Genomic DNA, 43,213 nt, shown 5'->3' with positions numbered 1-43,213 from the left:
TTTWSTTSRMSCRKMAKRMKSMAGACGGGHHAGTYGKATTAAAASKGGRTAKGKACACGGTTTGGTACGTGATGGCGAAGGTCAGAAGATGTCTAAATCTAAGGGCAACGTGCTTGACCCACTCGACTTGATTGACGGTGTGGATCTTGAAACCTTGGTACAAAAACGTACCACTGGTTTAATGAACCCGAAACAAGCATCAAAAATTGAGAAATCAACGCGTAAAGAATTCCCAGAAGGTATTCAGTCTTACGGTACAGATGCGGTTCGTTTCACATTCTGTGCGCTTGCGAACACAGGCCGTGACATTAAGTTCGATATGAAACGTGTTGAAGGCTACCGTAACTTTGCCAACAAAATCTGGAACGCAACGCGTTTCGTGATGATGAACTGCGAAGAGCAAGTGATTGGGCAAGAAGCTCGCCAAGACCTTTGGGAATTGCCTGAACAATGGATCGTAAGCCGTCTGCAAAAAGCGGAAGCTGCGGTACACCAAGCATTTGCAACCTACCGTTTAGACTTAGCAGCGCAAGCGATTTACGAGTTCATTTGGAATGAATACTGTGACTGGTATGTAGAGCTGACTAAGCCAGTTCTAAATGACGAAAACGTATCGGTTGAGCGTAAAGCTGAAGTGCGTCGTGTTCTTCTTTCTGTGATGGAAGCGTCTTTACGTTTGGCTCATCCGTTGATGCCGTACCTAACAGAAGAAATCTGGCAAACGCTTGCACCGAAGTTAAACATTTCGGGCGAAACGATTATGCTTGCGGCGTACCCTGTTGCTGACCAAGCAAAAGTAAATGAGCAAGCTGAAGCAGATATGCAATGGCTGCAAGGTTTGATTGGTGCGGTGCGTAATATCCGTGGTGAGATGGGCTTAGGCAATGCGCGTTTGTTGCCTGTTCTTCTGCAAAACACCACTGATGCTGAAAAAGCGCGTATTGACCGTATTGAACCGTTGTTTAAAGCATTGGCAAAAGTTGAAAGCATTACTTTCCTTAGCGATGCTGAACAACCACCATTGTCTTCTTCATCTGTAGTGGGTCATGTGTCTGTATTCGTTCCAATGAAGGGTTTAATTGACCCGAAAGCGGAATTAGGCCGTCTGCAAAAAGACTTAGACAAAGTGCAAAAACAGCATGACCAGATTGCCACTAAACTGGGCAATGAAGGTTTTGTAGCGAAAGCACCTGCTGCTGTGGTTGAAGGCGAGAAAATAAAACTTGCTGAGTTTGCTGATCAGTTAGCGAAGATTAAAGCGAATATGGAGCAAATTGCAGCGCTTTAATTTATTGCTAAATTATTAAAATACAAGCTAAAATCCCCTCATCATTGAGGGGATTTTTAATGCCAATACTATATAGCTTAGAACAAAATAAAAGCTCTCTTAAATTTATTGATGATGATTTCAAACTACACGATAAAAATGTATATACTTTTTTAGTAGGCAAAAACTCTGTTGGAAAAAGTAGGCTTTTAAGAAGTATTATAATTCATGCTCTTGAAGAAAACAGATTTAATCAAATTATAGCTTTATCTAATACCCAATATCATAAATTCCCCTCATATCGTGAATTACCAAGTAAAGATATTTTTATTAATAGTAAATATATCAGACTAGCGTTTGAGGCTCGAACACCAATGTTTACAAGTGGATATGATTATAAAAAAAGAAATAATTATATTAATCCACAATTAGAATATATATTTAATTTCTTCGAAAAATACGAAATTAGATTCCGCAGAAACATAAGCACTAACCTTAACTTTACTCAATCTATTGAGGAATTTATAACCAAATCCTCTTTGAAAGAAAAAAATTATTATAACCTACTTACTATTCTCGATTTTTTGAAACTTGATCACTATGTTAAATGTTCTTTACTACCAATACACGGCTTTTCAATAAATGAAATTATTGAAAAAATTGAGAAGTATTTCCAAGAATCAAAAGATATCACTATTGAAGAGTTTGAGATTTTTCGAAATTTACGTGATAGCTTACATGATGTTAAGAGTTTAAAAACTTTTGATTTACTTCATTTAAGTACGTTCGAATTAAAAAGTATATCATTATTAATAGAATTAGGATTAGTAAGAGTACATAAGGTTTCTTTTTCTAAAGATAAAAATATATTTAATTATAGTGATTTAAGCTCCGGAGAGCTTTCAGTTTTAAGCTTAATTTTGGGACTAACAGCTACTATTACAGATGACTCATTAATCTGTATAGATGAACCTGAAATAAACTTACATCCTCAATGGCAAGAAAAAATAATCGAATTAATCGAACTAGTTTCAGAAAATTATTATGGTTGTCATTTTTTTATTGCTACCCACTCACCTCAATTAATTTCTGGAATTAAAGAAAATAACAGTTTTATTTTAGACTTATCAAATAATCAGTTAAAAAATATAGATTCATTTAAAAATAGATCTTCAGATTTTCAATTATCTGAGATTTTTAATTTCCCCGGAAACAACAATGAATACTTAATCAGAAAGTTAATTATTATTTTAAATAAATTAAATACTGAAATTGATTTCCACCTAGATGAAGAAAGTAAATCTCTGCTCGAAAACTTAAAAAAATTAATTAAATATGAAAAAATAGATAAAGAAGACAAAGTATTTATTCTATTCAATCTCATAGCTAGCTATAGAGGATGAAATGGAAATTTTTTTAATCCCCACAGAACTTAAACCCTTTGTAGATAGCTACGACAATATAAACTATCAGTTATGGAATGATGAAGAAAATAATAATGTTAAGAATTTTCGCTCATTAGTTCGTAATCATTATTTATTGGATCAAAAATTGACTTGCTTTTATTGTAAGCAATATATTTTTTCAACTAATGGATTACATTGGCAAGTAGAGCATATTTTACCAAAATCATTATTTCCCCAATTTTTATTTGATCCTAAAAACTTAATTGTAATCTGTCCAGATTGCAACAGAGAAAAAGGCGATCAAAATCCCCATGTAAACGGAGATAGAGCCTGTTCACAATCTAAGTATCCGCGTACAAGTGGTCGTTTTAAGATCATTCATCCTTTATATGATACATATGGAGATCATATCGAGAGAGTACCCGCAAATCATTGTGATTATCCTGACCATTATTTTTTAAAAGCTCATACCCCTAAAGGTAAAGCTACTGTAAAAATGTGTGACCTAAATCGTTTTTATCAGGAATTTGCAGGTTATCAAGATATGAAAGGAAAGCAAGTTGCATCATTAGATGAATTTATTGAAGAAAATGGGATAAATCTACTAACACGTGAACAAAAAATGGGATTAGTTCAAAAAATTATGGAAAGTATGTAACCCTCACCCCTGCTATCTCCCCTAGGGAGAGGGAGCGTCATTTGATTTAATCCCTGCATAAATTTCACAATGGCACTCCCTCTCCTGAGTAAGTTTTAAAGCACTGCTTTAAAATGAAACGCAAGTGAGGGTTAGGGAGAGGTGCTTTTAAATTTCTTTCATTATAAAGTCTCCCTCACCCTAGCCCTCTCCCCGAGGGAGAGGGAATTTTCCATTATTGGTTTTCTTTCAACTCACTACATATTTTCCATAAGTGTTCTAACACCACATCCGTCCGCCCCAACACCTCATGATTCCAATACCGCACAATCGTTAAACCCAAAGCCTCTAAAAACTTTGTCCGTTCAGCATCGTAGTCTTTTCCATCTTCCGTATTATGTTGGCTTCCGTCCAACTCAATCACCAAACCAATTTCATGACAGTAAAAATCCACAATATACTGTTTGATCACATGCTGACGACGAAATTTAAGATTCATAAAACGCTTGGCACGGAGTATTTGCCACATCAAATGTTCTGCATCGGTGGCGGTGTGGCGCATGGATTTAGCGAATATTAAAAGTTGGGGATCGAGTTTGTTATTCATTTTGGATTTAATTTTTTTTGAAAATTATAGCAGATAACCCTCACCCTAGCCCTCTCCCAAAGGGAGAGGGAATTTCCATTGTGAATTTTAATAACAATTCGATAGGTAACGTTCCCTCTCCTCCTAGGAGATGAGCAGCACTGCTGCGCAAGGGGAGAGGTGCTTTGAGGGAGAAAAGCTTTAAAGCACATTATTTTCTAACAACACCTCTACCCCACTCACTTTCCCCATATATTTCAAACGTTCTTTTTCCCACTTCACTTGTTCTTTGAGTGCCACTACATCAGCATCAATCACCTTATACACATCTTTTACCTGCATATTTTTAGCTTTAGGCCGGTCACTCCAATGCAAACTATCTGTAATATCATCTATTTGGCTTGCTAACTTTTGGCTTTGTGCTTCTAGCGCCATTTTATAAAACTTGAGATGCTCATCCGTTAAAACTTTCGGGCTTAAGCCTTTATTGGTTTCAAGCTGTAATTGCAATTTGAGTAAATAAAATAAATCCTGCTGATCATAAGCTTGGCTGACCACTTGAAACAGTTCCGTTTTTTTTATTTTTTTAGCTTCATCAGGTTCACGGTCAGGATGAATCATCGCAGTAATTTTTAAATACACGGTTTTTAAGGATTGCTCAGCTAACCTCTCTGCTTGCTCACGTTTTTGCTGTAAGCGTTTCCGTTGGTGTTCTTCTCTTTGCTGTTGATATTGCTCATTATCTTGCACATCATTCCATTGTTCAGCATCCCAATCATGATTCTGCCAATCTTCAAGCTCCGCAGTATTTTCTTGTGAAGCTTCATCAAAACTCTGCTGTGTATCTTTGGCTTTTTTCTTCTTTTTATTTTGGCTATGTGCCTTCGCTTGAGCATAAAACTGCGCGACTTCAGTCACTAAGTCCATTTGTGCTGTATTTAAGTTTTTTGATTTTTTCAGCGTTTGCGCAAGTTTCGTCAGTTTTGTATCTATTTGAGCTGTATCCGCTTTAGAAAAGTCTTCTTGCTGTAAATGCTGCCACAGCGCCTGCATTTGCTTGAACCACAGCCCATGCAAATCTGCATAAATCGGCACAAGTTTTAAGTGAATATAACTTTGAATATCAGTTTGAGCATTTTGCCAAAGCGCTAAATCTTGTTTCTGCTGTTCAATTTGATCAATCAGTTTATTCAGCTTTTTATGCTGCGGCGAAAGTGTTTGACTTGTTTCAGGCAATAAACTGATTTTTAAATCCAAAGACATAAGAAAACGCAAAGCAAAAAAATAATTATAGCCTAACTTTAGCCATGAAACCCAAAGCCTTAATCGGCCATAAATGCCATATCCGCCCCATGCGATAGTTGGCACAATCAAGACAACAATAAAATGAGCGTATTTAATGCCAACACAAGCAGATTTAATATTTAATCAAGAACTTGCCGCGTGGGTGCAAGCAGTCGGTTCCGTCATTGCCATTTTTGTGGCCATCAGTGTGCCGCTATATTTAAACCGTTTAGAACTGCAGCGTGACCGCGCATTGCAAAACATACAAAAGCAAAAATATTTCGTGACGCTCCTGCCCACGCTCTACCGCATTAAACGCTACAGTGACGATTTCTTAATGCAAATGCAGCAAAATAAGCAAAGCACCGAAAATATTTTGCATACCCTAGAAACCGAATATTTAGATCTCATTCCAGTCTTTGCCAAAGAACTGCATATTTTTGTGCACAGCCAAATATACGATGCCAATTTAAACCAGCTGGCCTTTGAGCTGTTCCATTCTGAAGAAATTCTGCAGCAGCATTTATTGCTGGCCAATGACCGCAAGCAAATTAAACATCAAGATGCTTTAGTCGCGCATGGTCAGCATATACACCGCCTGAGCATGACGTTAATTGAGCAGATAGAACAATATTATGAAGCATCTCCAAATCAAAAAGCCAAACCATGATTTCAGATCTGCATAACGGTTAATTTCAAGTCAAATGAACCTGAATAGTCTATTGTCATGGCATGCTTTAGGTTCGTTTCATCCGCCATCAATGTTTGCTAACATAGCGCCAAGCCATAATAATAATAATTTCTGATATTCCCTATGACCGATCATTTAAGAGCCAAATTCGAAAATATAGAATTAAACGCCGGACTGGGTAAAATCAGCGCCTTTATTTCTCTGACCCTCAGCCTGCTGTGTTTATTTGGTGCATTGTGCTTTCTATTTCCCAGCGTACTGACCACACCTGAACTGCGCCCGCTCTACAGCAAGCATTATGATTTATTCTATTTCAGCTTAATGGCCGGCATCACAATCAGCGCAGGCTTCGGCGCTTTCAGCGCTATTGTGCGGCAAAACCGCTATGGGTTTTATGGACTATGCTTGGCATTGGCTGCCGCCATTCTGGGCTGCGGCGTCATTCAGGCGCCCGTACTGCCCAGCGTTCCATTTTATGCAGGCTTCGATTATTTTGTGCTAACACTGGTCATTTTGGCACTGGTGTTTATTCCTCTGGAAGGCTTTTTCGCCAAAAATCCGCAGCAGAAGATTCTGCGTTCCGGCTGGATTACTGACATAAAATATTTCATGTTCAGCCACATCGGCATTCAGTTATTCAGCTTTTTAACTGTCATGCCTATTCAGTATTGGATTACCCATCTTCCGAGCAATCCTGTTGTGCCGTGGGTGCAAGCGCAGCCCATTTGGCTGCAGTTCATAGAATTGCTGATTGTAGTGGATTTCACCACTTACTGGCTGCACCGCGCAATGCACGAAGTGAATTTTTTATGGCGGTTTCATGCCATTCACCATTCGACAGAACATATGGACTGGCTGGCATCATCGCGCCTGCATATTGTGGAAGTGCTGATGACCCGCTTTATCGCCACCCTGCCTATTTTTCTTTTGGGTTTTCACACTTCTGCGGTCTTCGCCTATTTAATCTTTATTTCTTTTCATGCCATTTTTATTCATTCCAATGTGCGCTTCCGCTTTCCTTATTTGCGCTGGCTTATTGCCACACCTGAATTTCATCACTGGCATCACTCTTCGGAAAAGCCAGCCATCGATAAAAATTATGCGGCATTCATCCCCTTCTACGATGTCATTTTTAAAACAGTCTATATGCCCAACCATCTTGCCAGCATCTACGGTACGGTGGGTTACAAAATCCCCAACAGCTTTGTAAAGCAGTTTACCTGGCCCTTTAAAAAATACATGAAACGTTTTAAGCAGCGCTTTGGAAAGCCTAAAGAGCCATCCTGAATTTAGCCCTGCCTTGATTCAGGCTGCAATTCTGCTTTGACACAGTGCGCGCGCCTTATACCGGCGCACCGCAAATTCAGTTTCATCTTGCAAATCTGAGCTTTTGCGAAGACCTCAAATATGCAGCAAATTAAAATGCCTAATATTTAGGCATGATTTTTCACTAAAGAACCGCTTATTCCAATTCAGCCAATATATCAGCCCTTTGTACGGCACAATCAAATAATCATTTACCACATTGTTTTATATAATAAATATAATTTATTCAGCACCACGCTGCCGCTTTAAATATTGATCTTTTGTCTAATGCAGTACATCAGGAATCACTTGCTGGCATGTATTGTGCTGTACTTTCCTGATATTTTTTATTCATCAAAAACTTTTTAAATCCTAGACAGTTACCGTTAACAAATCGTAAAAAAATTTGCTTGAGCAATCCTTCAAATCTCGCTTAAGATGAAAACTGGTGTATTTTTTATACATAAAAGAAAACATCTTTTGCACCGAATTGATGGAATGACTCCATCGTAAATTAAAGCAATCGATGAGCATGCAATAAAAAGGAGTTTTGCTTATGACACATAAACGCGCCATGGCCTCGCTGTTCTGCGCAAGCGCCCTCATGATCGGCCTAAGCGCCTGCAGCGACAACAAAGCGCCCGCAACTGAAAAAGCTTCTGGCAGTGAAGCTGCCGCTGCTTCAGATTCCGGCACACTGGATAAAATTAAGAAGTCAGGCACTATTGTTTTGGGGTACCGCGACTCATCCATTCCATTCTCTTATATTTCAGATGATCCAAATCAGCCGGTCGGCTATGCGCATGACCTGCAGCTGAAAGTGGTTGAAGCCGTTAAAAAGCAATTAAACATGCCGGACTTGAAAGTCCGCTATAACTTGGTTACCAGCCAAAACCGCATTCCATTGGTGTCTAATGGCACTGTAGATTTAGAATGCGGCTCTACCACCAACAACAAAGAACGCCAGCAGCAAGTTGCTTTCTCGACGGGTTATTTTGAAGTCGGTTCCCGCCTGCTGACAGCCAAAGATTCGGGTATAAAAGACTTTGCTGACCTAAAAGGCAAAAAACTGGTCACCACTGCAGGCACGACCTCGGAACGCTATATCCGCCAGCATGAAAAAGAGCTGGGCATTGGCGAAGTCATTTCGGCCAAAGACCATGCGGAATCTTTCTTAATGCTTCAAAATGGCCGCGCAGCTGCCTTTATGATGGATGACATTCTGCTTGCCGGTGAAAAATCAAAAGCGAAAGATCCGAATCACTGGGAAATTGTCGGCACTGCGCCAATTCATGAAATTTATGGATGCATGATGCGTAAAGGCGATACAGGCTTTAAGCAAGTCGTTGACAATGCGATTAAAGCGACCTACAGCTCTGGCGAAATCAATCAGATGTACAAGAAATGGTTCCAGTCACCAATTCCGCCTAAAAACATTAACCTGAACTTTGAAATGTCCGATCAGCTTAAAGCGCTTATCAGCAACCCGCATGATCGTGACGAATAATCATCCCTAAACATTGTGTATATGCTTAAGCCAAAAGGAATTTGGCTTAAGCTGAAAAGGGAGTTCCTATGAATTATAGCTGGAATTGGGGTGTGCTTTTTCAGTCCACCGGTGTAGGTGATTCTACTTACCTGAATTGGATTTTAATTGGCTTAGGCTGGCTGTTTGTCATTGCGCTGGTGGCTTGGAGCATTGCTATGGTGCTCGGAAGCATCTTAGGCATCATGCGCACATTGCCCAGCCCTGTTGCGCGCGGCATCGGTACTGCCTACGTGACTATTTTCCGGAATGTACCGTTATTAATTCAATTATTTATCTGGTTTTATGTGGTGCCTAATTTTCTGCCGGCGGGAATTAAAAACTGGTGGATGAATGATTTAGGCGCAAATACTACAGCACTCATTTCTGCCAGTGTCGGGCTTGGCCTATTTACGGCTGCCCGCGTCTGTGAACAGGTGCGTACCGGTATTGAAGCTTTGCCTGTAGGACAGACCAATGCTGGATATGCCATGGGCTTTTCAACAGCCCAGCTGTACCGCTATGTCATTTTACCGCAGTCATTCCGCACTATTTTACCGCCGCTCAGTTCTGAACTGACCAACTGCGTAAAAAATACCTCAGTGGCTTCTTTGGTTGGCGTTGCAGAAATTATTTCACAAATGAAAACCATCAGTGAATATACGCAAAACACCATCGAAATTTATACCTTTGTCACCATTATTTTCATGGTCATTAATGTTTGCCTGATTGGCTTTATGACCTATCTGGAAAAACGCTTGCGGGTTCCCGGCTTAATTGCAGGAGATAAATAATGGACTGGCTTACTTCATTTATTCAAGATTTTCAGCAGTCTGCGCCTGCGCTGTGGCATGGTTTAAGCATCACATTAAAGGTCGTTATTTCGGCCACTATTGGCGGGGTTTTTATTGGCACGCTTCTGGCGCTGATGCGTTTGTCGTCCATCAAAATCCTGAATGTATTTGCAAAAGGCTATGTGAACCTATTCCGCTCCATTCCGTTACTGCTGGTGCTGATGTGGTTCTATTTTGCCGTGCCCTTCATCTATACCGGCATTACCGGCAATTACCTGACTATCGATACGGCGCTGGTGTCCAGTATTGTCGCCTTTATGCTGTTTGAAGCCGCGTATTTCTCTGAAATTGTGCGTGCCGGCATTCAGTCTATTCCCAAAGGGCAGACTTCCGCGGCCTATGCCTTAGGCATGAGCTACAGCCAGTCCATGCGGCTGATTGTTCTGCCGCAGGCTTTTCGGAAAATGACGCCTTTATTGCTGCAGCAGACCATTATCCTGTTTCAGGATTCCACTATGGTATATGCCATTGGGCTTTTGGACTTTTTCCGCACCAACTACGTCCGCGGCGACTTAATGTCTCTGCTGACTCAATATATTCTATTCGCTGGCTTGGTATATTTCACCATCAGCATGATCGCAACGTATGCAGTTAAAAAATTGCAAAGGAGGTTAAGTGTATGACAGATCAAAAAGTAATGATTGACCTCCAAAATGTCAGCAAATGGTATAAAGACTTTCAGGTGCTGACTGACTGCACCACGCAAATTAAGCAAGGCGAAGTGGTCGTGGTCTGCGGCCCATCCGGTTCAGGCAAATCAACACTGATTAAAACCGTCAATGGACTGGAACCGTTTCAGGCCGGCAAAATTCTGGTAGACGGCATTTCCATTAATGACCCGAAAACTGACCTGAATAAACTGCGCAGCCGTGTGGGCATGGTGTTTCAGCATTTTGAGCTGTTTCCGCATTTGTCCATTACTGAAAACCTCACCATTGCACAAATTAAAGTATTAGGCCGTTCTGAAGCGGAAGCCAAGAAAAAAGGCTTGGCCTATTTAGACCGCGTCGGCCTAAGCGCGCATGCTGCGAAGTTTCCGGCTCAGCTTTCAGGCGGCCAGCAGCAGCGGGTTGCTATCGCCCGCGCGCTCTGCATGGACCCTATTGCTATGCTGTTTGATGAGCCAACCTCTGCATTAGACCCTGAAATGATTAATGAAGTGCTTGATGTCATGGTGGGCTTAGCCAAAGAAGGTATGACCATGATGTGTGTAACCCATGAGATGGGTTTTGCCCGCCAAGTCGCGAACCGCGTGATTTTTATGGATCAGGGAAAAATTGTCGAAGACTGTACTCAAGATGAATTCTTTAATACACAGCGCGGCGAACGTGCTCAGCAGTTCCTGAATAAGATTTTGCATTAATTTTTTTGCAAAGCTTAAGCTAAAAAAGCAGATCAGATGATCTGCTTTTTTTAGCATTTTTACATGCCTGCTGTTTCTATTCTAAAACAAGACGTGCATTCTGCGGCTGTACAGGACGGTTATTGGGATGCTCCAACTGCTGTTCAAAAGCGTGCAACTGCTGCGCAGAAACTGTCTGAATCTCTTTAAGGACAATCCAACGTACACCTTCTGTACACGGCGGCGTAGTCAATGAACCGTTAAAACGGTAATACGCCAATCTCTTCGGTAAAATTTCCGCTGCATTAATTTTACGATTAAGCTGTACTGCATTTTCCGATTTAGGCATGTGCCGAAGCACTGTGTTTAATGCCTTATTTTCTTGACCCTGTTTATACAGCAGCGCAACGACCGCCAATTCGCCCTGCGCATTCGCATGTACCAAATGCAGCTCTAACGGGTACTGCTTGCCATGCAGCCAGTTTTCACTGGGGGTATGAATATGAAATTGCTTCAATTCGAATGGCTGCCCATCTATAACCACTGATGCGCCTGAATTAAAATCGACTTGCAGCGTCAGTTCATTCACCTTAATTTGCTTAGCCTGTGTGCGATAATTAAATTTTAAAGGCGCCAGTTTTGCATCTACGCCTCTTTCAATATTGATTGGAGACTGATTCTGCCCTGCGCAGCTGCCGTAATGCGGATCTAAGCTTGACCAATGAATGGGTGCAGTCTGTCCTGAATAGCTCCACAGCGCGCCTGTTTGTTCTGCGGCCGGCAGTGCTGAACTGATTAAAAATAAAGAAAAGGCTGTTAGGCTCTTATACATTGTTAAATTCTCATGATTTATCTATTAAAATTGCCCGTACAGCGTGCAAGACCAGCAGTAAAATTTCAAAACCAAAGCTTCCAATGCTGTTAAAGTTTGTATCTTAAATCACCGGCTTTGCTTGGCCTTGAACTGTAATTGACTTATCTCGGTGCATTTTGCATTTACAGCCCTTAAAATTTTGTATTTTGCTGATGCAGCTGCTATTAATTAAATTGGGAACAATCATGCACCTTTGCAAAACACTGAAATAGAATCTACTGTTTAATAAATATAAATATATGAAATAAAATAAATTTATAGGATTTACTCATCACAACAAATGCACCAAAAAAGAGCATTTTATATCTATTTGCTTTATATCGAGTCTTGTATATTTTTAGTCTGAATTAATCAAAATTTCCCTTAATCAATCCTCTTTTCGAAATCGCCCGCATCGATATACTGGGTTTCTTTTGTGACACTACGCACTAAATTAGGACTCACAATGCAAAATATTGACTTACTTTTTCTCCTCCTTGGTGCAGTTTTAGTGCTTGCAATGCATGCCGGTTTTGCCTTTCTTGAACTCGGCACGGTACGGCATAAAAACCAAGTGAATGCGCTCAGTAAAATTTTGACGGACTTCTCCCTCTCCGCCATAGCTTATTTTTTTGTTGGCTATTACATCTCTTACGGTCAGCATTTTTTCCATGCAGGCGCAACACTCGCTGCCGATCATGGCTATAACTTAATGCGCTGTTTCTTTCTGCTGACCTTTGCCGCGGCCATTCCCGCCATCATTTCAGGCGGTATTGCGGAACGGGCTAAAATGCGTTCTCAAGCTATTGCCACTTTGCTGTTGGTTGCCCTGATTTACCCTTTCTTTGAAGGCATGATCTGGAACAGCAACTTTGGCTTTCAAGGCTGGCTAGAACGTACTTTTGGCGCAAGCTTCCATGACTTTGCCGGCTCAGTTGTCGTTCACGCAATGGGCGGATGGATTGCGCTGGCTGCAGTACTGTTGCTTGGCCCGCGCTATGGCCGCTATAAAAAAGATGGCCGCATCAGTGCGCATCCGCCCTCTTCTATTCCTTTTTTAGCTTTAGGTTCATGGATTTTAATTGTCGGCTGGTTTGGCTTTAATGTCATGAGCGCACAGCGTTTAGATGCTATTTCAGGACTGGTTGCCATTAACTCTTTAATGGCTATGGTCGGCGGAACAATTTCCGCAAATTTCATGGGCAAAAATGACCCAGGCTTTTTGCATAACGGCCCATTGGCTGGCCTCGTCGCTATTTGCGCAGGTTCCGATATTGTTCATCCAGTCGGCGCGCTGATCATTGGCGCTGCTGCAGGCCTCATTTTTGTCAAACTGTTTACCTATACGCAAAATAAGTTAAAAGTTGATGATGTTTTAGGTGTTTGGCCTTTGCATGGGGTTTGCGGCGCATTTGGCGGAATCGCTGTCGGTATTTTCGGTCAGCAATGGCTGGGAGGCTTAGGCGGCGTCTCTTTAATTTCTCAGCTCTTGGGTACTTTACTGGCAATCTGCATAGCGCTCGCTGGCGGCTTTATTGTTTATGGCGGACTGAAAGCAGTCATGGGGATTCGCCTGAGCCAAGAAGAAGAATTTCGCGGCGCAGATCTTTCTATTCACCGCATTAGCGCCAATTCTGAAGACGCAATGTTCTGATTAAAATTCTGCAAACAAATGAAGGCCAAGCAGCGAAATGCAGCCGCTTGGCCTTCATGCAACCCTCTGCTTATACTGTCTGCTTTTTATGCACACTGATTATCAATCTAAAAATGTCCAGATCTGATCCAGCTGCTGTATGCGGTTGGAAATCATATACTGATTTGTGGTGTGAAAGCCTTCCAGCAATATCGCCTGCATGCCGGCGCCTAAAGCGCCCTGCACATCATTAATCGGATGATCACCAATAAATAAGCAGCGCTCAGGCGCAATTCCCAGTTTTGCACTGGTCTGCAGAAAAATTTCAGGCTTCGGTTTACTGATGCCAGCCAATTCAGAACTGACAATTTCATCAAAATAATTCGTAAAGCCCAAACCCTGTAAAATACTCAGCCGTGTGGCATGACCGCCATTGGAAATCACCGCCAATTTAAATTGCTGTTTTAGCCCCTGCAGCAGCGCTTCTGCACCCGGCATAGCAACAGCATTGCGGCCAAAGTGATCAAACCAGAATTTTGTCAGCTCATCAAAGTCTGGAACAGCGCGCCAGCTCAGCTGCTGCTGCAGGGCATAAGCCACCGATGCGCCTATGCTGGGATGCGTCAGCAATTCTTTTTTCGGGTAGCCGCCATTATCGATACGGTTGATAATGCGCTGAATTTTGGGCAAATCTATATTCAGCAGGCTTGCAGCAAAGTGCTGTGCGAGGAATTGGCTATAAGCGCTGACACTCTGACCGCGATGAGTCAACGTATTGTCCAAATCAAATAATACGGCTTGTATGCTCATAAAAGTGAATGTGCTAAAGGCATGCTTGAACCAACTGTAGCACAATTGGCTGCCGCACCTATTCCGCATGTCAGATAAACATATCTGCAGGCTGAAAATAGCAGATGGCCTTCCCAAAATTTAAGCGCAATTTAAGCTAATGTTGCTGCAATGAAGCATCATTTTAATAATTGTTTTTTCATGACCGATCAACAGCGATTTCTTTTCATTCAAGCCTGCCTTTTATTTTTTTGCTTTGCTGTGCTTTGGGTATTTTTTCCTGTCGGCGGCGCACTGGATTTAAGCCTGATTGAGCCTTGGATGAATAAAACCGGTGAATTTCCGCTGCGGAATGACTGGTCATTAGCGGTACTGAATCACAGCTGGGTTAAAAATGTGCTGATTGGGGCCTATATCATCATTTTTATAAAATGGATTGCTTCTTTTAAATATCAGCCCTTAAAAGCCCGCCGTTTTGAATTTGGCTATTTCTTTTGGGTGGCAATGCTTTGCACCGCGGTGGTTGGCCTCCTGAAATCTCAGTCAGCACATGCTTGTCCATGGTCAATGACAGCCTCACTGCCGCATGGCTTTTTATGGGTGCTGAAAAATGAAAATGGACATTGCTTTCCAGGCGGCCATGCTTCTACGGGATTTGCCTTTATGACCGGCTATTTCGCCTACCGCCTGTCGCATCCAAAGCGCGCCTACTTCTTCCTTTGTTCCGGTTTTATTCTCGGTTTTGCAATGGGCTGGGCGCAAATGATGCGCGGCGCGCACTTCCTCAGTCACAATTTATGGACTGCATGGATAGTGTGGCTGGTGAATGTAGTTTTCTATGGCATTTTTTATCAACGCATAAGCCAATACAGACACAACTCCGTCCATACTGACCAGCAAAAAAATGCCGCGGCGCTTCAGCCAAATCTCAAATAATGATTGATCTCAGCATTCGCCTAGAAAACAGATCGACCATCAAAACGGTTCAATAAACACGCTTCAGCGGCGCAAGGCGTTGAGAGGCAAGCTGACATTCACTTGCAGGCCGCCCAAGCTGGCGCTGCTGCTGAAGCTCAATGAACCATGCAAGCGCTCAACGGCCTTATCGACAATTGACAGTCCCAGCCCGCTGCCCACTTCTTGATGGTGATGCACACGGTAAAACCGTTTTAAAATTTGCGTATGCAAAGCTGGATCGATTCCCGGTCCGCTGTCTTCAATTTGAATAACCGCCATTCCATTCTGCGGGTACACCGAAACATTGATGACGCCATAATTCGGCGTGTACTTAATGGCATTATCTATCAGGTTATAAATGACAGAATATACTGCCGATTCCTGCGTATTCAATTCTAAGATTTCATTGCGTTCCATGCCCAAATCTATTTCTTTTTGCATGGCCAAATTCATTAAAGACTCTACACAGTTCACAGCCGTTTCATTTAACAAAAAGGCATGGCTGCTTTCCAGCTCAGGCAAAAAAGCATCCTGTTTTGCCAAACTCAGCAGCTGCGCGACCAAATGCTGCATTCGAACTAAACCCAAGGCCAAATTGTTTAATGCCTTATGTTCCGGAAACTCCTGCAGCAAGACTTTAATTTGCAAATTTAAAGCGGTAATCGGTGTGCGCAGCTCATGCGCGGCATCGGCAATGAATTGACGCTGTTCCTGCTGTGCAGTCGAAATCCGTTCAAACAGATTGTTCATTTCGTCAATGGTAGGCGCAATTTCAACAGGATAATCACCCGATTCAATCGGGCGCAGTTCTTTGGAATCACGCTGCGTCAATTCAGATTTAAAGTCGTCCAGCGGCTGTAAAATCCGGCTGATCATCCAGCCCAGCCCCCAAAGTACAAACGGCATAAACAGCAAGTAAGGAATAAACATGCTTCCGGCCAGCTCTAAGGCCAAATTTTGGCGCACAGCCTGCTGCTGGCTGACCTGAATCTGATAATCTTTTAATGGCAAAACATAAGTGCGCCATATGCCGTTGGGTGTTTGATGCGTATAAAAGCCAGCTTTTTCAATCGGCTGAATCAGCAGATTGAATTCATGAGATTGATGTGTCTGCTCGGTATAAGGCCAGACATCAACAAATAAGTCTTCTTCATGATAATGCTTTGCAGGATCAAATTGACTCTGCATGGGTTCTGGTGAATGCGCAGCCACGCGTTCAGCCAGATTCTTCATTTGCGCATCTAAAATTTCATTGCTTTCTTCCAGCGAAATTTTATAAGCAGAAAACATCAGCAGGCAGCCTAAAACCAAGCTGAAAAAAGACGTGTAAATAATCAGCTTTCGCTTTAACGAGTTGCCTGTCAGCAGCGCCATAATTTGCGTGATCCTAAGTGTTTAGAGCTGCCCCAGACGGTAACCCAAGCCTCGAATGGTCCGAATAAAATCTTTACCCAGTTTATTGCGCAAATGATGCACATAAACCTCAATGGTGTTGCTGTTGATTTCACTGTCATAGTCATACAGCTTGTCTTCCAAATTAGATTTGGAGAAAATTTTATTGGGGTGCATGACCAAAGGAAGCAAGATTGCCCATTCACGGTTGGATAAATCAATATACTCACCTTTGAACTTGACCAAGTGCTGCTCCACATCCAGCACTAAATCGCCATGCGTTAAAGTCGACTGGCTGTTTTGCAGCTGCGCTTTACCGCTGCGGCGCAGCAGAGCATTCAAGCGCGCCAGCAATTCATCAAATTCATAGGGTTTAATTAAATAATCATCGGCGCCATGATTCAGGCCGTCTACCCGCTGCTGCAGCTGATCGCGGGCTGAAATAATCAATACGGGAAGCACCGGATAATTTTGCCGGATTTGTTTCAGCACTTGCATGCCGTCCATCATCGGCAGGCCTAAATCCAGCAATACGGCATCAATAGGTTCCTGCTGGATTTGTTTGAGGCCGTCAATGCCGTTATTGACCCAGACAACTTCAAAACCTTGATACTTCAGCAAGGTTTGAGTGGATTCCGCAATCATAAAGTCATCTTCAATGATCAATATTTTATTCATGTATTAGATACTCGCTTTGCCTGCCGGCGCGCAGTTTTGAAGCATATCATTCTTTTCATCAATCACTTGGGTTTGTATATCCAACAGGCTCAGCAGGCTTGGAAATAGATTGTCCTGACTTAATTCTTTGCTTTTTTGCGCACTAAGGCAAGTCATTTGCTGCTGATTTTTTGCTTTCCATTCTGCAGAAAACCACATCAGCATCGGCACATGCGTTTGCTGCTCAGGGGCAATGGCATAAGGCGCGCCATGCAAATACATGCCATGCTCACCAGTCGATTCACCATGATCAGACAAATACCAAAAACCGGTTTGATATTTTTTGACGCCCTGCAATTCATGGATGATGCTGCTGAGCACATGATCTGTATAGATAATTGAATTATCATAAGAATTAATCAACGACTCGGTAGAACAGCCTTGAATGGCATTGGTATCGCAAGTCGGCTTGAAGGGCTGATACGGCGCTTCACTGCGGGCATAGTAAGCGGGGCCATGACTGCCCATCTGATGCAGCACAATTAAGCGCGGTGCAGCGTCATTGGCAGGAATCGCTTGAATATACTGTTTCAGGCCATCAACTAAAATTTCATCATGGCATTCCCCACTTGCGCCGCTGCACCATTTCTTTTTCAATTCAGGGCTGAACTGAACTTGCTCAATACGGTTGCAGGCGCCTTTACAGCCTGAATTATTGTCCAGCCAAGCCACTTTGTAGCCTGCGCGCTTAGCAATATCCAATAAGCCTTCCCGATGGCTGGCCAGCTTTGCATCATACTCTTTGCGCGGCATACCCGAAAACATGCACGGTACAGATACTGCTGTTGCTGTGCCGCAAGAGCTCACCTGACTGAAGTTAATAATATCCAATTGAGATAATTCAGGATTGGTATTCTTTGCATAACCATTTAGCGCAAAACTTTCTGCCCGCGCTGTTTCTCCCACCACCAATACCATCAGTTTTGGCTTTTCAGCATTTGTAACTCCTACGCTGCGGTGCGCATCTACCCCATAAGAAACCAGAGGAAAATTCTGTTCAGGCGATTGATGGCGGTAATACGACAGACTTGAAGCAATCGCATTTTGCGGTGAGAGCATGCCTTTTAAATCGCGGTGTTCACGAAAAATTGCAGCATAATCTACATAAAAAATAAACAGCATCCCACCAATGACAGCAAAAGAAGCCACAATATTCAGCATTTTTTTCAGCAGTACTTTTGATGCTTTTTCTTTCTGAATAGGAATAAGGAATAAAACGCCAATCGGCAGCATCACCATGCACACCGTCCAAAACAGCAGCCGAATAGATGCCAAGTCTTTCATTTCATTCGGATCTGTTTGCATTGCGTTCTGAATCTGATCAGGTGAAATCACCACTCCCAAACTGGACACAAAATATGCGCTGAATCCGCCAATAAACAGCCAGACCGCAGCCAGCGCCTTAGCGTTCCAGCGCCATTGCAGCAGCTGCAGCAGCACGTTATAAAGCGCAATCACGACCGCCACCGTCGCCGCAATAAACAGCTGTGCTTTTATTCCATGATATGGCGTGAGCGCCTGAATTTTTTCATAAAAGGTTAAATTCAGTGCAAGACCCAGCCACAGCGCTACAAAAAAATTAAATTGTGCTAATGAAATAGGCGGTATTTTTTTCTTCAGTACAGATAATCTTGTCAGCATCTCTATATATCATTGGCATTTACAGATACTGCTACCTTAAATTCGTAAACTTAAAACTGGCTTAATTCTGCTTCTGGCAAGTCTTTGACACGTGTATGCACCTTTGAAATGCTTATTTTTCAGCAGACACTTCAATTTAATACTGGTATCAACACTGCACGCATTCATCAGCAGCATTTAGCCTGTAAAAATTTCCAGCCCCATTCGGCCAATTAAAAACAGCAGCAGAATAAAGAAAAAAATTCGGATAAAACCGCTGCCGTAACGCAGCGCCAAAAAGGTACCGCAGATAGAACCGGCGATATTGCATAGCGCCACCATGCTGCCGATCATCCAAAGTACATGCCCAGAAGGAATAAAGAACAATAAAGACGCGCTGAATGTGCCCAAATTGACCAGCTTGGCCGATGCAGAAGCATTCAAAAAATCAAATCCGAAAACTTTCACAAACAAGAAAAGCAAAAAACTGCCGCTGCCGGGGCCAAATACACCGTCATAAAAACCAATCAGCGCGCCAAAGCCAATTCCCAGCATGATTTGTTTTTTCCCGCACTGAATTTGCGTGTGCAGCTTGCCCAGATCCTTTTTGATAAAGGTATAAACTGCCATCACAATCAGCAGAAAAAATACCGCATATTGCATCAAAGCCTTTGGAATGTAAGCCACAGACATTGCGCCAAAAAAGGCAAAGACAAAGGCCGCCAGCATAGTCGGCAGCAGCAACGCCCAAACAATTTTTATCCTCTGCATATAACTGAAGAACGATGAAAAGGTTCCCGCTAAAACTGCCAGTTTATTGGTGCCGAAAACTGTCGCAAGGCTGTATTGAGGCAAGGCATGCATCAAAGCCGGTAATTGAACAAGCCCTCCGCCGCCCACAGCGGCATCAATCAATCCGCCGCAAAATGCAAAAAAGCCTAACGCGATAAATACTGGTTCAATATCCATATTGAAATATGCGCAAAATATACTCAGCTATCTTTGGCTATTCTGCCGGCTCTGTCAATTCACGAGTTTTAAAAATACAGCGCCCCCAGCGGTAGATTGGAATTAAGCAAACTGCAGCAATCAAAGTAATGATGAAAAGATAAAAACTATAGCCGAGAAGTTCTGCCATGATGCCGCTCAAGCTGTACAGCCCGCCGCTTACCGTCGCCATCAGCGACACTTGAAAGGTAAAATCTGTTCCAGCCAAATGCTTGCGGCTATATTGCATGACCACAGTCAGCATCACCACCAAAAGCATGGCGGAGACCATATCTTCTGCAGCATTCACAGCATAAATCATCCAGAGGGAAACCTGCTGCTGATGATCATATTTCCATGCCAGCCATGCATAGGCGCCCAAACTAAAAACTTTAACAATAGAAAAAATAAGCAAGGCATGAAAACGTGACAGCCGTTTTAAACTGACTCCCGCCAAACCGGCACCCACAAGCGCTGCGCATGCGCCCAGCATGGTTACATAAATGCCAATTTGCGAAAAGCTCAGCCCCATATCCACCATCAACGGTTTTAAAAGCGGCCCAGCCAAACCATCAGCAACCTTAAAAGTCAGCAGTACCCACAGCCAAAAGCGCAATTCTGAATTTTGCAGGTAATAGGATAAATAGCGGCTGACCGCTTGCTTCTGCGCTTTCCAGGATCCAGACTTTTTAGTCTGCTGCCCGCTTTGCCCGCATACAGGGAAACGCGGCTGTGCCTTAAAAAATATTACAGGCAGGGTATTCAGCACAACCAAGCCAGCTAAAATTAGGAACGTGCTTTGCCATTGCAGCCAATCTAAAGCCCATAAAATCGCTCCGCCTCCGACAATAAAGCCAAGCCGTGAACCGACCACTTGAAAAACATTGCCCCAGTGCTGCTGTTCAGCTTTTAAAATATTTACAGCCAATCCATCCGTGGCGACATCCTGTGTTGCGCCAATTAAATTCATGCTGAGCAAGGCAATAAAAAATGCCAATAAATAAACTGGCTGATTCAATGCATGGATTGGTAAAAAAGACAGTCCAATTAACACCCCTGCCGTCAGCAGCTGGGCTGGAATAATCCAAGACCGGTAATGTCCCCGATCTGCGGCCCCAAACCGGTCAACCCAAGGCGCCCAGAAAATTTTAATTGACCAAGGCAGCATCAGCAGGCCAAAACCGCCGATATGCGCCAAAGATACACCCTCTGCCCGCAAAATCACCGGTAGCGCATGCGTCATAAAGCCGACCGGCAGACCTTGCGCCCAATACAGCGAAAACAGCAATATATAGACATTGCGCATTTGGAGCATGAAATTTCCTTGCAATTTTCGGGTTTGCCATCGCACAGCAAAACACTGCGCTGCTGATCATCTCCTCAGAATAAACTGCACAATCTTGCCAATGCAGTCCGGGTTTTCAGGGCCTATGATAATTTAAATGACAGGATATCAATGATAAAAACAATGACCCAGCATTTTCCAACACTGCCAGACCAAGTCCCTGCACGCGGATCAGCCTTGAGCAAACAGCTGTTTAAACGCATGTTTCTGGCTCAGGGCTGGAGCTTTGAAGGCGAATTTCCCAATTTACCTAAAGCAGTCGCCATTATTTCACCGCATACCTCAAATATAGACGCGTGGCATGGCTTTACCGCCTTACTCGGCCTTGGCATTCAAATTACCATTTTCGGCAAGCACACTTTGTTCAATACCCCATTAAAACCGCTGCTGGAATGGATTGGGGTAATTCCGGTGAACAGAAGCAGCCAGCAAGGGCTGACCAGACAGATTGCTGAGATTATTCATGCGAAGGATAAAATTTGGGTTGGTATGGCGCCAGAAGGCACGCGCAAGCAGGCCGATAAAATCAAAAGCGGCTTTTATTATATTGCTGATGAAGCCCAAATCCCCATTGTGATGTTCTCTTTTGATTATGAAAACAAAATTATTCATTGCTTAGGCATTTTTGAACCGACAGGCAATTTTGAAGCGGATCTGGAACAGATTCTGCAGCGCTATGAAGGCAAGTTTTCACCTAAAAATCCAGATTGGCTGGCCAAGCCGTTACAAAAGCGATGGAAAAACCGCTAGCAATATCTTCATTTTTTTGCTGAGATGTGCGCCTATTTGTACAGAACTTCATCAGTTTTATTTTATGAGATTATTACATTATTCGTTAATCGGCATTCTGGGCCTTAGCCTTGCTGGCTGTGATAAAGCCGTGAATACGCCAGTAAAAACCACCCCGATTAAACCCCGCGAGCCTGTAATTGCCATTGCGCTTGGCGGCGGCGGCGCCAAAGGCTTTGCCCATATTGGCGTATTAAAAGTATTGGAATCGCATGGCATTAAACCGAAAATTGTGACGGGCACCAGCGCCGGAAGTTTTGTCGGCAGCCTGTACGCCAGCGGTAAAACACCCTATCAAATGCAGCAGATTGCCTTAAATTTTAAAGAATCTGATATCCGGGATTTAACTTTAAACCGCCAAGGCGTAATTTTAGGTCAAAAATTGCAGGATTATGTGAACCAGCATGTTGGCAATAAACCTATTGAGCAATTTCCAATCCGCTTTGCAGCGGTTGCCACCCGCTTAGATACCGGGCGTAAAGCCGACTTTATTAAAGGCAATGCAGGCCAGGCCGTTCGTGCGTCCTGCAGCATTCCTAACGTTTTTGTTCCGGCAACCATTGGCGGTTTAAAATATGTCGATGGCGGTCTAGTCAGTCCAATTCCAGTCAAAACAGCGAAAGATATGGGCGCAGATATTGTCCTTGCCGTCGATATTTCTGCCCGCCCAGACGGCAGCAAGGCGCTGAATATGTTTAGCGTACTGGATCAAACCCTGAACATTATGGGCCAGCAAAGCATCAATGAAGAGCTGAACCGCGCCAATATTGTGATTCAGCCTAAAGTTGGCCATATTGGCACGCTTGATATTAAATCCAGCAATCAGACCATTTTAGAAGGTGAAAAAGCTGCGCAGCTGAAAATCCGCGCCATTCAAAAAGCGGTGAGTGATTTCAAAGCCTCGCCTGCTGCCCTGAAGCCTGCGCCAGCGCCTAAATTCAAAATCTGATTTTAAATTTAGTAATTTTTTAAATATTCAAAAACTTATTCATCTGCTACATTGATATAGATGCATGGCCATCTATATCAATTCAGCTCTATTTATTAGGGCGATACACAATTCAACTCTATCCTTTAGAGCAATACACGGGCAGATGTATGGAATTTGTTTTAGAACCTTGGCACTGGTTTGTTTTGGGCGTTTTGCTGATTCTCTCTGAATTGCTGCTGCCCGCTTTCGCCGCTCTGTGGTTTGGCATTGGCGCCATCATGGTCGGCATTTTGTATTTTCTTTTTCCAATGATGGGCACAACAACTCAGTTTGTGACTTGGATTATTCTGTCTATTTTATGCACCGTAGCATGGTTTAAATTTATCAAACCGTTATCGACAGATAAAACCAAAGCGGGCTTGTCGCGCGAAGCGACCATCGGCCAAGTCGGCATGGTCATTCAAACCAATTTAGACCACGATCAAATTAAAGTGCGCTTTCCTATGCCTGTTCTAGGCTCTGATGAATGGAATTGCCGCACCTTATCGCCTGTTCAAGTCGGTGACCGCGTCCGTGTGACAGATATTTTAGGCAATGATCTTGTTGTGCAATTGCACAGCCCCACAGACCACACGATAAACAACGAAAAAAGTGAGTAAATAAATGAGCGCAGCTACAATTGTTGTATTTGCCCTGCTGGCCTTTGTTGCCGTCACCATTTTTAAAGGTGTGCGCATTGTGCCCCAAGGCTATAAATGGATTGTTCAACGTTTAGGGAAATACCACACCACTTTAGGCCCCGGTTTGAATTTCGTCATTCCTTATGTCGATGAAGTCTCTTACAAAGTCACCACCAAAGATATCGTTTTGGATATTCCGTCACAGGAAGTGATTACCCGCGATAATGCTGTACTGCTGATGAATGCAGTTGCCTACATTAATCTCACCACACCTGAAAAAGCCGTTTATGGCATTGAAAACTATACTTGGGCCATTCAGAATCTGGTACAGACGGCATTGCGTTCAATTGTCGGAGAAATGGATTTAGATGATGCCTTATCTTCTCGTGACCATATTAAAGCCCGACTAAAAGCCAGTATTTCTGATGATATTTCAGACTGGGGAATTACGTTAAAAACCGTAGAAATTCAAGACATTAAACCATCCAGCACCATGCAGTCCGCGATGGAAGAACAGGCAGCCGCTGAACGTCAGCGCCGCGCTACTGTAACCAAGGCCGATGGTGAAAAGCAAGCCGCTATTTTAGAAGCTGATGGCCGCTTAGAAGCCTCGCGCCGCGATGCAGAAGCGCAGGTGGTGCTGGCTGAAGCATCGCAAAAAGCCATTGAGATGGTGACTTCTGCTGTTGGCGATAAAGAAATTCCTGTCGCTTACCTTTTGGGTGAGCAGTACGTTAAAGCCATGCAGGATATGTCGAAATCCAATAATGCTAAAACTGTGGTGTTACCTGCAGACATTATGAATACTATTCGCGGTGTGATGGGCCGAAATAACTGATTCAGCATAGTTTTCAAAACAATAGACAGCATTTTTGCTGTCTGTTTTTATTTAAGCTGATAAAAAGCCAGCAAAATTTGTTTATTTATGGTTAAATTTCGCGTTAATTTTTGAAATCTCTTGAATTGATGGCAGTCTATTTTGCCTTCAATTGGCTCTCCCTTTGCTGTCAATTCATATTTCGATCTGCTGTCCAACTCGAAAATGGATATTGTATGAGCTCCCTGAATCCAACCTTAATCACCTTTCTTTTTTATATTGCCGCCATGATTGCTATTGGCTTAATGGCATACCGGGCAACTAGCAATTTATCCGATTACATTTTAGGGGGCCGCCGTTTAGGAAGTTTTGTTACCGCACTTTCTGCTGGCGCATCTGATATGAGCGGCTGGCTGCTGATGGGCTTGCCAGGCGCAATTTATCTTTCAGGCTTATCTGAAATGTGGATTGCCATCGGTCTAATTATTGGCGCATGGCTGAACTGGCTGCTGGTCGCCGGGCGCTTGCGGGTACATACGGAAGTCCAGCACAACGCATTGACCCTGCCCGATTATTTTTCTAACCGCTTTAATGACCAGAAAAAGATTTTACGCATTGTTTCAGCTATCGTTATCTTAGTTTTTTTTGCAATTTATTGCGCTTCCGGCATGGTTGCCGGCGCACGCCTGTTCGAAAGCATGTTTGACTTGCCATACAGCACGGCCTTGTGGATCAGCGCAATTGCAACCATCAGCTATGTCTTTATTGGCGGATTTCTTGCTGTCAGCTGGACCGATACCCTTCAGGCTGGCTTAATGATTTTTGCCCTGCTGCTGACGCCTGTCGTGACACTTATGTCTTTCTCGGATATGACTCAAGTCACTTTGGCGCTTGAAGCCGCGCGCCCTCAGGCGACCGATATCATTGGCAATTTAAGCTTTGTCGCCATCATGTCACTGATGGCTTGGGGTTTGGGCTATTTTGGCCAGCCGCATATTCTTGTGCGTTTTATGGCAGCGGATTCGGTGAAATCCATTCCAAATGCGCGCCGTATCGGCATGACATGGATGATTCTGTGCCTCGGCGGCGCTGTGGCTGCAGGATTTTTCGGCATTGCATATTTCCAGCAGAACCCGGAATTGGCGGCTGTAGTCAATGCCAACCCTGAAACAGTATTTATGGAACTAACCAAAATCCTGTTCAATCCTTGGATTGCCGGTATTGTGCTGGCTGCTATTTTAGCTGCAGTCATGAGTACTTTAAGCTGCCAGCTTTTAGTTTGCTCAAGCACCTTGACTGAAGACTTTTACAAATCATTCGTGCGTAAAAATGCCTCACAGAAAGAATTGGTTTGGATCGGGCGCCTCATGGTGCTGCTGATTGCCTTATTGGCGATTTGGATGGCAGGCAATCCCGAATCTAAGGTTTTAGGCTTAGTCGCTTATGCATGGGCAGGTTTTGGCGCGGCATTTGGCCCATTGATTATTCTTTCATTGTTCTGGAAACGCATGACTTTAAATGGCGCTTTAGCCGGCATGGTCGTTGGCGCAGTGATGGTGATTTTATGGAAAAATCTTTGGGACGATACCGGTATCTATGAAATTATTCCAGGCTTTATCTGCTCATTCATTGCGATCATCGCAGTCAGCCTTATGGGTAAAGCCCCCGGTAAAGAGATTACAGAACGCTTTGATGAAGCGGACAGGATTTACAAAGAAAGCCTGTAAGACACTGTAAAATAAAAGGGAGAACATTATGTTCTCCTTTTTATTTATCATTTTTTAATGATTTAATAATCAGCTCTTACGTGACAGTAAAAATTGCGTAATGTAAATCAGCTGCGCCGCATCATCGCCGAAATAAGCCAATGCATCCATAGCCTGATTATGCAGTTCCTGCGCGTAGGCCTTGGCCTGTTCCAATCCCATCAAAGCAGGATAAGTTGATTTTTCAACCTGCTGATCTTTTCCGGCTGTTTTTCCTAAAACGTCAGTATCAGAAACGATATCTAAAATATCATCCTGAACTTGGAAAGCCAGACCAACCGCCTGTCCATATTCACGCAATTTCGGAATTGCCTGATCGGTACCTTCAAACAGTGTTACTGCAGCCATCATTACAGCAGCTGTAATCAACGCGCCGGTTTTATTGCGGTGAATATTTTCTAATGCGTCCTGAGCAATTTTTTTGCCTTCGGCCTGTAAATCCAGCACTTGCCCATTGACCATTTTAGATGCGGCCGTCGCTAGAATCTGCATTTGTTTCAGCACAATAGGCGCTTCCACTGCCGGCCCTTGATCAAACAGGCGGCTGCCTAAAACTTCAAATGCCATAGACTGTAAAATATCACCCGCCAGCAGGGCTGTATCTTCACCAAAGGCCGCATGGCAGGTCGGCTGGCCTCGGCGCAGCAAATCATTATCCATGCAAGGCAAATCATCATGCGCTAAAGAGTAGCAATGGATGAATTCAATAGCAACTGCTGCGCGGCGTACGGCTGCAGCATTTGCATTATTCTTCAACGAGCCTGCCGCATAGCACAGTGCAGGACGGACGCGTTTTCCGCCAAGCATAACCGCATGATGCACAGCGCCCTTTAACGGTTCTGGAATTGCAAAAGCATCTAGCGCAGTGAGTAAATCCTGCTGAATCCGATTCTGTGCTTCAGTCAGTGCATGAGCCTGCACATCAGTTAAAGACGACACGTTCACCTCGATTTTTGGTTAAGCTGTTCAGCAATCTTGTCTTAGCATGGCTATGTACAAAATTGGCCTAGAATATGTTTTACCGGCCTGTTGCATCATACTGCTTTTGCCTTGTTTTCTCTATGATGAAAGGCAATTCTTATGGCTGATCTGCAGTTCAATTTATCTGAGAATGGGTAAATAAATGAATTTCATTGTTTTCATAATAATAAGTGCAGTTTTTTTGATTAAGTTTAGCTTTATACAGGGCCTGATCTGCGCATTGCAAAATACTGAATGCCCTATTCTGGCCAGATAGGCTGCTGGCGGCTCCGCATGAGACTGTCAGCGCCAAACCTTGCTCTTGATATTTATTCGATAATTCAGCAACCGCAGCGCAGCAAAATTGAGCCAATTCGCAGCAGCGCTGCAGCTGCATATTCGGCAGCAGCACCGCAAATTCTTCACCGCCAATCCGGTATAAATCTGCACCTTGAATGCCAGACAGCAAATGTTCCAGCGCCTGCGCGCCGGTTTGCAGCACTTCGTCTCCAAAACTGTGTCCGAAACGGTCATTGATCTGCTTAAAATTGTCAAAATCCAGCATAATCATACTGAAACCATCAAGCTGCATATTTGAAAGCATCTGCTCATAATCTTCCAAATTTCGGTCAAACTTTCTACGGTTCCACAACCCCGTTAAATGGTCTTTTTCACTCAACGCTTTTAATTCAGCATTGTGCTGCTTTAATGAGCATTCAGCCCGCTTCAAATGCGTGATTTCGGCACAGCAAACCAGCACATTTTTTATTTTGTTCTGCTGGTTTAAATAGGGCTTTAAATTCACCAAAAAATAATGCTTCCCCATATTCAACTCAAACGAAGATACCCGCCCTTTTTCTTCAAAGGCTGCCAGCTCGCTCATAAATTTCTGATATGCATAATTAGAAAACTGGCCGATATTCTTTTCCAGCATTTCAGCAGCCGTTAAATTAAAACAAGATGCATAAAGCGGATTGGCGAACTGAACGATACCTTCAGGCGACAGCAGCGCCATGGCCATGGGTAAATTCTCCAAGACCTCTTGAGGATCATAATCATCGATAAGATCAGCATTATTCATCACAATTCAATTCACTTTTTTAAAGTAATAGCTTTGCGAAATGCTATCAAAATCACACAAAAAAAATTCAGCGTATCCTTCTAATATTTTATGACAAACTTATCTTATAAAAATATATATTAAAAAAATATTTTTATATCTGTATTTTTCATATCATTTTTTTTGCGAAAAAAAGCCCCTGTTCGAGGGGCTTTCAATCACAAATAAATTTATTTCAAGGCATCTTGCGGAATTCTCACCCAGCCTTCCATTAATACGCGCGCACTGCGGCTCATCACCGCTTTCTTGACCGCCCATTGCCCATTTTCAAAGACAGCTTGCGCACCCACCCGCAATGTACCTGACGGATGTCCGAATCGAACTGCTTCACGCTCACCGCCACCCGCAGCCAAATTAACCAAAGTCCCCGGAACCGCAGCCGCTGTTCCAATAGCTACCGCTGCTGTTCCCATCATGGCGTGGTGCAATTTCCCCATGGACAAAGCGCGTACCAGCAAATCCGTATCCTGTTCTTCAATATTTTTACCGCTGGAAGATACATAGCTTTTTGGCTGAGAAACAAATGCAATTTTAGGCGTGTGCTGGCGCTTTTCCGCCTCAGCGATATCTTGGATTAAGCCCATTTGCTTGGCGCCATATGCGCGGATTTTTTCAAACCGCGCTAAGGCTGATGCATCCCCATTAATGGCATCCTGCAGTTCAACACCTTGATAGCCAATATCTTCGGCATTCAAAAATATAGTGGGAATGCCGGCATTAATAAAAGTGGCTTGAAACTCACCTACATCATGAACATTCAGCATATCCACCACATTGCCTGTAGGGAACATGGCGCCGCCGTCTTCGCCGTCATCTGCAGGGTTTAAAAACTCGATCTGCACTTCAGCGGCGGGAAAAGTCACACCATCTAACTCAAAGTCACCTGTTTCTTGGACTTGACCATTGGTCATCGGCACATGCGCAATAATAGTTTTTTGAATATTTACCTGCCAAATATGCACGGTACAAATACCATTGTCTGGAATTTTATCTGTATCCACTAAGCCATTTGAAATCGCAAATGCTCCAACAGCTGCAGTCAAATTGCCGCAATTACCGCTCCAATCGACAAAAGCGCTATCAATAGAAACCTGACCAAACAAATAATCCACATCATGATGCGGCTGTGAACTTTTATCTAAAATAACTGTTTTGCTGGTGCTGGACGTAGCGCCGCCCATGCCGTCAATTTGTTTGCCATAAGGATCTGGACTGCCGATTACCCGCAATAAAAGCTGATCCCGCACCGCTCCCGGCTGCTGGGCAGCTTCGGGTAAATCACTCAATTTAAAGAACACACCTTTGCTGGTGCCGCCACGCATATAAGTTGCTGCAATTTTAATTTGTGGTGCAAACGGCATATTTTAATCCTTCATCTTTATCATTGTATTGCACAAGATCATTGCGCTATTAATCACGCATTATCATAACGGCTTTTTTAAAAAAAATATTAGATGCAGGACTTAAGTATAAAAAATCAACATTTGTTAGATCAATTCCTCAATTACAGATTCAGTATTATTAAATAGAATAAAATTAATCTATTGATTCATTTATTGATAATTCAATAAGTTTATTAAAATATAAGTTATATCAATCATAATTATTTTTCATGTTTTTTGAGCTACTAGGCTATTTCTTCCTGATCTATTACAATCCAGTCACTTATCCATTGTCGGGCTGAAATAACTTGAATAAAGAGTCGTCTCAACTTCAGCGTGGCTTAAAAAACCGTCATATACAATTGATTGCCATGGGTGGTGCAATTGGTACTGGCTTATTTTTAGGTTCCGCACATGTGATTGAATCTGCCGGTCCATCCATTATTTTGGGTTATGCGATTGGCGGCTTAATTGCATTTTTAATTATGCGTCAACTCGGGGAAATGATTGTACAGGAGCCTGTAGCAGGCTCATTCAGTCATTTTGCAAACAAATACTGGGGCAAATTCCCCGGTTTTCTCGCAGGCTGGAACTATTGGATTTTATATGTTTTGGTCGCCATGACTGAATTGACGGCTGTCGCCAAGTATATCAATTATTGGTGGCCTCACATTCCAGCTTGGGCATCTGTGCTGACCTTCTTTGTCATTATCACGCTAGTCAACCTAGGCAACGTAAAATTTTACGGTGAATCAGAGTTTTGGCTCTCCATCATTAAAGTCACCGCTGTTGTTGCGATGATTGTCTTCGGTATTTATTTACTGGTGACTGCTGGTCCAGATTCTACTGCATCTTTCAGCAACTTATGGACGCATGGCGGATTCTTCCCGCATGGCTTTGAAGGTTTGTTCTATATGCTGGCGTTCTTGATGTTTGCCTTTGGCGGCATTGAGCTGATCGGCATGGCGGCAGCTGAAGCGAAAGATCCGCAAAAAACCATTCCGAAAGCCATTAACCAAGTGGTCTTCCGTATCCTGATTTTCTATGTGGGTTCGTTAACTATTCTGCTATCGCTGGTGCCTTGGAACCAACTAGAACTGGGCGGACTCGACAAAAGCCCGTTTGTACTGATTTTTAGCCAATTAGGTATTGGCTGGGCAGCGCATTTGCTGAACTTCATTATCTTAACAGCTGCGCTTTCTGTTTATAACAGCGGCATGTATGCCAACAGCCGCATGCTGTTCGGTTTAGCCCAGCAAGGCAATGCGCCAAAAATCTTTACAAAGACCAATAAGCAAGGTGTGCCAATCCCTGCGGTATTGTTCTCTGCATTACTCATTTTTGGCTGTGTATTGTTAAACTACTTTGCACCGGAAGATGCTTTAAGCAACCTGATTTATATTGTGGTTGGCGCTTTAGTCCTGAACTGGGCCATGATTAGCCTTACCCATCTTAAATTCATGAAGGCGATGAAAACTGAAGGGACTGTGTCTCAATTTCCGGCTCTTTGGTCACCATTCAGCAACTACTTGGTTCTTGCCTTTATTGCCACTGTACTTTATATCATGTGGACGCAAGGCTTAAGCGGTGCAGTCATCATGATTCCAATTTGGATTGCGCTCATGTTTATTCTATTTAAAGTCCTTTATAGAAAAGCATAATTTTTCATTTAACCTTTAAGAAGTTATTGTTTCGGCAATAACTTTTTTTTTCTTTCAAAATAGAGTAAATTGACTCCGCTTACGCGCCCTTAGCTTAACTGGATAGAGCAGTTGCCTCCTAAGCGACCGACGTGGGTTCGAGTCCCGCAGGGCGTACCATTCCAAATATGTGATTAAATTTACAATAATTAATTATATAAATCACATATTTATATTTTTTTAATGACTCATCAGATTTTTTTTAAAGCAAAATTTATTTATTTTAAAACAGTGGCTTGTGCATTATTTTTTTTATTCTTTAGTGCTAAAGCTCTAAACAGATATTTTTTTATTCATCTTTTTTCATCTAGAGCATTTACTCTTATTTTTTTTGTGCTATTTTTGTCACATGGAGTAACAAGTAAGCCTATTGGAAGCCAAATAAAGCCCAAGCCAATATGGAGCTTAGCCCAAAATAAAATGCAGTAAATTTAATTTGCACACCAAGGAAAGACAAAGAATGAAATTAAAAAAGCTTACTACAGCCCTTATTCTTGCAACATTACCAGCAACTGGCGTGTTTGCAGCGGCGCTAGATCGTTCAGGTCAATCTATTGCTGCATTTTTACAGCCTGGCAACTACTTTGAAGCAGGTATCTCAGTTTTAGATCCAGAGGTTTCAGGTCACTTTAAAGCAGCACCAAGTGTTAGCACTGGTGAAATGGCTGATGACTATCAATTTTATAATGTTGCATTAAAACTTCAACCAACTTCTAATTTCTCATTTGGTCTTATTTATGACCAACCTTTTGGAGCAGCTGCAACCTACTCGCCCACAGCTCTAAATGTATTTAATAATGCAGCAGGCGAATCAACAGAAGTTGAAGTTGAAACACAAAACCTTTCATTTATTTTTGGATATCAGCCGACTGAAAATTTCAATTTTTATGCTGGCCCTGTTTATCAAACCGTGAAAGGCAATGTTCAATTACGTGGCGCAGCATACGGCGGTGTAACAGCATTCGGTGGTTATAATGCTAACATCGGTGAAGATTCTGCAGTTGGCTGGCTAGCCGGTTTCGCATATCAAATTCCTGAAATTGCATTAAAGGCTTCTGTAACCTATCGTTCAGAAATTGAACATGAAGTAAATGTAAAAGAAAGTTCAACAGGTGCTGGACCTATCACTGCAATTATTAACAACCCTGCTGATACTGGTTCTACTGATATTACAACACCTCAATCAGTTAACCTTGATTTGCAAACTGGCATCATGGCAGACACAGTTGCTTTCGCGAATGTGCGCTGGGTAAATTGGAAAGATTTCTCTATCCGTCCATATAAGTTTGGTAAAGGTTCAGAGGCAGCTTCAGCTGCAGCAACTGGTGGTCTTTATACAAAAGGCTTCAATTTAGTTGATTATTCTGATGACCAAATTTCTGCGACAGTGGGTGTAGGCCGTAAATTTACTGATCATTGGGCTGGTAATGTCTCTGTAGGTTATGACACTGGCGCAGGTAACCCTGTATCTACCCTTGGTCCAACAGAAGGCTATTGGAGTGTTGGTTTAGGTGCACAATACAGCCCTGCTGCAAATTACTTTATCGCCGCTGGTGTTAAATACTTAATGTTAGGTGATGCTACAGCTCATTCAGGTGCATATTCTATTCCAGGCAATGCGGTTGCTGCTCAAGTTGCAGAATTTGAAGACAATGATGCTTGGGCTTATGGCTTAAAAATCGGTTACCGCTTCTAATTTATTCATTAAAAACAAAAGCCATAGTTAACTATGGCTTTTTTAATTTTAAATGATTAAACAGTGATCATTTAAAATCACAAAATCCTTCCCATAATAATTGCAAATAAATACTCTATTTTTCATTAAAAATCATTTAGATAGATTGCTTTAAATAGAACATTTACTCTATACAACCCTTTTTTTTGCATTGCAGCGTTCATTTCTAGAGCACTCCTGAGTATTTACTCATTTTTTTATTATGTTACTTTCCTCGCATTGATTACCCACGAAAAGTTACAAACAGGGAAAACTATGCAGCTCAGCCAGTTATCTAAAGCAATTTTAATCAGCTTATTACCAGCCTCTTCTGTTTTTGCAGCAGGATTAGACCGCTCTGGTCAATCTATTTCAGCCTTTCTTCAGCCTGGAAACTATGCAGAAGCATCATTCACTGTTTTAGACCCAACTGTCGAAGGCACATCTCACTTAGATAATAAAAAACTCAGCGATATGGGAGATGACTACTATTTTCCAGGAGCTGCAGTTAAAGTCCAAGCAACTGAAAACATTTCTTTGGGGTTGATTTATGACCAGCCATTTGGTGCAGATGCAACTTATGGACTTGATACAGGCACTTTTGACAACGGTAAGGAAAGCACTAAAGTTAAAGTCCGTACTAATAATTTAACAGCATTGATTGGCTACCAGCCTACTGAAAACTGGAACATCTATGCGGGTCCAGTATGGCAAACAGTTAAAGCTAACATTAACTTACGCGGCAATGCCTACTCACTATTAAGCGGCTATAACATTAATGTTGAGCAAAAAGATGCTTATGGCTGGGCAGCAGGTTTTGCTTATCAAGTTCCTGAAATTGCTTTAAAAGCCTCTGTAACTTACCGTTCAGAAATCAAACATAAAGCAGATGCTGTAGAAACTACAACTCTTGCATCTATTAATCCTGCTTATTCATTTCTGTCTTATAAAGAAAGCACTGTCGATGCGACAACCCCACAATCTGTAAATGTTGATTTGCAAACCGGTATTGCAGCAGATACTTTAGTATTTGCAAATTTACGCTGGGTGCATTGGGATCAATTTGCCGTTAAGCCGGCATTGCTGGCGCAAGCATCTGCACTTGCTAAAGGCAAAGCGCAAAATCTTATTGATTACACAGATGATCAGTACTCTATAACTGCTGGCCTTTCTCGCAAGTTTACTGATAAATGGGCAGGTACTGCAGCGATTGGCTGGGATTCGGGTGCAGGCAACCCTGTCACTACACTTGGCCCAACAGAAGGTTACTGGAGTGTCGGTCTTGGCGGCCAATACAGTCCTGCTGAAAACTATTTTATTCAAGCCGGTGTTAAATACTTCTGGTTAGGTGATGCTGAAGCCCAAACAGGCGGTGATGTTAAAGCGTCATTTGAAGACAATCATGCTTTAGGCTATGGCATGAAAATCGGCTACCGCTTCTAATTTTGCGCTGCAAAAATTAGGATTAAACAAGAAAGGGCGCCATTGGCGCCCTTCTCTTTTTCTGCAATAAAAATTCTGCAGCGTTAAATCAAGCTGGAATATTTCGCACTGATGATTTGCGGATAGCTTCTTTCAATGCCTCATAACCATTAATTGGCGGAAACTGCGGAAATTCTGCAATCACATTTTCAGGCGCATCAAATAAGAAGCCATGATCTGCTTCGCCCAGCATAGTGGTGTCATTATATGAATCACCGGCTGCAATCACACGGAAATTCAAACCGTGCAGCGCTTTCACAGCCTGACGCTTTTGATCCGGCTGGCGCAGTTTGTAATCTGTAATCATGCCATTTTCATCAGTTTCTAATTTATGGCAAAAAATAGTCGGCCAATCTAATTGCTTCATTAAAGGATGAGCAAATTCATAGAAAGTATCAGACAAAATAATCAGCTGAAAATGTGTGCTTACCCATTTTACAAATTCTTTCGCGCCTGGAAATGGCCCCATATCGGCAATAACCGCCTGAATATCATCTAAACCCAAACCATGCTGCTTTAAGATATTCAGGCGCTGAGTCATCAGTACATCGTAGTCAGGAATATCGCGCGTAGTGGCCTCTAATTCTTTAATTCCAGTTTTCTTAGCGAAATTAATCCAGATTTCTGGAACTAAAACACCTTCTAAATCAAGACATACGATTTCCATGGACTCTCCCAATCTCAGTGAAAAAAATTTGCACTATCATAGCTTAAGAAATGACTTTTGCGTTGCTCTTTTTTAAATCTATTTTTTTCATAAGTATTTATTTTTTAGTGATAAGTCGTGATTATCAATTCTATTAAAATAGTTGTGAAATAAATTAATATAGGTTTTGAAGTTCCAAGCCTATAGCCAGGACATACATGACTACAATCCCTACAATTGATATCGTAGATGCGCTTGCATCTGAATATGCCGACAAATCTCCAAATGAAATTATTGAGCTTGCTTTAAGCCAAGAAGGTGAAATTGCAATTTCATTTTCCGGCGCAGAAGATGTGGTTCTGATTGATATGGCCTCGCATTTAGGCAAACCCTTCCGTGTTTTCAGCCTGGATACAGGCCGTCTGCATGCCGAAACGTATCAATTCATTGAAACCGTGCGTAAACACTATAATATTGATATTGAAATTTGCTTCCCTGAAACTGAAGCAGTTCAGCAATTAGTGACTGAAAAAGGCCTCTTCAGCTTTTATCAGGATGACCACAAAGAATGCTGCGGAATTCGGAAAGTTCAGCCCCTGCGTAAAAAACTGGCCACTTTAGACGGCTGGATTACCGGTCAGCGTAAAGATCAGAGCCCGGGCACCCGCAATGAAATTCCTGTCGTGCAAGCTGATGCAGGTTTCTCTGGGCCGGGCAAGCAGCTGATTAAATACAACCCTTTAGCCAATTGGTCTAGTGCCGATGTCTGGAACTATATCCGTTTAATGGAAATCCCTTATAATCCGTTGCATGAGCGCGGGTTTATTTCTATTGGGTGTGAGCCTTGCACACGCCCGGTACTGCCGAATCAGCATGAACGTGAAGGGCGCTGGTGGTGGGAAGACGCCACCCATAAAGAATGCGGGCTGCACGCCGGCAACTTAAGGAAATAATCAAGACTAAACCATTGCCTCAGCAGTGGTTTTTTTCAACGCTTTGATACATATAAAGCAGTTTTATTCTGCTTGAAAACCGCTATACTTTCTAAGTAATTTATAATTCTAACAAGGCTGCTCATATAGGAGCGTCCCTAGATATTGCAGTGAGGCAATCCACGCTATGCGTCCATTACATCCGATTGATTTTATTTTTCTCACTTTAGAAAAGCGTCAGCAGCCGATGCATGTTGGCGGTTTATTTTTATTTACGATTCCAGATAATGCACCATCCAGTTTTATCCAAGATTTAGTTACAGATATCCGAAATTCAAAATCCATTCCAGTCGCTCCGTTCAACAACCGCCTCAATGGTTTTTTTTGGGATGAAGATGAAGAGTTCGATTTGGATCACCATTTCCGCCACATCGCCCTGCCGCACCCCGGCCGTATCCGCGAGCTTTTGACCTATATCTCTCAAGAACACAGCACCCTGATTGACCGCGCCAAACCGCTTTGGACCTGCCACATCATTGAAGGCATAGAAGGCAACCGTTTTGCCATGTATTTCAAAATCCACCATGCAATGGTCGACGGCATAGCAGGCATGCGCCTAGTTGAGAAGTCTCTCTCTGACGATCCGAATGCCAAACGCATTGTGCCGCCTTGGTGTGTAGAAGGTCCGCGTTTGAAACGGCTGAAACAGCCAAAAGCCAGCCGTATTCAAGGCTTGATTGCCGGTTTAAAGGGCCAGCTTGAATCAACGCCGCGTGTAATGTATGAATTGTCACAAACCGTCATGAAAGACATGGGGCGCAATCCGGACTATGTCTCCAGCTTTCAAGCGCCCAGCTCGATTCTGAATCAGCGTGTCAGTTCGTCACGCCGTTTTGCGGCCCAATCCTTTGAATTTTCAAGACTGGCCCATATCGCCAAAGAACTGGGCGTAACCATTAACGATATCGTCCTTGCCATTTGTTCAGGCGCATTGCGTGAATATCTCATCAGCCAAAACGCCTTGCCTAAAAAACCTTTGATCGCTATGGTCCCTGCATCGGTACGGACGGACGATTCGGATCTGTCAAACCGCATTACCATGATTTTGGCAAATCTAGGCACCCATAAAGAAGACCCTTTAGAACGTCTTAAAATTGTCCGCCGCAGTGTTTTAAATGCGAAGGAACGCTTTAAGCGGATGAACGCCAATCAAATTCTAAATTATAGTGCCTTTGTGTATGGTGCTGCCGGCTTAAATATTGCGTCCGGCCTGATGCCGAAGCGCCAAGCTTTCAATTTGGTTATTTCGAATGTGCCTGGCCCACGCGAACCTTTATACTGGAATGGCGCGCGTTTAGATGCGCTCTACCCGGCCTCTATTGTGCTAGATGGCCAAGCGCTGAACATCACCATGACCAGCTATTTAGATAAATTGGAAGTGGGTTTAACCGCCTGCCGCAACGCATTGCCGAAAATGCAAAACCTGCTGACACATTTGGAAGAAGAAATTCAGCGCTTTGAAGAGATCGTTAACAAAGATAACCCAAAGCTTCAGGCGGTTAGCTGACCCTATGGAAGATATTGCCAATATAATTTTGCATTCAGAAAAATTAATATTTCAAAAAATGATCAAATAATTATTCAGATAAAATTAAGGGGCTTAAATTAGCCCCTTAATTTTTAATATTTCGGCATTGTTTTAATAATTGATGGCACGCGGTGCGGATCATTGATGCTGTAATTTGCACTTCATTGCCGCGTTCATCGACGATATAAGCCGAATGCATTGTTTTAGCATCCAGCATATGCTTTAAACCTGTACTCATTACTGCTTTACTGACACCCATATCACACCTCATTTTGCTAAACCTGTTCAAAAAAGGTTTTGGCTATTCGATGTGTTAAGTATAAAAAATACAGATTAAAAGTAAAATTTCAGTTGTAACAAGTGTTTAACGATATTCTGTTACAATTTCAGCTTAAGATGATATCGTATTGCTCTTGCGTATATAAATTTTCCACCTGAAACTTAATCACACCACTGATGAAGTGCTCTAAATCAGAGACTGCTGGCGCTTCTGCCGTTAATAAGCGGTCAATCACAGAGGGATGCGCAACGACAGTAAAGCCACTCTGATTGTCGAAAGCCCGCGCATATCGCAAAATTTCCCGAAAGATTTCGTAACACACTGTCTCTGCTGTTTTCACATAACCGCGTCCCTGACAAGTCGGACATGACTCACACAGCAGATGTTCTAAAGATTCACGGGTCCGCTTACGGGTCATTTCCACCAAGCCCAGCTCAGATACTTGGGTGATTTTGGTTTTGGCGTGATCCCGCTCCAGCATTTTGTCAAACTGGTTCATTACCTGTTCACGATGATGCGCTTCTTGCATATCAATGAAATCAATAATGATAATGCCGCCTAAATTGCGCAGTCGAAGCTGGCGAGCAATCACTTGCGTGGCTTCCATATTGGTTTTGAAAACCGTATCTTCCAGTGTCCGGCCGCCGACATAAGAACCGGTATTGACATCAATGGTCGTCATCGCTTCGGTCTGATCGATCATCAGATAGCCGCCCGACTTCAGCGCAACGCGTGTCTGCAGCGCTTTTTGAATATCTTCTTCGACATTATATAAGTCAAAGATAGGACGCTCACCCGGATAATGGATGAGCCGGTCCCGCATGCTCGGTACAAACTCATCGACAAATTCAACTAATTTGGCGTGAATTTCCCGTGAATCGACATGAATTTTAGAGGTATCTTCATTCGCCAGATCACGGATCACCCGCTGCGGCAAAGGCAGTTCTTCAAAAATCAGTGACGGCACTGCAATGATTTTTTGCTTGCGCTGAATAAATTCCCACAGCTTTGCCAAATACGCCATATCCTGCGCGATTTCTTCTTCTGCAATGCCTTCCGCTGCAGTACGCACAATAACAGAGCCAGGCAGCTTATGTTCGGCCTGAATACGCTCAATCATGCTGCGCAGGCGGTCACGCTCTGCTTCAGATTCAATACGCTGTGATACGCCTGTATGGCTGCCAAAAGGCATCATCACTAAATAGCGGGAAGGAATAGAAAGATCTGTGCTTAAACGCGCGCCTTTCGTGCCCAGCATATCCTTCATGACTTGAACGGTCAGAATTTGACCCGGCTGCAGCAATTCAAAGACATTCGGCGTCGGCTGATTTTTTGGCCACACCATATCATTGATATGCAAAAATGCAGTACGCGACAGGCCGATATCCACAAAAGCCGCCTGCATGCCCGGCAGCACCCGAACGACTTTACCCTTGTAAATATTGCCGACTAAACCGCGTTTTACAGTACGCTCAACAAATAACTCATTGACTGTACCATTTTCGATTAACGCAACACGGCACTCCATCGGTGTGACGTTAATCAATAACTCGTCAGACATAATAAAACTCAAAACATTATAAAAATTCTTGTGTTCAGCAGTTAATTTAGCGCCTTAACTGTCTGTCATATCTTCATTTTAAAACGCATTAATAACTGTGCAGTTTCGTGCAGAGGCAATCCGACCACATTGGAATAACTGCCTTCAATGCGCGGAATATAGCGCGCTGCAATGCCTTGAATTGCATAGGCTCCCGCCTTGCCCAAAGGCTCACCTGTCGCCCAGTAATCTTCCATATCGTGAAGGCTTAAGGTCTGAAACTCAACTTGCGTCCGTACTACTATACTGCAAATTTGTTCTTTTGTACGTACGCAAACACCTGAAAAAACATCATGTTTTCGTCCTGAGATTTGCGCCCATATCTCAAAAGCATGCTGTTTAGATTCGGGCTTGCCTAAAATGCGGCCGTCGACTCCCAAGCTGGTGTCGGCAGCGACAATCAGCGCTTCCGGAAAGCGCAGCTGAACAGCTTGCGCCTTCACTCTTGCTAAGCGTTCGACATAAACCGCAGCCGACTCACCGGCTAATACAGATTCATCGACATCTGGGCTGAAAATATCAAAGCTCAGCCCCAGCTGGCCAAGCAGTTCCTTACGCCGCGGCGAACTGGACGCAAGAATTAAATTCGCCATTTTTTCAATACATAATAAATGATTGGCCAAACCAGAATACTGCTCAGCAGCGGCTGCCAATGGCGCGCAAAGGAAAAATGCACTCCACTCATCACTTGCGCCATCCAAATCAGAAATAGGTGCGCAACAACAGCAATGGAGCTAATAATCCACAGATTGCTGAAAGTTAAAATACGGCGTTCACGCGTCAAAAAACGGGCCAGAAAACCGATCAGCACAAAACTCAGCGCATTCATGCCCAACGGCGCATCGACCAGCAAATCAACAAAAAGGCCTGTGCCGAATGCAAACCATACTCCGCACCACGTCGGCTGGCACAACACCCAAAACAGCGTAATCATCAGCATGAATAACGGACGCCAGCCCGACAATTCATAAGACAATGGATAGACCATCAGCGCCGATGCCATGATCACCGAAACAATAATGGCAATCAATGGATCTCGATTGGTCGGACGGCTCAGCTTAGCGATCTGCATTTGGCTGCTCCATCGCTAATGAATCAGAAAACAGCACCACCACATGATGCCCGCCCGCCAATTGTGCGGCTGGAATCACATCTATTTGTGCAAATTCACCTGAATTATGACGCTGTACTTTAGAAACAGTCCCGACTAGATAGCCAGCGGGGAAATGCGCCCCAAGCCCGGAGCTATACACCTTCTCACCTGCTTTAATGTTGGCGCTGGTCGGAACATATTCCATTTTCAAACGCCCAAGATCGCCTGTACCGCTGACAATTGCACGCATTCCTGTACGCTCCAAACGGACTGACAGTGAATGCTCTTTATCAGACAGCAGCATAATACGGCTGCTGTGCGGGTAGACATTGACGATCTGCCCCATAATGCCTTTATCATCCAGCACCGTTTGACCGACTTTCAGCTGGCTGCTTGCCCCGCGGTTGATCACAATAATATGACGGAGCGGATCTGCATCGGTGCCGATGACTTCTGCAATTTCCATGCGGCCATCGATAATTAAAGGTGTGTCCAGCAAGCCGCGCAAACGGGTATTTTCTGCAGAAAGTTCAGAAAGTTTTTGCAAACGGACTTGCGCCTGAAGCAGTTCAGCTTGCATCGCGGTATTTTCACGGCGCAATTGAGCTTCAGACTTGGTTTGTTGATTCAGCCATTCTCGCGATAACACTGGATAGCTTGCTGCAGCATAAATAGGATTATAAGCTGCATACAAGACGTCTCTTGCCGGTTGAATTACATGCGGCATGCGCCAATCAAAGAAAAGCACTACCAAGCATGCAATCACCGCAATGATAAATGAGCGAAAAGATGGCGGCTGTCTTGAAAACAGTTGAGTTTGCACCCGCCCAGTCCTTTTCTTAGCCTACAAACAGCATGTCGTGATTTGGATTGTCGAAGAATTCCAAAACTTTGCCGCCGCCGCGGGTGACACAAGTCAAAGGATCTTCAGCAACCACCACTGGCAAGCCAGTTTCTTTTGCCAGTAATTTATCCAAATTGCGAAGCAATGCGCCGCCGCCAGTCAATACAATACCGCGTTCAGCAATATCAGACGACAGTTCCGGCGGTGTCTGCTCTAAAGCAGATTTCACAGCAGAAACAATGCTTTGCAATGGGTCTGAAATGGCTTGGGTAATTTCATCAGAAGTGACTGTAATCGCGCGAGGCACACCTTCCGCCAAGTTGCGGCCGCGGACTTCAATTTCCAAAGCCTTCGCGCCTTCTTCAGGCAATGCCATGCCGACTTCTTTTTTAATGGTTTCAGCAGTGGTTTCACCAATCACACAGCCATGCGCTTTACGCACGTAGTTGATGATCTGTTCATCAAATACATCGCCGCCGATACGCAATGAATCTGCATAGACACAGCCTTGCAATGAAATAATTGCAATTTCTGTCGTGCCGCCGCCCACATCTACAACCATTGAACCGCAAGCCTGCTCGACTGGCATGCCGGCGCCAATTGCAGCCGCCATCGGCTCTTCAATTAAGCGCACATCACGCGCGCCTGCGTTATATACCGCTTCGCGGATCGCGCGGCGCTCTACCAATGTAGATTTGCAAGGGACACAGACCACAACACGCGGCGCTGGCGGAAACAGGCGTTTTTCATGCACTTTGCCAATAAATTGGTTCAGCATGGTTTCCGTCACTTCAAAATCTGCAATCACACCGTCTTTCATTGGACGGATTGCCGAAATATTTGCAGGTGTACGGCCAAGCATTTGTTTTGCATCAAGGCCTACTGCCGATACAATTTTTTGTGAACCGCTGTGACGAATCGCCACAACCGTCGGTTCATTTAATATAATGCCTCGTCCTGGCGCATAAATAAGTGTATTTGCTGTACCTAAATCAATGGCTAGATCGGGCGAAAACAAGCCAATTAGTCTTTTTAGAATCACGGAGACGTTCTCGATTAAACTTTATGTGGACGCAAGGTGGCAACTTTAACTAAATGTGATGATTTGAACAAGTCAATCGCTTATTATAACGCACGATAATTTGAAATTTTTTAATACTGATTAGGTAATGTTATGTCTACATCGGATGCACAGCATTCTGCAGATCTCAATGCACAAACAGTTTCAGCAATCGCCCATTTGGCTCGATTATCGCTGAATGAGGCTCAATCTGCTGAATATGCTCAAAGTTTAAATAAAATTTTAGGCATGATGGAAACTTTAAAAGGCATCAATACTGACGGTGTTGAACCGCTGAAGAGTCCATTCGACAACCCGCAGCCATTACGTGAAGATGTGGTGACTGAAGAAAATCATCGTGAGGAATATCAAGCTGTTGCTCCTGCAACACAAGACGGCTTGTACCTTGTCCCGCGCGTAATTGAGTAATTACTGCTCAGTTCATCTATTTTCTTAAAATTAAACGTAAAGAATTATTTCTCATGACAGATTTACATCGCTTATCCGTTCGTGAAATGACAGAAGGTTTGGCTGCGGCTCAATTCTCTTCTCGCGAACTTACCGAACACTATTTAAAACGCATTGAAAAAATCGATGCGCAAGTGCAGTCTTATGTCACGGTCACGCCTGAACTGGCTT

40 protein-coding genes, 1 tRNA gene and 2 pseudogenes are annotated in these 43,213 nt (G+C 43.2%); 24 read left to right on the top strand and 19 right to left on the bottom strand.

The window, feature by feature from the left end; genetic code table 11:
* The 3 genes and pseudogenes from AZH43_RS13365 to AZH43_RS13355 form a co-directional block, all read left to right on the top strand.
* Positions 1 to 1,288, top strand: a pseudogene (locus AZH43_RS13365) (class I tRNA ligase family protein); the annotation flags it as partial.
* A gap of 59 nt (positions 1,289 to 1,347) precedes the next feature.
* The gene (locus AZH43_RS13360) at positions 1,348 to 2,670 is read left to right on the top strand and encodes an AAA family ATPase (RefSeq protein WP_067670494.1); all 1,323 of its coding nucleotides are present in this window, start codon (positions 1,348 to 1,350) and stop codon (positions 2,668 to 2,670) included.
* A 1-nt stretch (position 2,671) separates the two neighbouring features.
* On the top strand, positions 2,672 to 3,331 hold the full coding sequence (locus AZH43_RS13355) for an HNH endonuclease (RefSeq protein ID WP_067670492.1): 660 nt from the start codon (positions 2,672 to 2,674) through the stop codon (positions 3,329 to 3,331).
* A gap of 214 nt (positions 3,332 to 3,545) precedes the next feature.
* On the opposite strand, the gene AZH43_RS13350 is transcribed toward AZH43_RS13355, so the two are convergent.
* Positions 3,546 to 3,917 carry an endonuclease domain-containing protein gene (locus tag AZH43_RS13350; protein WP_067670490.1) on the bottom strand — a complete coding sequence of 124 codons (372 nt, stop codon included), beginning with the start codon at positions 3,915 to 3,917 and terminating at the stop codon, positions 3,546 to 3,548.
* A 180-nt stretch (positions 3,918 to 4,097) separates the two neighbouring features.
* Positions 4,098 to 5,159 carry a molecular chaperone DnaJ gene (locus AZH43_RS13345; protein ID WP_067670496.1) on the bottom strand — a complete coding sequence of 354 codons (1,062 nt, stop codon included), beginning with the start codon at positions 5,157 to 5,159 and terminating at the stop codon, positions 4,098 to 4,100.
* A 136-nt stretch (positions 5,160 to 5,295) separates the two neighbouring features.
* On the opposite strand from AZH43_RS13345, the gene AZH43_RS13340 reads away from it, so the two are divergent.
* The 6 genes from AZH43_RS13340 to AZH43_RS13315 all read left to right on the top strand — a co-directional run bounded on the left by AZH43_RS13340 (position 5,296) and on the right by AZH43_RS13315 (position 10,918).
* Positions 5,296 to 5,850, top strand: a complete 555-nt coding sequence (locus AZH43_RS13340; RefSeq protein ID WP_067670488.1) for a hypothetical protein — start codon at positions 5,296 to 5,298, stop codon at positions 5,848 to 5,850.
* A gap of 144 nt (positions 5,851 to 5,994) precedes the next feature.
* The gene (locus AZH43_RS13335; protein WP_067670486.1) at positions 5,995 to 7,158 is read left to right on the top strand and encodes a sterol desaturase family protein; all 1,164 of its coding nucleotides are present in this window, start codon (positions 5,995 to 5,997) and stop codon (positions 7,156 to 7,158) included.
* Positions 7,159 to 7,732: 574 nt separating this feature from the next.
* Entirely contained in the window at positions 7,733 to 8,683 is a 951-nt protein-coding gene (locus tag AZH43_RS13330; protein WP_067670484.1) for a transporter substrate-binding domain-containing protein, read from the top strand.
* A 68-nt stretch (positions 8,684 to 8,751) separates the two neighbouring features.
* Positions 8,752 to 9,495, top strand: coding sequence for an amino acid ABC transporter permease (locus AZH43_RS13325; RefSeq protein WP_067670482.1), 744 nt, complete (start codon positions 8,752 to 8,754; stop codon positions 9,493 to 9,495).
* A complete protein-coding gene (locus AZH43_RS13320; protein ID WP_067670481.1) occupies positions 9,495 to 10,178 on the top strand; it encodes an ABC transporter permease subunit in 684 nt (227 codons plus the stop codon). Before AZH43_RS13325 ends, AZH43_RS13320 begins: the two co-directional genes overlap by 1 nt.
* Positions 10,179 to 10,192: 14 nt before the next feature.
* Positions 10,193 to 10,918, top strand: a complete 726-nt coding sequence (locus tag AZH43_RS13315; RefSeq protein ID WP_171254471.1) for an amino acid ABC transporter ATP-binding protein — start codon at positions 10,193 to 10,195, stop codon at positions 10,916 to 10,918.
* A gap of 76 nt (positions 10,919 to 10,994) precedes the next feature.
* Here the strand turns inward: AZH43_RS13315 and AZH43_RS13310 are convergent, their stop codons facing one another.
* Positions 10,995 to 11,729 carry a carbonic anhydrase gene (locus AZH43_RS13310; RefSeq protein WP_067670477.1) on the bottom strand — a complete coding sequence of 245 codons (735 nt, stop codon included), beginning with the start codon at positions 11,727 to 11,729 and terminating at the stop codon, positions 10,995 to 10,997.
* A 487-nt stretch (positions 11,730 to 12,216) separates the two neighbouring features.
* Between AZH43_RS13310 and AZH43_RS13305 the strand changes: the two genes are divergently transcribed.
* Positions 12,217 to 13,404: an ammonium transporter gene (locus AZH43_RS13305; protein ID WP_067670475.1), complete on the top strand. Its 1,188-nt coding sequence runs from the start codon at positions 12,217 to 12,219 to the stop codon at positions 13,402 to 13,404.
* Positions 13,405 to 13,506: 102 nt separating this feature from the next.
* Here the strand turns inward: AZH43_RS13305 and AZH43_RS13300 are convergent, their stop codons facing one another.
* The gene (locus tag AZH43_RS13300) at positions 13,507 to 14,193 is read right to left on the bottom strand and encodes an HAD family hydrolase (protein WP_067670473.1); all 687 of its coding nucleotides are present in this window, start codon (positions 14,191 to 14,193) and stop codon (positions 13,507 to 13,509) included.
* 180 nt (positions 14,194 to 14,373) lie between these two features.
* Between AZH43_RS13300 and AZH43_RS13295 the strand changes: the two genes are divergently transcribed.
* Entirely contained in the window at positions 14,374 to 15,108 is a 735-nt protein-coding gene (locus AZH43_RS13295; protein ID WP_067670471.1) for a phosphatase PAP2 family protein, read from the top strand.
* Positions 15,109 to 15,171: 63 nt separating this feature from the next.
* Here AZH43_RS13295 and AZH43_RS13290 read toward each other — a convergent pair whose 3' ends face one another.
* From AZH43_RS13290 to AZH43_RS13270, 5 genes are all read right to left on the bottom strand, one after another.
* Positions 15,172 to 16,503, bottom strand: a complete 1,332-nt coding sequence (locus AZH43_RS13290; protein ID WP_067670469.1) for an ATP-binding protein — start codon at positions 16,501 to 16,503, stop codon at positions 15,172 to 15,174.
* Between the two features lie 21 nt (positions 16,504 to 16,524).
* Positions 16,525 to 17,199, bottom strand: a complete 675-nt coding sequence (locus tag AZH43_RS13285; RefSeq protein WP_067670467.1) for a response regulator transcription factor — start codon at positions 17,197 to 17,199, stop codon at positions 16,525 to 16,527.
* 3 nt (positions 17,200 to 17,202) lie between these two features.
* Entirely contained in the window at positions 17,203 to 18,879 is a 1,677-nt protein-coding gene (locus AZH43_RS13280; protein WP_067670465.1) for a phosphoethanolamine transferase, read from the bottom strand.
* A gap of 177 nt (positions 18,880 to 19,056) precedes the next feature.
* Positions 19,057 to 19,827: a sulfite exporter TauE/SafE family protein gene (locus AZH43_RS13275; protein WP_067670463.1), complete on the bottom strand. Its 771-nt coding sequence runs from the start codon at positions 19,825 to 19,827 to the stop codon at positions 19,057 to 19,059.
* Positions 19,828 to 19,864: 37 nt separating this feature from the next.
* Positions 19,865 to 21,151, bottom strand: coding sequence for an MFS transporter (locus tag AZH43_RS13270; RefSeq protein WP_162840083.1), 1,287 nt, complete (start codon positions 21,149 to 21,151; stop codon positions 19,865 to 19,867).
* A gap of 162 nt (positions 21,152 to 21,313) precedes the next feature.
* Here AZH43_RS13270 and AZH43_RS13265 point away from each other — a divergent pair, with 162 nt between their 5' ends.
* From AZH43_RS13265 to putP, 5 genes are all read left to right on the top strand, one after another.
* The gene (locus AZH43_RS13265; protein WP_067670459.1) at positions 21,314 to 21,940 is read left to right on the top strand and encodes a 1-acyl-sn-glycerol-3-phosphate acyltransferase; all 627 of its coding nucleotides are present in this window, start codon (positions 21,314 to 21,316) and stop codon (positions 21,938 to 21,940) included.
* A 64-nt stretch (positions 21,941 to 22,004) separates the two neighbouring features.
* A complete protein-coding gene (locus AZH43_RS13260) occupies positions 22,005 to 22,928 on the top strand; it encodes a patatin-like phospholipase family protein (RefSeq protein WP_067670456.1) in 924 nt (307 codons plus the stop codon).
* 149 nt (positions 22,929 to 23,077) lie between these two features.
* On the top strand, positions 23,078 to 23,569 hold the full coding sequence (locus AZH43_RS13255) for an NfeD family protein (RefSeq protein WP_067670454.1): 492 nt from the start codon (positions 23,078 to 23,080) through the stop codon (positions 23,567 to 23,569).
* A 4-nt stretch (positions 23,570 to 23,573) separates the two neighbouring features.
* Complete coding sequence (locus tag AZH43_RS13250; protein WP_067670452.1) at positions 23,574 to 24,428, top strand: SPFH domain-containing protein; 855 nt, start codon at positions 23,574 to 23,576, stop codon at positions 24,426 to 24,428.
* A gap of 215 nt (positions 24,429 to 24,643) precedes the next feature.
* A complete protein-coding gene (gene putP, locus AZH43_RS13245; RefSeq protein ID WP_067670450.1) occupies positions 24,644 to 26,134 on the top strand; it encodes a sodium/proline symporter PutP in 1,491 nt (496 codons plus the stop codon).
* Between the two features lie 69 nt (positions 26,135 to 26,203).
* On the opposite strand, the gene AZH43_RS13240 is transcribed toward putP, so the two are convergent.
* From AZH43_RS13240 to prpF, 3 genes are all read right to left on the bottom strand, one after another.
* On the bottom strand, positions 26,204 to 27,112 hold the full coding sequence (locus AZH43_RS13240) for a polyprenyl synthetase family protein (RefSeq protein WP_067670448.1): 909 nt from the start codon (positions 27,110 to 27,112) through the stop codon (positions 26,204 to 26,206).
* 157 nt (positions 27,113 to 27,269) lie between these two features.
* The gene (locus AZH43_RS13235) at positions 27,270 to 28,214 is read right to left on the bottom strand and encodes a sensor domain-containing diguanylate cyclase (RefSeq protein WP_067670446.1); all 945 of its coding nucleotides are present in this window, start codon (positions 28,212 to 28,214) and stop codon (positions 27,270 to 27,272) included.
* Positions 28,215 to 28,423: 209 nt separating this feature from the next.
* Complete coding sequence (gene prpF / locus AZH43_RS13230) at positions 28,424 to 29,614, bottom strand: 2-methylaconitate cis-trans isomerase PrpF (protein WP_067670444.1); 1,191 nt, start codon at positions 29,612 to 29,614, stop codon at positions 28,424 to 28,426.
* A 329-nt stretch (positions 29,615 to 29,943) separates the two neighbouring features.
* On the opposite strand from prpF, the gene AZH43_RS13225 reads away from it, so the two are divergent.
* The 4 genes from AZH43_RS13225 (at position 29,944) to AZH43_RS13210 (ending at position 34,492) form a co-directional block, all read left to right on the top strand.
* Positions 29,944 to 31,296, top strand: a complete 1,353-nt coding sequence (locus AZH43_RS13225) for an amino acid permease (RefSeq protein ID WP_067670443.1) — start codon at positions 29,944 to 29,946, stop codon at positions 31,294 to 31,296.
* A gap of 83 nt (positions 31,297 to 31,379) precedes the next feature.
* Positions 31,380 to 31,455 (top strand) — tRNA-Arg (locus tag AZH43_RS13220).
* 340 nt (positions 31,456 to 31,795) lie between these two features.
* Positions 31,796 to 33,031, top strand: a complete 1,236-nt coding sequence (locus tag AZH43_RS13215; RefSeq protein ID WP_067670441.1) for an OmpP1/FadL family transporter — start codon at positions 31,796 to 31,798, stop codon at positions 33,029 to 33,031.
* A gap of 294 nt (positions 33,032 to 33,325) precedes the next feature.
* On the top strand, positions 33,326 to 34,492 hold the full coding sequence (locus AZH43_RS13210; protein WP_067670439.1) for an OmpP1/FadL family transporter: 1,167 nt from the start codon (positions 33,326 to 33,328) through the stop codon (positions 34,490 to 34,492).
* A gap of 88 nt (positions 34,493 to 34,580) precedes the next feature.
* Here AZH43_RS13210 and thrH read toward each other — a convergent pair whose 3' ends face one another.
* Positions 34,581 to 35,198, bottom strand: a complete 618-nt coding sequence (gene thrH / locus AZH43_RS13205) for a bifunctional phosphoserine phosphatase/homoserine phosphotransferase ThrH (protein WP_067670437.1) — start codon at positions 35,196 to 35,198, stop codon at positions 34,581 to 34,583.
* A 197-nt stretch (positions 35,199 to 35,395) separates the two neighbouring features.
* Between thrH and AZH43_RS13200 the strand changes: the two genes are divergently transcribed.
* Together AZH43_RS13200 and AZH43_RS13195 are read left to right on the top strand one after the other, a co-directional pair.
* Positions 35,396 to 36,130, top strand: coding sequence for a phosphoadenylyl-sulfate reductase (locus tag AZH43_RS13200; protein ID WP_067670435.1), 735 nt, complete (start codon positions 35,396 to 35,398; stop codon positions 36,128 to 36,130).
* A 166-nt stretch (positions 36,131 to 36,296) separates the two neighbouring features.
* Entirely contained in the window at positions 36,297 to 37,676 is a 1,380-nt protein-coding gene (locus AZH43_RS13195; RefSeq protein ID WP_067670432.1) for a WS/DGAT/MGAT family O-acyltransferase, read from the top strand.
* Between the two features lie 106 nt (positions 37,677 to 37,782).
* Here AZH43_RS13195 and AZH43_RS18685 read toward each other — a convergent pair whose 3' ends face one another.
* From AZH43_RS18685 to AZH43_RS13170, 6 genes are all read right to left on the bottom strand, one after another.
* Positions 37,783 to 37,956 carry a PA1571 family protein gene (locus AZH43_RS18685; protein ID WP_086211437.1) on the bottom strand — a complete coding sequence of 58 codons (174 nt, stop codon included), beginning with the start codon at positions 37,954 to 37,956 and terminating at the stop codon, positions 37,783 to 37,785.
* Positions 37,957 to 38,083: 127 nt separating this feature from the next.
* Positions 38,084 to 39,538, bottom strand: a complete 1,455-nt coding sequence (gene rng / locus AZH43_RS13190; RefSeq protein ID WP_067670430.1) for a ribonuclease G — start codon at positions 39,536 to 39,538, stop codon at positions 38,084 to 38,086.
* Between the two features lie 65 nt (positions 39,539 to 39,603).
* Positions 39,604 to 40,170 (bottom strand): Maf family nucleotide pyrophosphatase, encoded by a 567-nt coding sequence (locus tag AZH43_RS13185; protein ID WP_067670428.1) that lies wholly within the window; start codon positions 40,168 to 40,170, stop codon positions 39,604 to 39,606.
* Complete coding sequence (mreD, locus tag AZH43_RS13180; RefSeq protein WP_067670426.1) at positions 40,158 to 40,649, bottom strand: rod shape-determining protein MreD; 492 nt, start codon at positions 40,647 to 40,649, stop codon at positions 40,158 to 40,160. Before mreD ends, AZH43_RS13185 begins: the two co-directional genes overlap by 13 nt.
* Complete coding sequence (mreC, locus tag AZH43_RS13175; protein ID WP_067670424.1) at positions 40,636 to 41,493, bottom strand: rod shape-determining protein MreC; 858 nt, start codon at positions 41,491 to 41,493, stop codon at positions 40,636 to 40,638. The genes mreD and mreC overlap by 14 nt, the downstream gene beginning before the upstream one ends.
* A gap of 16 nt (positions 41,494 to 41,509) precedes the next feature.
* Positions 41,510 to 42,556 carry a rod shape-determining protein gene (locus AZH43_RS13170; RefSeq protein ID WP_067670422.1) on the bottom strand — a complete coding sequence of 349 codons (1,047 nt, stop codon included), beginning with the start codon at positions 42,554 to 42,556 and terminating at the stop codon, positions 41,510 to 41,512.
* Between the two features lie 132 nt (positions 42,557 to 42,688).
* On the opposite strand from AZH43_RS13170, the gene gatC reads away from it, so the two are divergent.
* Complete coding sequence (gene gatC / locus AZH43_RS13165) at positions 42,689 to 43,003, top strand: Asp-tRNA(Asn)/Glu-tRNA(Gln) amidotransferase subunit GatC (protein ID WP_067670420.1); 315 nt, start codon at positions 42,689 to 42,691, stop codon at positions 43,001 to 43,003.
* Positions 43,004 to 43,056: 53 nt separating this feature from the next.
* A pseudogene (locus AZH43_RS18370) lies at positions 43,057 to 43,213 on the top strand (Asp-tRNA(Asn)/Glu-tRNA(Gln) amidotransferase subunit GatA); the annotation flags it as partial.

Source organism: Acinetobacter pragensis, assembly GCF_001605895.1.
GTDB classification, from domain to species: Bacteria; Pseudomonadota; Gammaproteobacteria; order Pseudomonadales; family Moraxellaceae; genus Acinetobacter; species Acinetobacter pragensis.
This window is presented reverse-complemented; position numbering and strand designations above follow the sequence as displayed.

Bases quoted from the DNA above. Each gene is read 5' to 3' on its own strand.
- AZH43_RS18685 (WP_086211437.1), bottom strand. From the start codon at position 37,956: ATGGGTGTCAGTAAAGCAGTAATGAGTACAGGTTTAAAGCATATGCTG.
- AZH43_RS13195 (WP_067670432.1), top strand. From the start codon at position 36,297: ATGCGTCCATTACATCCGATTGATTTTATTTTTCTCACTTTAGAAAAG.
- AZH43_RS13310 (WP_067670477.1), bottom strand. From the start codon at position 11,729: ATGTATAAGAGCCTAACAGCCTTTTCTTTATTTTTAATCAGTTCAGCA.
- AZH43_RS13200 (WP_067670435.1), top strand. From the start codon at position 35,396: ATGACTACAATCCCTACAATTGATATCGTAGATGCGCTTGCATCTGAA.
- thrH (WP_067670437.1), bottom strand. From the start codon at position 35,198: ATGGAAATCGTATGTCTTGATTTAGAAGGTGTTTTAGTTCCAGAAATC.
- AZH43_RS13320 (WP_067670481.1), top strand. From the start codon at position 9,495: ATGGACTGGCTTACTTCATTTATTCAAGATTTTCAGCAGTCTGCGCCT.
- AZH43_RS13285 (WP_067670467.1), bottom strand. From the start codon at position 17,199: ATGAATAAAATATTGATCATTGAAGATGACTTTATGATTGCGGAATCC.
- AZH43_RS13270 (WP_162840083.1), bottom strand. From the start codon at position 21,151: ATGCGCAATGTCTATATATTGCTGTTTTCGCTGTATTGGGCGCAAGGT.
- AZH43_RS13215 (WP_067670441.1), top strand. From the start codon at position 31,796: ATGAAATTAAAAAAGCTTACTACAGCCCTTATTCTTGCAACATTACCA.
- AZH43_RS13350 (WP_067670490.1), bottom strand. From the start codon at position 3,917: ATGAATAACAAACTCGATCCCCAACTTTTAATATTCGCTAAATCCATG.
- AZH43_RS13295 (WP_067670471.1), top strand. From the start codon at position 14,374: ATGACCGATCAACAGCGATTTCTTTTCATTCAAGCCTGCCTTTTATTT.
- AZH43_RS13360 (WP_067670494.1), top strand. From the start codon at position 1,348: ATGCCAATACTATATAGCTTAGAACAAAATAAAAGCTCTCTTAAATTT.
- prpF (WP_067670444.1), bottom strand. From the start codon at position 29,614: ATGCCGTTTGCACCACAAATTAAAATTGCAGCAACTTATATGCGTGGC.
- AZH43_RS13255 (WP_067670454.1), top strand. From the start codon at position 23,078: ATGGAATTTGTTTTAGAACCTTGGCACTGGTTTGTTTTGGGCGTTTTG.
- AZH43_RS13185 (WP_067670428.1), bottom strand. From the start codon at position 40,170: ATGGCGAATTTAATTCTTGCGTCCAGTTCGCCGCGGCGTAAGGAACTG.
- AZH43_RS13260 (WP_067670456.1), top strand. From the start codon at position 22,005: ATGAGATTATTACATTATTCGTTAATCGGCATTCTGGGCCTTAGCCTT.
- AZH43_RS13330 (WP_067670484.1), top strand. From the start codon at position 7,733: ATGACACATAAACGCGCCATGGCCTCGCTGTTCTGCGCAAGCGCCCTC.
- gatC (WP_067670420.1), top strand. From the start codon at position 42,689: ATGTCTACATCGGATGCACAGCATTCTGCAGATCTCAATGCACAAACA.
- AZH43_RS13235 (WP_067670446.1), bottom strand. From the start codon at position 28,214: ATGAATAATGCTGATCTTATCGATGATTATGATCCTCAAGAGGTCTTG.
- AZH43_RS13340 (WP_067670488.1), top strand. From the start codon at position 5,296: ATGCCAACACAAGCAGATTTAATATTTAATCAAGAACTTGCCGCGTGG.
- AZH43_RS13290 (WP_067670469.1), bottom strand. From the start codon at position 16,503: ATGGCGCTGCTGACAGGCAACTCGTTAAAGCGAAAGCTGATTATTTAC.
- AZH43_RS13345 (WP_067670496.1), bottom strand. From the start codon at position 5,159: ATGTCTTTGGATTTAAAAATCAGTTTATTGCCTGAAACAAGTCAAACA.
- AZH43_RS13265 (WP_067670459.1), top strand. From the start codon at position 21,314: ATGACCCAGCATTTTCCAACACTGCCAGACCAAGTCCCTGCACGCGGA.
- AZH43_RS13315 (WP_171254471.1), top strand. From the start codon at position 10,193: ATGATTGACCTCCAAAATGTCAGCAAATGGTATAAAGACTTTCAGGTG.
- putP (WP_067670450.1), top strand. From the start codon at position 24,644: ATGAGCTCCCTGAATCCAACCTTAATCACCTTTCTTTTTTATATTGCC.
- AZH43_RS13275 (WP_067670463.1), bottom strand. From the start codon at position 19,827: ATGGATATTGAACCAGTATTTATCGCGTTAGGCTTTTTTGCATTTTGC.
- AZH43_RS13335 (WP_067670486.1), top strand. From the start codon at position 5,995: ATGACCGATCATTTAAGAGCCAAATTCGAAAATATAGAATTAAACGCC.
- AZH43_RS13300 (WP_067670473.1), bottom strand. From the start codon at position 14,193: ATGAGCATACAAGCCGTATTATTTGATTTGGACAATACGTTGACTCAT.
- AZH43_RS13280 (WP_067670465.1), bottom strand. From the start codon at position 18,879: ATGCTGACAAGATTATCTGTACTGAAGAAAAAAATACCGCCTATTTCA.
- rng (WP_067670430.1), bottom strand. From the start codon at position 39,538: ATGTCTGACGAGTTATTGATTAACGTCACACCGATGGAGTGCCGTGTT.
- AZH43_RS13250 (WP_067670452.1), top strand. From the start codon at position 23,574: ATGAGCGCAGCTACAATTGTTGTATTTGCCCTGCTGGCCTTTGTTGCC.
- AZH43_RS13325 (WP_067670482.1), top strand. From the start codon at position 8,752: ATGAATTATAGCTGGAATTGGGGTGTGCTTTTTCAGTCCACCGGTGTA.
- AZH43_RS13210 (WP_067670439.1), top strand. From the start codon at position 33,326: ATGCAGCTCAGCCAGTTATCTAAAGCAATTTTAATCAGCTTATTACCA.
- AZH43_RS13305 (WP_067670475.1), top strand. From the start codon at position 12,217: ATGCAAAATATTGACTTACTTTTTCTCCTCCTTGGTGCAGTTTTAGTG.
- mreD (WP_067670426.1), bottom strand. From the start codon at position 40,649: ATGCAGATCGCTAAGCTGAGCCGTCCGACCAATCGAGATCCATTGATT.
- AZH43_RS13355 (WP_067670492.1), top strand. From the start codon at position 2,672: ATGGAAATTTTTTTAATCCCCACAGAACTTAAACCCTTTGTAGATAGC.